The sequence below is a fragment of the Pseudomonas sp. P4_B4 genome (assembly GCF_056402255.1).
The window spans coordinates 338,092-395,762 of record NZ_JBFUHS010000003.1; the positions used below are offsets into that span (position 1 = coordinate 338,092).

At 58.7% G+C, this 57,671-nt stretch carries 51 protein-coding genes and 2 pseudogenes (1 of these 53 running past the window's edge); 20 read left to right on the forward strand and 33 right to left on the reverse strand.

The window, feature by feature from the left end; genetic code table 11:
- Positions 1-110: 110 nt before the first annotated feature.
- The 4 genes and pseudogenes from AC1DVE_RS06005 to AC1DVE_RS06020 all read right to left on the reverse strand — a co-directional run.
- A pseudogene (locus AC1DVE_RS06005) lies at positions 111-860 on the reverse strand (patatin-like phospholipase family protein); the annotation flags it as partial.
- A 387-nt stretch (positions 861-1,247) separates the two neighbouring features.
- Positions 1,248-1,574: a nuclear transport factor 2 family protein gene (locus AC1DVE_RS06010; protein WP_223460629.1), complete on the reverse strand. Its 327-nt coding sequence runs from the start codon at positions 1,572-1,574 to the stop codon at positions 1,248-1,250.
- A gap of 182 nt (positions 1,575-1,756) precedes the next feature.
- Positions 1,757-1,930 (reverse strand): hypothetical protein, encoded by a 174-nt coding sequence (locus AC1DVE_RS06015; protein WP_223460626.1) that lies wholly within the window; start codon positions 1,928-1,930, stop codon positions 1,757-1,759.
- A 260-nt stretch (positions 1,931-2,190) separates the two neighbouring features.
- A complete protein-coding gene (locus tag AC1DVE_RS06020; RefSeq protein WP_411741655.1) occupies positions 2,191-3,180 on the reverse strand; it encodes a LysR substrate-binding domain-containing protein in 990 nt (329 codons plus the stop codon).
- 96 nt (positions 3,181-3,276) lie between these two features.
- Between AC1DVE_RS06020 and AC1DVE_RS06025 the strand changes: the two genes are divergently transcribed.
- Together AC1DVE_RS06025 and AC1DVE_RS06030 are read left to right on the forward strand one after the other, a co-directional pair.
- Positions 3,277-4,446: a M20 aminoacylase family protein gene (locus AC1DVE_RS06025; protein WP_477783836.1), complete on the forward strand. Its 1,170-nt coding sequence runs from the start codon at positions 3,277-3,279 to the stop codon at positions 4,444-4,446.
- A 59-nt stretch (positions 4,447-4,505) separates the two neighbouring features.
- Positions 4,506-5,294, forward strand: a complete 789-nt coding sequence (locus tag AC1DVE_RS06030; protein WP_223460623.1) for an ABC transporter substrate-binding protein — start codon at positions 4,506-4,508, stop codon at positions 5,292-5,294.
- Positions 5,295-5,628: 334 nt separating this feature from the next.
- On the opposite strand, the gene AC1DVE_RS06035 is transcribed toward AC1DVE_RS06030, so the two are convergent.
- The 6 genes from AC1DVE_RS06035 to lysA form a co-directional block, all read right to left on the reverse strand.
- Positions 5,629-6,369, reverse strand: coding sequence for a Mut7-C RNAse domain-containing protein (locus AC1DVE_RS06035; protein ID WP_223460621.1), 741 nt, complete (start codon positions 6,367-6,369; stop codon positions 5,629-5,631).
- 101 nt (positions 6,370-6,470) lie between these two features.
- Positions 6,471-7,289 carry a diaminopimelate epimerase gene (gene dapF / locus AC1DVE_RS06040; RefSeq protein ID WP_223536167.1) on the reverse strand — a complete coding sequence of 273 codons (819 nt, stop codon included), beginning with the start codon at positions 7,287-7,289 and terminating at the stop codon, positions 6,471-6,473.
- A gap of 235 nt (positions 7,290-7,524) precedes the next feature.
- Entirely contained in the window at positions 7,525-8,031 is a 507-nt protein-coding gene (msrA, locus tag AC1DVE_RS06045) for a peptide-methionine (S)-S-oxide reductase MsrA (protein ID WP_108215682.1), read from the reverse strand.
- 186 nt (positions 8,032-8,217) lie between these two features.
- A complete protein-coding gene (locus tag AC1DVE_RS06050; RefSeq protein WP_223455655.1) occupies positions 8,218-8,733 on the reverse strand; it encodes a hypothetical protein in 516 nt (171 codons plus the stop codon).
- A 220-nt stretch (positions 8,734-8,953) separates the two neighbouring features.
- A complete protein-coding gene (locus AC1DVE_RS06055) occupies positions 8,954-9,571 on the reverse strand; it encodes a class I SAM-dependent methyltransferase (RefSeq protein ID WP_223455654.1) in 618 nt (205 codons plus the stop codon).
- A 77-nt stretch (positions 9,572-9,648) separates the two neighbouring features.
- Entirely contained in the window at positions 9,649-10,887 is a 1,239-nt protein-coding gene (gene lysA / locus AC1DVE_RS06060) for a diaminopimelate decarboxylase (RefSeq protein ID WP_263287299.1), read from the reverse strand.
- 128 nt (positions 10,888-11,015) lie between these two features.
- Between lysA and AC1DVE_RS06065 the strand changes: the two genes are divergently transcribed.
- Positions 11,016-11,957, forward strand: a complete 942-nt coding sequence (locus AC1DVE_RS06065) for a LysR family transcriptional regulator (RefSeq protein ID WP_223455653.1) — start codon at positions 11,016-11,018, stop codon at positions 11,955-11,957.
- A 5-nt stretch (positions 11,958-11,962) separates the two neighbouring features.
- On the opposite strand, the gene AC1DVE_RS06070 is transcribed toward AC1DVE_RS06065, so the two are convergent.
- The 9 genes from AC1DVE_RS06070 to AC1DVE_RS06110 all read right to left on the reverse strand — a co-directional run bounded on the left by AC1DVE_RS06070 (position 11,963) and on the right by AC1DVE_RS06110 (position 20,425).
- Positions 11,963-12,769, reverse strand: coding sequence for a sulfite exporter TauE/SafE family protein (locus tag AC1DVE_RS06070; protein ID WP_223455652.1), 807 nt, complete (start codon positions 12,767-12,769; stop codon positions 11,963-11,965).
- Between the two features lie 9 nt (positions 12,770-12,778).
- Positions 12,779-14,059: an NAD(P)/FAD-dependent oxidoreductase gene (locus AC1DVE_RS06075; RefSeq protein ID WP_223455651.1), complete on the reverse strand. Its 1,281-nt coding sequence runs from the start codon at positions 14,057-14,059 to the stop codon at positions 12,779-12,781.
- A 64-nt stretch (positions 14,060-14,123) separates the two neighbouring features.
- Positions 14,124-14,987, reverse strand: a complete 864-nt coding sequence (locus AC1DVE_RS06080; RefSeq protein ID WP_223455650.1) for an MBL fold metallo-hydrolase — start codon at positions 14,985-14,987, stop codon at positions 14,124-14,126.
- Positions 14,988-15,043: 56 nt separating this feature from the next.
- Positions 15,044-15,802 (reverse strand): amino acid ABC transporter ATP-binding protein, encoded by a 759-nt coding sequence (locus AC1DVE_RS06085; RefSeq protein WP_223455649.1) that lies wholly within the window; start codon positions 15,800-15,802, stop codon positions 15,044-15,046.
- A gap of 4 nt (positions 15,803-15,806) precedes the next feature.
- Complete coding sequence (locus AC1DVE_RS06090) at positions 15,807-16,496, reverse strand: amino acid ABC transporter permease (RefSeq protein ID WP_411741638.1); 690 nt, start codon at positions 16,494-16,496, stop codon at positions 15,807-15,809.
- Between the two features lie 2 nt (positions 16,497-16,498).
- On the reverse strand, positions 16,499-17,194 hold the full coding sequence (locus AC1DVE_RS06095; protein ID WP_046043099.1) for an amino acid ABC transporter permease: 696 nt from the start codon (positions 17,192-17,194) through the stop codon (positions 16,499-16,501).
- A 44-nt stretch (positions 17,195-17,238) separates the two neighbouring features.
- Positions 17,239-18,084 (reverse strand): ABC transporter substrate-binding protein, encoded by an 846-nt coding sequence (locus AC1DVE_RS06100; protein ID WP_046043098.1) that lies wholly within the window; start codon positions 18,082-18,084, stop codon positions 17,239-17,241.
- Between the two features lie 99 nt (positions 18,085-18,183).
- On the reverse strand, positions 18,184-19,362 hold the full coding sequence (locus tag AC1DVE_RS06105) for a trans-sulfuration enzyme family protein (protein ID WP_223455648.1): 1,179 nt from the start codon (positions 19,360-19,362) through the stop codon (positions 18,184-18,186).
- A 22-nt stretch (positions 19,363-19,384) separates the two neighbouring features.
- On the reverse strand, positions 19,385-20,425 hold the full coding sequence (locus AC1DVE_RS06110; RefSeq protein WP_046043096.1) for a PLP-dependent cysteine synthase family protein: 1,041 nt from the start codon (positions 20,423-20,425) through the stop codon (positions 19,385-19,387).
- Positions 20,426-20,651: 226 nt separating this feature from the next.
- Between AC1DVE_RS06110 and AC1DVE_RS06115 the strand changes: the two genes are divergently transcribed.
- Positions 20,652-21,110: an Lrp/AsnC family transcriptional regulator gene (locus AC1DVE_RS06115; RefSeq protein ID WP_046043095.1), complete on the forward strand. Its 459-nt coding sequence runs from the start codon at positions 20,652-20,654 to the stop codon at positions 21,108-21,110.
- 427 nt (positions 21,111-21,537) lie between these two features.
- Positions 21,538-22,821, forward strand: coding sequence for a cystathionine gamma-synthase family protein (locus tag AC1DVE_RS06120; protein ID WP_223455647.1), 1,284 nt, complete (start codon positions 21,538-21,540; stop codon positions 22,819-22,821).
- Between the two features lie 636 nt (positions 22,822-23,457).
- Here AC1DVE_RS06120 and AC1DVE_RS06125 read toward each other — a convergent pair.
- Positions 23,458-24,360 carry a LysR substrate-binding domain-containing protein gene (locus AC1DVE_RS06125; RefSeq protein WP_223455646.1) on the reverse strand — a complete coding sequence of 301 codons (903 nt, stop codon included), beginning with the start codon at positions 24,358-24,360 and terminating at the stop codon, positions 23,458-23,460.
- 251 nt (positions 24,361-24,611) lie between these two features.
- On the opposite strand from AC1DVE_RS06125, the gene AC1DVE_RS06130 reads away from it, so the two are divergent.
- The 5 genes from AC1DVE_RS06130 (at position 24,612) to AC1DVE_RS06150 (ending at position 31,139) form a co-directional block, all read left to right on the forward strand.
- On the forward strand, positions 24,612-25,811 hold the full coding sequence (locus AC1DVE_RS06130; RefSeq protein ID WP_223455645.1) for an agmatine deiminase family protein: 1,200 nt from the start codon (positions 24,612-24,614) through the stop codon (positions 25,809-25,811).
- 322 nt (positions 25,812-26,133) lie between these two features.
- A complete protein-coding gene (locus AC1DVE_RS06135; protein WP_477783837.1) occupies positions 26,134-27,423 on the forward strand; it encodes a polyamine ABC transporter substrate-binding protein in 1,290 nt (429 codons plus the stop codon).
- A 119-nt stretch (positions 27,424-27,542) separates the two neighbouring features.
- On the forward strand, positions 27,543-29,252 hold the full coding sequence (locus tag AC1DVE_RS06140; RefSeq protein WP_223455643.1) for an amidase: 1,710 nt from the start codon (positions 27,543-27,545) through the stop codon (positions 29,250-29,252).
- Between the two features lie 146 nt (positions 29,253-29,398).
- Positions 29,399-30,355, forward strand: coding sequence for an agmatinase (gene speB / locus AC1DVE_RS06145; RefSeq protein WP_223455642.1), 957 nt, complete (start codon positions 29,399-29,401; stop codon positions 30,353-30,355).
- Between the two features lie 163 nt (positions 30,356-30,518).
- Positions 30,519-31,139, forward strand: a complete 621-nt coding sequence (locus AC1DVE_RS06150; RefSeq protein WP_223455641.1) for a tyrosine-type recombinase/integrase — start codon at positions 30,519-30,521, stop codon at positions 31,137-31,139.
- A 272-nt stretch (positions 31,140-31,411) separates the two neighbouring features.
- On the opposite strand, the gene AC1DVE_RS06155 is transcribed toward AC1DVE_RS06150, so the two are convergent.
- Positions 31,412-33,313: a potassium transporter Kup gene (locus AC1DVE_RS06155; RefSeq protein WP_223455640.1), complete on the reverse strand. Its 1,902-nt coding sequence runs from the start codon at positions 33,311-33,313 to the stop codon at positions 31,412-31,414.
- 377 nt (positions 33,314-33,690) lie between these two features.
- Between AC1DVE_RS06155 and AC1DVE_RS06160 the strand changes: the two genes are divergently transcribed.
- The 4 genes from AC1DVE_RS06160 to AC1DVE_RS06175 all read left to right on the forward strand — a co-directional run bounded on the left by AC1DVE_RS06160 (position 33,691) and on the right by AC1DVE_RS06175 (position 36,500).
- Entirely contained in the window at positions 33,691-33,957 is a 267-nt protein-coding gene (locus AC1DVE_RS06160) for a hypothetical protein (RefSeq protein WP_223455639.1), read from the forward strand.
- A 304-nt stretch (positions 33,958-34,261) separates the two neighbouring features.
- Positions 34,262-34,396 (forward strand): hypothetical protein, encoded by a 135-nt coding sequence (locus AC1DVE_RS06165; protein WP_263287298.1) that lies wholly within the window; start codon positions 34,262-34,264, stop codon positions 34,394-34,396.
- A 719-nt stretch (positions 34,397-35,115) separates the two neighbouring features.
- Positions 35,116-35,475, forward strand: a complete 360-nt coding sequence (locus AC1DVE_RS06170) for a RidA family protein (protein WP_223455686.1) — start codon at positions 35,116-35,118, stop codon at positions 35,473-35,475.
- 53 nt (positions 35,476-35,528) lie between these two features.
- On the forward strand, positions 35,529-36,500 hold the full coding sequence (locus tag AC1DVE_RS06175; RefSeq protein WP_046038582.1) for a threo-3-hydroxy-L-aspartate ammonia-lyase: 972 nt from the start codon (positions 35,529-35,531) through the stop codon (positions 36,498-36,500).
- Between the two features lie 280 nt (positions 36,501-36,780).
- Here AC1DVE_RS06175 and AC1DVE_RS06180 read toward each other — a convergent pair whose 3' ends face one another.
- Positions 36,781-37,239, reverse strand: a complete 459-nt coding sequence (locus AC1DVE_RS06180) for an HvfA family oxazolone/thioamide-modified RiPP metallophore (RefSeq protein ID WP_223533158.1) — start codon at positions 37,237-37,239, stop codon at positions 36,781-36,783.
- Positions 37,240-37,817: 578 nt separating this feature from the next.
- Between AC1DVE_RS06180 and AC1DVE_RS06185 the strand changes: the two genes are divergently transcribed.
- Together AC1DVE_RS06185 and AC1DVE_RS06190 are read left to right on the forward strand one after the other, a co-directional pair.
- Entirely contained in the window at positions 37,818-38,177 is a 360-nt protein-coding gene (locus AC1DVE_RS06185) for a DUF6124 family protein (RefSeq protein ID WP_223455637.1), read from the forward strand.
- A gap of 409 nt (positions 38,178-38,586) precedes the next feature.
- Positions 38,587-39,852, forward strand: coding sequence for an epoxide hydrolase family protein (locus AC1DVE_RS06190; RefSeq protein WP_223455636.1), 1,266 nt, complete (start codon positions 38,587-38,589; stop codon positions 39,850-39,852).
- 19 nt (positions 39,853-39,871) lie between these two features.
- Here the strand turns inward: AC1DVE_RS06190 and AC1DVE_RS06195 are convergent, their stop codons facing one another.
- The gene (locus tag AC1DVE_RS06195; RefSeq protein WP_223455635.1) at positions 39,872-40,888 is read right to left on the reverse strand and encodes a M14 family metallopeptidase; all 1,017 of its coding nucleotides are present in this window, start codon (positions 40,886-40,888) and stop codon (positions 39,872-39,874) included.
- A 170-nt stretch (positions 40,889-41,058) separates the two neighbouring features.
- On the opposite strand from AC1DVE_RS06195, the pseudogene AC1DVE_RS06200 reads away from it, so the two are divergent.
- Positions 41,059-41,544: pseudogene (locus AC1DVE_RS06200) on the forward strand (TetR family transcriptional regulator C-terminal domain-containing protein); the annotation flags it as partial.
- Here AC1DVE_RS06200 and AC1DVE_RS06205 read toward each other — a convergent pair.
- From AC1DVE_RS06205 to AC1DVE_RS06230, 6 genes are all read right to left on the reverse strand, one after another.
- Positions 41,500-42,504 (reverse strand): DMT family transporter, encoded by a 1,005-nt coding sequence (locus AC1DVE_RS06205; RefSeq protein WP_477783838.1) that lies wholly within the window; start codon positions 42,502-42,504, stop codon positions 41,500-41,502. The pseudogene AC1DVE_RS06200 and the gene AC1DVE_RS06205 sit on opposite strands and share 45 nt — an antisense overlap.
- Positions 42,504-43,202 (reverse strand): ABC transporter permease, encoded by a 699-nt coding sequence (locus tag AC1DVE_RS06210; protein ID WP_223533165.1) that lies wholly within the window; start codon positions 43,200-43,202, stop codon positions 42,504-42,506. Before AC1DVE_RS06210 ends, AC1DVE_RS06205 begins: the two co-directional genes overlap by 1 nt.
- A gap of 18 nt (positions 43,203-43,220) precedes the next feature.
- Positions 43,221-43,934, reverse strand: coding sequence for an ABC transporter permease (locus AC1DVE_RS06215; RefSeq protein ID WP_223533167.1), 714 nt, complete (start codon positions 43,932-43,934; stop codon positions 43,221-43,223).
- Positions 43,935-44,110: 176 nt separating this feature from the next.
- Complete coding sequence (locus tag AC1DVE_RS06220; protein WP_223455631.1) at positions 44,111-44,893, reverse strand: transporter substrate-binding domain-containing protein; 783 nt, start codon at positions 44,891-44,893, stop codon at positions 44,111-44,113.
- Positions 44,894-44,920: 27 nt separating this feature from the next.
- The gene (locus AC1DVE_RS06225; RefSeq protein WP_317848689.1) at positions 44,921-46,924 is read right to left on the reverse strand and encodes an aminotransferase class I/II-fold pyridoxal phosphate-dependent enzyme; all 2,004 of its coding nucleotides are present in this window, start codon (positions 46,922-46,924) and stop codon (positions 44,921-44,923) included.
- 157 nt (positions 46,925-47,081) lie between these two features.
- Positions 47,082-48,500: an MFS transporter gene (locus tag AC1DVE_RS06230; protein ID WP_411741639.1), complete on the reverse strand. Its 1,419-nt coding sequence runs from the start codon at positions 48,498-48,500 to the stop codon at positions 47,082-47,084.
- Positions 48,501-48,779: 279 nt separating this feature from the next.
- On the opposite strand from AC1DVE_RS06230, the gene AC1DVE_RS06235 reads away from it, so the two are divergent.
- Positions 48,780-49,667, forward strand: coding sequence for a LysR family transcriptional regulator (locus AC1DVE_RS06235; protein WP_223533456.1), 888 nt, complete (start codon positions 48,780-48,782; stop codon positions 49,665-49,667).
- Positions 49,668-49,674: 7 nt separating this feature from the next.
- Here the strand turns inward: AC1DVE_RS06235 and AC1DVE_RS06240 are convergent, their stop codons facing one another.
- Positions 49,675-50,127, reverse strand: coding sequence for a cupin domain-containing protein (locus AC1DVE_RS06240; RefSeq protein ID WP_223458179.1), 453 nt, complete (start codon positions 50,125-50,127; stop codon positions 49,675-49,677).
- A 183-nt stretch (positions 50,128-50,310) separates the two neighbouring features.
- A complete protein-coding gene (locus tag AC1DVE_RS06245) occupies positions 50,311-50,826 on the reverse strand; it encodes a winged helix-turn-helix transcriptional regulator (RefSeq protein WP_223534765.1) in 516 nt (171 codons plus the stop codon).
- A gap of 99 nt (positions 50,827-50,925) precedes the next feature.
- Between AC1DVE_RS06245 and AC1DVE_RS06250 the strand changes: the two genes are divergently transcribed.
- Positions 50,926-51,558 (forward strand): cysteine hydrolase family protein, encoded by a 633-nt coding sequence (locus AC1DVE_RS06250; protein WP_223458183.1) that lies wholly within the window; start codon positions 50,926-50,928, stop codon positions 51,556-51,558.
- Positions 51,558-53,123: an aldehyde dehydrogenase (NADP(+)) gene (locus tag AC1DVE_RS06255; protein ID WP_477783839.1), complete on the forward strand. Its 1,566-nt coding sequence runs from the start codon at positions 51,558-51,560 to the stop codon at positions 53,121-53,123. The genes AC1DVE_RS06250 and AC1DVE_RS06255 overlap by 1 nt, the downstream gene beginning before the upstream one ends.
- A gap of 166 nt (positions 53,124-53,289) precedes the next feature.
- Here AC1DVE_RS06255 and AC1DVE_RS06260 read toward each other — a convergent pair whose 3' ends face one another.
- Positions 53,290-54,708: an efflux transporter outer membrane subunit gene (locus tag AC1DVE_RS06260; RefSeq protein ID WP_477783840.1), complete on the reverse strand. Its 1,419-nt coding sequence runs from the start codon at positions 54,706-54,708 to the stop codon at positions 53,290-53,292.
- Positions 54,708-57,671, reverse strand: the 3' portion of a protein-coding gene (locus tag AC1DVE_RS06265) for an efflux RND transporter permease subunit (RefSeq protein ID WP_223458188.1). The gene runs 228 nt beyond the window's last position; only the last 2,964 of its 3,192 coding nucleotides appear in the window; its start codon lies beyond the right edge, outside the window — the gene reads right to left on this strand; its stop codon occupies positions 54,708-54,710. Before AC1DVE_RS06265 ends, AC1DVE_RS06260 begins: the two co-directional genes overlap by 1 nt.

The following is a 57,671-nucleotide window of genomic DNA, read 5'->3' on the forward strand; positions in this document are numbered from 1 at the left end:
TTACGAATGACATAGAAATGACGTTCGAGTCGCAAAGGTGCTCCGGTGGCTCTGTTCAGCGCCATCTTGGTGCCAGGTGGGTAAAGGAACACCTGAGTGATTACCCCTCCGTCCACATGCATTTCCTGAAACTGTTTGCCGTCAACGTCCACATCGATCATGACGGGTGAGACCGCGCCGGGAATACTCATCGACGCGATCATGATGTTGCGGAAGAGGTCGAGCGCTCCCGGTGCTTCGCTAGAGGCAATAGTGCCCATGTTCCAAGTGACTGGCCGCCCTGAATCAAGGTCGGTTGTGCCGATCAGCAGGATTCGTCCTTTGGCGTATTCCGACGCAATCGCCGCAAGAGTCTGCGCAGTGACGTACTTTGTAATGAGCCGCGACAGTGGCTTGCTGTCCGCTATACCGTCGCTGGCAAGACGGGTTAACACGTTTCGCGAATGAAAAACGTCTTTTGGACCGATGGCGTTGGCGATATACCGAATGACGTCGTCGTACCCGGATCCCAGGTAAGCGAATGGGGCGACCAGGGCGCCCGCGCTAATGCCCGTGACGACCTTGAACATGGGGCGAGTCCCATGCGTGGTCCACCCCGTAATGAGTCCTGCTGCGAATGTGCCTGCGTCACCGCCTCCCGAAACTGCCAGCATATTTGCCAGCGGCAGGATGTTGTTCGGTTTCCCTGCCTTGGCGAGCGCCTCGCTCTCGCGTTTGTTGCCCTCGGTTGCATCCTGAATGAACGGAGTCAGGTCGTGGTCCAACCAGTAGCGAGCATTGGGAATGCCTGGGATGACCGCTTTTTCCGTTAACGTTTGCGGCACAGCATCACGGCGTGGCAAGCCCCCTTGCAGGAACATGTTCAGAGTTGAGGCGCCAGGTCTGAGCGGGAATGGTTTCAAAACGCCTCCTCCGGCCCCTGCAGTCGACAGCAAGCGCGCTCATCGTACCCGAGAAAGTCCTTGCCCATGGTGCCCGAGATGACTAAACGCCAGCCGACTGCGACACGTCATTCGAACGCCAGGCTGCTCATTTTGCGCTCCTTTACATGATAAAAAAACTCATTGGCCGCGCGCTCCAGGTTCTATACCAAAGCCCTTGAAATCTCCAGGTTATGGGGCAGAACGTGATATTCAGGACGGGTCACATCTCAAAAGGAACAGTGTTTGCACAAAATTTTCGGCGTTCCTCTGACGAGTTTCTCCATCAACTCGCGCGCGCTGTCGTGATGAATCAGCGCCGACACATCAGCTGATCTCCAAGGATGCGATCTTGCCGTTGTCGAGTACAAAGGTGTAGGTGAGTTCGACGGGGCTACCTGGAAAGTTCCCGCTCAGCCGAGCGAGCAGGGTGACAGTCTGTCCTTCCTGCGAGCTGCTCAAAGGTTCGATACTGTATTGGTACTTGGCCTGCGAGGCTTGCTTCCAGGCTTTGATAGCCTCCAGTCCCTTGTAGGTGTGGCTTTCGTCGCGCACGGTGGCGTCTGTGGCGAAACAGCGCTCTAACACCTCGATGTCGGTACCTTTTTCGCCCGCAAGGTAGCTGGCGAGCGGTTCAGGCAATTCGATTTTCATGGCGCATTACCTCGCTGATGAGAGAGTTGCTTCACCCAAATACTCGCTACAGGGTTACCAAATGGCAAGAACGCACGAAAAAGTAAGTTAGGTAAATATGAGAGCGATTTACACTCCGTCGACCGCCGCCTGCAGCGTGGAAGCCGTGCTCCGGCAACTCGAAGGCCGCTGGAAATGGGTGATCAGTCAGGGGCATTAGCCTCTGAAGCAAATGAGCTGGATGCAGCCTCAATCCGCTCTTGCAGTTGAGCGACATATGTTTGAGCATCTTCCAGGTTCTTGAACGATACAGGAGTGTCGTCAAGCCAGACTTTGCAACCGCTTCCTTGTTCATTTGTTTCAATTTTGACATTCATCTGCAGCGTCCTTATGCGTTTGGTGCGGCGGAGAGTAGCGCACTTTTAATGTGCTTCAAAATGAAACAAAGGCTCTAGAACAACGCTTTCGTTGAATCGCCGCATGTTTCGTTGACACTACTCAATGACTGCTCCTGGCCGAGAGCCGCCTCTGGCCACGTGCAGAAATCAGTCAGAAGTGAACGCTTGGCGCCGGTACCTACGGCCAGATTCGAGCCAAAGACGTCCTGAGGTATCAGACATAAAGCCGTAGGGTCACCTCACAGCCGCAGCCGTAAGGTTTCAAACAGCGCGCGGTCTTCCTTTTTGGCCGAGCGCGCATGGCGCCGAATGACCTGCAACAGGCATTCGGTGAAGCAGACCGCCGGATTGCTCAGTGCGCCATTGCGGCGCGTCACGATGCTCAGCTGTCGGGGCTCGAACTGCTCGGTCAGCCCCAGGGATACCACTCGCCCCAGAAATGGCGGGGCTGTGCTCACGATGGACGGCCCCCAGGTGCACATGTCGGCCCGCTCGACCATCATCTGCAAAATGGCCAGCGAATGAGCACGCACGATTCGATTCTCATCAATCTGCGCGCCGTGTTTCCAGAACAGTTCCTGCATCAGCCCATCGTGCCCGTCCGGCGCGTAGTTCAGAGTCCAGTTTTCTTCCAGTAACTCATGGATCGATCGCGCATGCTGTCGGGCGTGACCCTCGCGGACCAGCACCGAGGTCTGGTAATCGAGCAAGGTTTCGCAGGCGAATTCCTGGGTCGATTGTGTGGGGTGGAGTTGGCCAATCGCGAAGTCCATGCTGCCGTCGCGCAGCAGCGGTTGGGCAACGGCCATCAGGCTTTCGAACAGTTCCAGCTTGATTTGTGGCATACGTTCGCGAAAAGCCAACACGACTTCGGGCAGGAAGGTCAGGGCGACCCATGGGGTGATCCCGACGCAGAGCCGGCCTTGAGCCTTGCCACGCATGTGATCAAGCTCGGTCTGTGCGTGCTCCAGTTGCTTGATCACCAGCCGGGCGTGAGTCAGCAGCACTTTGCCGTATTCGGTGAAGTTCAGACCGCTTGCGGTTCGGGTAAACAGCGGTAGCTGTTGGCTGGTTTCTAACTCGCGCAGCGCTTTGGTCACAGCGGCCTGGGAAATCTCCAGCGAGCGAGCGGCCGCGCGGATACTGCCGGTTTCGGCGCTGGCAATCAGCGCCTGTAATTGATGCAGTTTCATCTGCTCACCCTGGTGACAACTCATGGTTGTCATCATAACCAAACTGCGTCTCCCCAGCCCTGCGTCCGTTCCCTAAGATCGACCTCAACAGCGCTTTCGCTGCTGCACAGCCCCTGTCGAAGGAGAACACCCATGAATGCCGGCCTGGTCCTGCCTGGTATTGCCGCGATGCAAGATGAAATGATCGCGATACGTCACAGCATTCACGCGCACCCTGAACTGGGTTTTGAAGAATTCGCCACCAGTGAGCTGGTTGCAGAGTGTTTGACTCAGTGGGGCTTTGAGGTCAGTACTGGGGTGGGCAAGACCGGGGTCGTTGCCACCCTGAAAAATGGCGAGGGTCGGTCCATTGGCTTGCGCGCTGACATGGATGCGTTGCCGATACAGGAAACCTCCGGTTTGCCCTATGCCAGCCGGCTCGACGGTGTCATGCATGCCTGCGGTCACGACGGTCATACAGCAGTCCTGCTGGCAGCCGGTCAGCATCTGGCCCGGACACGGGCATTCAACGGCACCGTGCACCTGATTTTCCAACCGGCGGAAGAAGGGCTGGGCGGTGCCAGGAAAATGCTCGAGGAAGGGCTGCTCGAACGGTTTCCGTGTGACGCGATCTTCGCCATGCATAACGTGCCGGGTTATCCCGTCGGGCATTTGGGTTTTTACAGCGGACCGTTCATGGCGTCTGCCGACACGGTGAACATCAAAATCATCGGCAACGGTGGCCATGGCGCGGTGCCGCACAAAGCCGTCGACCCGGTGGTGGTCGGTGCCTCGATCGTGATGGCCCTGCAAAGCATCGTCTCGCGCAACGTTAACCCGCAGGAGATGGCGATTATCACGGTGGGCTCCCTGCATGCCGGGAGCGCCTCGAATGTCATCCCGTTCAGCGCCGACCTGAGCCTGAGCGTACGCGCCCTGACCCCCGAGATTCGCCACTTGCTGGAGGTCAGAATCACTGAATTGGTCAAGGGCCAGGCCGAGAGTTTTGGCGCCCGGGTCCACATCGATTACCAGCATTGCCATCCGGTGTTGATCAACGATCCCGAACAGACAGCATTTGCCCATGAAGTCGCCCGCGACTGGCTGGGAGAGGAGCACCTGATCGATGACTTGCGACCGTTCACGGCCAGCGAGGACTTTGCTTTTGTCCTGGAAAAATGCCCCGGCAGCTATCTGGTGATCGGCAATGGCGAGGGAGAAGGCGGGTGCCTGCTGCACAACCCCGGCTACGACTTTAATGACGGCTGCCTGCCGGTGGGCGCGAGCTATTGGGTCAAGTTGGTCGAACGTTTTCTGTGTTGAGACGGCGCATTTTCGCCCGTTGTGCCGGTAAAAAATCTGCGGCCTGAAGAGGAATAAAAATGAACAAGATGATTGCAGCCGTTTCCCTGGTGTTCCTGACGGCCTCGAGCCTGGCGGGGGCGGCCGACTGGTCTGGCAAAGTGTTGAAGCTGGGGGTGGACCCGACGTATCCACCGCTGGAATACAAGAACCAGGATGGCACGCTGACCGGCTTCGGGGTCGACATCGCCGAGGCGTTGTGCGCCGAACTGAAAGCCCGATGCGTCTGGGTGGAAAGCAGTTGGGACGGGATGATCCCGGGACTGCTGGCGCGCAAGTTCGATGCGGTGGCGTCTTCGATGACCATCACACCCAAACGCCTGGAGCAGATTGCGTTTACCGACAAGGTGTCCAATGCACCGGCACGGTTAGTGGTCAAACGTGGATCGGGATTACAGCCGACCCTCGAATCGCTCAAGGGCAAACGCATTGGTGTGGAGCAGGGCTCGACACAGGAGTCCTATGCCAAAGCGGTTTGGGGTTCCAAAGGCGTGGACGTTCTTTCCTATCAGAATCAGGATCAGGTGTACGCCGACCTGGTCGTGGGGCGACTTGATGCTTCGTTGCAGGGTTCCATTCAAGCCAGTTACGGCTTCTTGAAAACAGCGGTGGGTAAGGACTATGAATTTGCCGGTGCCACTCTGGATGACCCTGGTTTCTTCGGTGTCGGTGATGGCCTTGGTCTGCGCAAGGACGATGTCGCGTTGCGCGAAGACTTGAACAAAGCCCTGGCAACCATTCTCGCCAACGGTACTTACGCGCGGATCAACGACAAGTACTTCGATTTTGACGTCTACGGCGCCCAGTAACGCGTCGTCGTTAGCTTGAGCAGGGCGCTCGTTCGAGCGCTCTATTGCCCCCTTCACCTCACCCTGACAAGAACAAGGAGAGTGAGATGCTTCTGGAAGGTTTTGGCCCGCAGATTCTGCTGGGTACCCTGGCTACCATCAAACTGGCGTTTTGTTCATTGCTGATCGCCGTCCTGGCCGGGAGCCTCAAGTAGTTACATTTCGATTTTCCAGGCGTGAAGGATAATTTCGAATACTAGCGCCAGCAGAGCAATCGACCGACCACTTCTGGCCGTTATCTACCTGATGCAAAAGCCGGTTATCCATGGCAACGCAGCCGGTACGATGCGCGCGGCTATCGGTTCAGCAGAGGTGCCAGCAATGCACACATGCCGCGCCAGTGCGAACCCTCCCAGTAAACCTGTTGGCAGGCGTCGCAGCGCAGGAAGTGCGAATAGAGGGCGCCAATGCGTGGCGGCACCTGCAGCCGTGCCAGTTCCGGGCTGATCTCGTGCAGCGGCAGGTTGCAATGAAGGCACAGGCTGAATGGCCGCGCGCTACGCGCCAGGTCGAGGCGCTCGTACAGTTCGCGCAGCTGCAGCGAAGGTTTCAGGGCATGCACGTAACAGCCGTGGCTGATGATCCGCCGCTTGAGCAGTTCGCGGTCGCGGGTCAGCACGATACGTCCTTGCTGCGCAGCGATCTCGGCGATCTCGCCATCCTCGAAGCCATTGTCGTAGAGGGTGTCGAAGCCGCTCATGCGCAGCAGGCTGGCCAGCCCGCCAAGGTGCGCATCAGCGACGAAGCGCAGCACCCGTAAAGGTTGCGCACGAACCTTGAGCAGCGGGCTGATATCCAGCGCTTCGAACTTGGGATACACCGCCAGCCGGTCACTGTCGAGGATCACCCGCTCCAGGCCCACCGACTCGCCGTTGAGCAGCACCAGCTCGACCTCGGTGTGCGGTACCCCGAGCGCCTCGATCATGTGCTTGACCGTCGCCCCTCGCGCGCACTCGCAGGTGAAGGTTTGCCGCCGCCGTTCGGCCGGCAGGAAATCGTTGAGCTCATCAAAGAAGCGGAAAGTTGCACTGGTCATGTTGAACAGTATGGCAGGGCTGCGGGATGTGCGAGTCTGGTCCGGACATCACCCATCTCGCTTGGGAGTGATCGACTTACCTGCTTATCACGAATTAGCCACTACAAAGCCTGTAACAGTGCGCCCGAAATCATTCCCGAAAAAGTAGTCTCTACCGGACCGGTCAGGACGACAGGTCCCACTCCATCCCATTGAACCGTTACAGTTCCGCCATCACATTCAACCTCAACGCAATTATCTAACAAGCCACGACGAATGCCGTTTACGACGGCGCCACAAGAGCAGGAACCTGAACCAAGCGGAATCGCTCCCCAGCGCTCCCAAATGCGCAAACGAATGTGCTTTGGGTCAATGATCTGGACGAAATGCACGTTCGTCCTGAGGGGGAAAAGGGGGTTGGTTTCAATGGTCGGCCCGATTGTCGCTATATCCACAGCTGCAAGATCATCCACAAAATAGGTGCAGTGCGGATTTCCCATGCTGCAAGCTGTTGGGCTACCCGCAAGTGGTAAATCAACAGTATTCATTTCCACAGCCAGAGGAATAACCGACCAGTCGAAAAGTGGTACTCCCATGTCGACGGAAATTGCGCCGGTTGAGGTCCGTTCGCAAGTGAGCAGGCCACGGTTGGTTCGCAGCGTTATCGACGCAGTATTTGATTCACGCATCAACATATCCGCGGCACCCCGCGTTGCGCTGCCACAAACGTCCAGTGTGGAGCCATCTGCATTCCAAAACATCAAGCGCGCATCTGCATCATCGTCATCGAGCACCACCGCGAGTTGATTGAACCCGACTCCTCGGTTCCGGTCACCCATTCGCCGAGCCATGCGGTCTGTCATTGGATTGAACGAGTTACGCGAGTCCACGATAACGAAGTCATCGCCATTGGCGTGCATTTTATGAAACCTCAGCGGCATAAATTGACCCTGGCAATGAGAAATGGAATGAGTTGATGTTTGAAGTCGATCTATCCCCATTCACATGGTTTTTGCAAGCTGTGTGGAAGCTCAAGAGGGGGAGGTGCCTGGCAGACAATTGCGTTGCGCAGTCAATCTTCAGGTACAGACAGTCCGTTTTTGGCCGATTACTGCCTTCCACGACCGGCTGAAACCGGCCAGAAGTGGTCACCTCTGCGCTTCACAAGCACGACTCTCAGGCGCGCTTGGGGAGCTTCCAGTTCGGGCGGATGAAGTGGCATGTGTAGCCATTCGGTATACGCTCGAGGTAATCCTGGTGCTCCGGTTCCGCTTCCCAAAAAGGTCCCGCCGGTTCGATTTCGGTGACAACCCGGCCTGGCCACAGGTGTGAAGCATCGACATCGGCAGCGGTGTCCTCGGCGATGTCGCGTTGCTGTTCGCTGAGGTAGTAGATCGCCGAACGGTAGCTGGGGCCCAGGTCATTACCCTGACGGTTGGGCGTGCTGGGGTCGTGTATCTGGAAGAAGAACTCAAGGATCTGCCGGTAGCTGATCACGGCAGGGTCGAAGACGATCTCGATGGCTTCGGCGTGGTTGCCATGGTTGCGGTAGGTGGCATTCGGCACATCGCCGCCGGTGTACCCGACCCGCGTGTGCAGCACACCGGGATAGCGCCGCAGCAGATCCTGCATGCCCCAGAAGCAACCTCCGGCGAGAATGGCAGTTTCGGTTTGTCTGGTCATGGTCTGTCGTTCCTCTCGGAGGAGTTGGGTATAGCCATTGTTATGAGGGCGTGTTGGCCAATTCCAAGGTTTCGCGCAAACAGAACGGGAAAGACTGTAGTTGGCCGATTGATGCCTGTCGTGACGGGCACGAATCGGCCCGAAGCGGCCGGTCGGATGATCGAGGCCAGCCCAAAAGCGGACGTCTTAATTAGCGATCAGGTTGGTATCTACAAATCGGTAGGTGAACTCCATTGGGTCGGCAGTCAATCCCTTCTGCTGCATGTGTTTGGAATAGGAATCCCACGCGGCGTTGATATGGCTGGGAAGCTCATCTGGAAGATCCATCTGCTCGGCGACTATTTCAAACCACGTTCCTTGGGTGGCATAGGTCTCGCGTAGTTTGGGCTCCAGTTGAGCCAAGGCGTTCAATTGCTCTGGCTCAATCCTGCCGATGGATTTTAAAACGTAGAAATCCAATAGCTTTAGAAATGGTTTGCCTTCGTAGCGACTCACAGACGAATGGGGCAGAATTATTTTCCGTACCCCAAACGACTGCTTCTGGCCGCTTTCTGCCTGTCGCGAAGGACTGAAAACGACCGATTCTGGTGAAAAAGTGGCTCCCCTGTCGCGCCTGCGGTATTGGCGATCGGGTGAATTTCGAGTTCCAGTCTGAGGGTGCAAAAGCCACGGTTGTGTCCATTGAAAAGGTGAAATAATCACGAGACGCTTATCCCCTTCCCACAAGATGTAGGTTGGAAGGGGGGGTAGCTATCGAGCGATCCCGTTTGCAGGCTGTTGATGGTTATGTTGCAACTGGCGATGTTGTCTTGCCGGGCGAGCCCCGCGATGAACCCCGTCAGTCCGCTGTGCGCACCGTCCGTCAGACCAGACCCTAGATGGGTGATTTGACGGCGCTCAATGTGATGTTGATGATTCGAATTCAGCGAAGTTTTCGGCAATAGCAGTAAACAAATTTCTGGAGGGTTCCGAACGGAGTGTGATGTTTTTCCTTTTCATGCCCGAGCAATTCGAAAGGTGCACCAAACTCAGAGTGCAATTCGTCCGCGCTATAACGCCTCACAGGTAAACCGCTGCATTGGGTAGGCCCATCTTCTGCAAACGTGGCAACAATTACGTATCCACCAGGCTTTACAGATGTTAGTACTTTTTCGATATACGCCTGTCGCTCATCTGCAGTTGTAAGAAAGTGGAACACGGCTCGGTCGTGCCAGACATCATAGGTCTGAGGCGCAAGCGATACCCGAGTGACATCCCCCTCAATCCAGATGACTTTTTCTGCCTTACTGCCCAAGCGGTGTTTTGCTGTGGCAAGCGCTGAAGCAGAGAGGTCAAGAACACTCAGCTGGGTAAACCCGTTCTCTATCAGGTCATCAACCAGTGTCGACGCCCCGCCGCCCACGTCAATGATCGATGCGGAAAACGAGACGGCCGTCTGTTGAATCAATCGCAACGAGCTGGTGGCGTGTTCCTGAAACCAGCTGACAGCTTGCGCAGGCTTACTCGAATATACCTGTTCCCAATGCGCTTTCGATTGCATACAAGTCGTCCTCATTGATGTTTTAGTAAATTGTAGGCCCATTCCATCACTCGGTAGTTTCGCCCACCACTTGGCCTTTAAAGCCCCAATTCCAAGGCCAGCAAGTCCGACATCGGCTGCGGGCGTCTAATCAATCTGGCTTGCCTTTGCTCGATCAATACTTCCGGTAACAGGGGGCGGCTGTTGTAATTGGATGACATAGAGGCGCCGTACGCTCCCGCATCGTGGATGATCAGCAAGTCGCCAACCAGCGCCTCGGGCAGCAAACGCGGCGTCACCCCTGCTTCATCCTGCGTAAAGATATCGCCAGATTCACACAGGGGGCCGCCCACCACGTAGTCGTGCTCAGGGCGATTGATGGGAGCCCCCTCGGCATCCAGCAAGGTCATGTGGTGATAGGCGCCATAAAGGGCCGGGCGCATCAGGTCATTGAAGCCTGCGTTCACCAGGATGAAGTTTCGGCTGCCGACTTTTTTGACCGCGCGGACTTCGGTCACCAGACAACCGGATTCGGCAACCAGAAACCGGCCGGGTTCGATTTCCATCCGTACCGGATGACCAAGAAACGCTTCGATGTCCTGTCGGGCCTGACGCCATGCGTTGGCATAACGCTGGATGTCTACCGGCTCCTCGCCTTCGCGGTAGGGCGTGGAAAGCCCCCCGCCAATAGAAAACGCTTCGATATCGTGGTCGAGCATTTTCACGGCCGAGACCATTGCACAGCCCACCTGCTCCAGATGCGCGTAATCCACGCCCGAGCCGATGTGCATGTGCAATCCCACCAGCTTCAGCCCGAACTGCCGAATGACGTCGAGCGCTTCGTGAACCTGCTCATGCCAGATGCCATGCTTGCTGTTTTCACCACCGGTATTGGTCTTGCGGCTGTGACCATGGCCGAACCCTGGGTTGATCCGTAACCAGACGCGATGACCCCTAGAGCGTTCACCCAGTTGGCGGAGCATGTCGATCGACCCGGTATTTACCTCGATATTCAACTCGACCACGCGGCGCAGAGTCGCATCGTCGAACAGATCACAGGTAAAGACGATGCCTGCTGGTGTGCCGGCCGGGCTGAAACCTGCCAATAGTGCCCGCTCGATTTCACCCAGCGAGACGGCATCGACCCGAACGCCTTGCTCTCGTATCAAGCGCAGGATGTGCAGGTTGGAACAGGCTTTTTGTGCGAATCGAACAGTCTCGAAGCACGCCAGTTGATCGACGCGCGCCTTGATGGTCTGTGCGTCATAACACCAGAACGGGGTGCCATGTTCTGTGGCAATAGCGGCTAACTGCTGGAAGTCGGGCTGGTTGGGCATAGAGATAGTCGATCTGATCTAGGGAGTGGAGACCATCATGCCGATTGCAGAGCATTCAATAAAATATCTTCTTTTTAGTTATCAATTCAGTTCTGATATGGCCTTCAAGCGATCAATGAAGGTTGGGTATGAACGTCTCGTTGCGGCATATCGAAGTTTTCCGAGCAATCATGCAAGCAGGCAGCGTCACGGGAGCGGCGCGCTTATTGTTGACCTCCCAACCGACGCTCAGCCGGGAACTGGCCCGGTTTGAAAGCCTTTCGGGTTTGCGCCTGTTTGATCGGGAGGGCGGTAGGTTGGTACCGACGGCTCAGGCAGTAATGCTGCTCGAAGAGGTCGAACGCTCCTATATCGGGTTGGAACGAATCAATAGCGTTGCGCAATCGATCCGTCGTTTCGAACATGGGCAACTCAGCATCACCTGCCTGCCGCTGTTTTCTCAGACGCTATTGCCCAACGTTTGCAAGCAGTTTCATCAGCAGCATTCGGGCATAGGCTTGAGTATCACCGCGCAGGAATCGCCCTTGCTCGAGGAGTCTCTCAGCGCACAGCGTCACGACCTCGGCTTGACCGAAAGTGAACATGTGCCAAGAGGCACCCGAGGGGAATTGCTCTTTTGTGCCGACATGGTCTGCATACTGCCAGAGGGGCATCCTTTGCTGTCCAGGTCGCTGCTGACAATGGAGGACTTTCGCGGTGTCAATTTCATCAACCTGTCGGGCCTGGACATTTATCGTCAAAAGCTCGATGAGCACTTTCGTCTCGCTGGTGTCGATCGGCACACCGTGATCGAAACCACCAATGCCGCGTCGGTCTGTGCCATGGTCAGGCAACAATTGGGCGTGGCGATCATCAACCCATTGAGCGCCGTGCAAGAGTCAGGCAGGGGATTGGCTATTCGGCCAATCAACGTGTCCATTCCCTACCGAGTCATGCTGATAAGGCCTAATTTTCGACCTTCCTCAGTTTTCGTTGACGCCTTTTGCAAGGCACTGAGAGTTGAGGCGTTGAGTCTTGCCAGTGCCCTGGACAAGAGAATGGCGGGGGCCAGTCAGGTCGATACTCAGTAGGTTTTCTACATCCAGGTTTTGAACATAAGGTAGCCGGCAACCACAATGCATACAGCAGAAAAGCCCAGCTGTATCGATTTGGCGGGAATCCTGAGGGAGAGGACTCTTCCCAGCAGCATCCCGCTGACACTCGCAGCGATAAAAACGCCGCCCGTGACCGTTATGTGGGCTCCTGCATGAATGGCGCCTGTCACCGCAACAGCCGAGATCAGGGCGATAGTCATAAGTGAGGTCGCGACGATACCATGCATGCGGATGTCTGAAAGCTGTTGAAACGCAGGCACGATCAAGAACCCGCCTCCCACACCCAGCATCCCGGTGAGCAGCCCTGAAAGTGAGCCGACTACGGCAAGGCTTGCTGAGCATTTCGGTGTCCAGCGCAGTCGGCCGGTCTGAGGGTTGATCATGCAATTCTTTTCTTGCCAGCACTGCTGATTGTCGGCGGCCTTAGCCGAGTTGCCGTTCGCCTGTCGAATCATGCGTATCGCCACAATGACCATGACCATGCTGAACAGGGACGTCAGTACGGTGTTGGGCAGCAGATGGGCAAAGTACACGCCAAAACGCGAGAACACCGCCCCCAATAATGCCATCAGCAGGGCAGCCCGATAACGTACCAGACCTTTCCTCAGACCATCCACAGCCCCTACAGCTGCCGCTGCGCTGACGGCAAACAGCGCAACGGGCGCAGACTCAGTCATTGACCATCCCAAGCCGATCACTAGCGCCGGTACGGCCAGAATTCCACCCCCCGCACCCGTCAGGCCGAGAATGATGCCTATAGCGATCCCGAATATTCCACTCAGCAGCATGCTGGCTCCTCATTCGACCTTGGAGAGTTTGGTCAACCACTCACGGCCTTTGAGCATGCCGTTCCAGTAGAACCAGGGCAGGAACCGGGCCTTGAGGAACCATGCACTTTTTCGGGCAACCGTAGCGTCCAGGGGAAATGTGGGCAGCAGTTTCCCGCCGTAGCCGAACTCTGCCAGCACGACTTTGCCTTTTTCGACGGTCAGCGGGCATGACCCATAGCCGTCGTAGCGCAGCGGCATGGGCTGGTTGCCGCGTGCTGCCATGAGGTTCTCGGCGACGACGACGATTTGCTTGCGTGCAGCGGCAGCGGTCTTGGCGTTACTGGTGGAGCACACATCACCGAGCGCAAATACGTCCGGATAACGGCTGTGTTGCAGCGTCCCCGGATCCACTTCACACCACCCGGCGGCGTCCGCCAAAAGGCTTGTGCGGATGAAATCGGGGGCGACCTGTGCGGGGACGACATGGAGCATGTCGAAGGTCTTGGCCTGGCGAATGACTGCGCCGTGTTCGTCCTTGCTTTCAAACCAGGCTGTCCGGCTGGGGCCGTCAACTTTGACCAGGTTCGAGCCGAATACCAGCTGTGCTTGATACTTCTCGATGTATTTCATCAGGGGAGGGACGAAGGCCGGTACGCCGAACAGCGCTGCGCCAGCGAGATTGAACTCGACCTGCATATTCTGCAGAACACCTGATTTTTGCCAATGATCGCAGGAAAGGTACAGGGCCTTTTGCGGAGCGCCGGCACATTTGATCGGCATGCCGGGTTGGGAGAAGAGGGCCTTGCCTTTGCGTAATCCCTGCACCAGTTGCCAGGTGTAAGCGCAAAGGTCATAGCGGTAGTTGGATGTCACCCCGTTCTTGCCCAGGGTTTGCTCCAGCCCTTCGATTTTCTCCCAGGCAAGCCTAAGCCCGGGACAGACGATAAGGTTTCGATAAGCGACGCTTTTGCCGTTACTCAGCTTTAGACGTTTTCCGTTCGGCAGGACTTCAACCACCGCAGCCTTGATCCAGGTGGCCCCGCGCGGGATGACGTGCGACATGGGCCTGACGGTCTTGCGAACGTCATAAGCCCCTCCACCGACCAGCGTCCAGGCCGGCTGATAATAGTGCTGATCATTGGGTTCGATGAGCGTGATCTGCAGATCGGGAGCACGCTTGAGCAGGCTTGCCACGACACCAATGCCTGCAGACCCGCCACCAATGACGACGACGTCGGCAGTGATATCGGGGCGTCCACGGGCATCTTCTGTCCCAGAGGCTGTTGCGTTTTGATTGAGCGTAGTCATCTGCATTCCATTTGATTGATTAAATGGGATATTTCAGTCGTTCTGCCTAAGTTCCGATATTCATTCAGAACATGTTGAGCGGTATCTTCAAATAGCTGATGCCATTGGCGCTGGCCGCAGGTGTCTCACCGGCTCGCATGTTGATCTGCACCGACGGCAGCAGCAGCCTGGGTTGGTTCAGGGTCTTGTCGCGCGCCGTGCGCAGAGCGACGAAATCAGCCTCGGCGATGCCCTTGCCGATATGGATGTTGTGCGCGCGCTCTTCGTCCACTGTGGTCTGGTGGCAGTAGGCGTCGCGGCCAGGCGCTTTGTAGTCGTGGCACATGAACAGTCGCGTGCTGCCCGGTAGCTGGAACAGACGGCCAATCGAGCGGTACAACTGGTGTACGTCGCCGCCAGGAAAATCGCAGCGGGCGGTGCCACAATCGGGCATGAACAACGTGTCACCGACGAAAGCGGCATCTTCGATCAGGTACGTCACGCAGGCCGGGGTATGGCCAGGCGTGTGCAGCACACTGACAGCCACGGCGCCGACATGGAACGTTTCGTTGTCGGCGAACAAACGGTCGAACTGGCTGCCGTCCGGGCTCCAGTCATCGTCGGCGTCGAACAGCGTGGCAAAGGCCTTCTGCACCTGAGGAATACGGTCGCCAATGCCGATCTGTCCACCCAGTTGACGCTTGAGGTAGCGGGCAGCCGAGAGGTGGTCGGCATGCACATGGGTTTCCAGAATCCACTCCAGTGTTAGCGCGTTGGCGCGCACATGCTCGATAAGGAGTTCGGCACTTGAATACGAGATACGCGCGGCGGCGGCATCGTAGTCGAGCACCGGATCGATGATCGCGCAGTGCCGGGTCACCGGGTCGATGACCAGGTAACTGTAGGTACAGCTCTCGGCGTCGAAGAATGTCTCAACATGAAATTGCATGGTCATTGCCTCCATTCTCAAGGGGGCGGTCATCGAGCCTGCCCCCTGTACTCCATTCAGCAGGCTTGCGGCATACCACTCTCGACCCAGGGCGAGCGGATATCGGACAGGAATCGCTGCGCGCGAGGGTGTTCAGGGCGCAGGAAGAAAGACTCGGGCGTCGCTCGTTCGAGCACCTTGCCTTGATCCATGAAGATCACTCGATCGGCCACTTCACGCGCGAAACCCATCTCATGGGTGACGCACACCATGGTCATGCCTTCCTTGGCCAGGCTTTTCATTGCTTGAAGCACTTCGCCGACCATCTCAGGGTCCAACGCGGAAGTGGGTTCATCGAACAGCATCACCGGCGGGTTCATTGCCAATGCCCTGGCGATGGCCACGCGCTGTTGCTGGCCACCCGATAACTCGGATGGGTAAGCGCATGCCTTGTGGGCCAGCCCTACGCGGTCCAGCAAGCTCATGGCCAGATCGTCCGCTTCCTTGGCACCCAGCTTGTGCAGGCGACGCGGAGCCAGCGTGCAGTTCTCGAGAACGGTGAGGTGGGGAAACAGATTGAACTGCTGGAACACGAAGCCAATACCGCTGCGCAAGGCGTTCACGCTGACGGAGCGATCATAGATATCCACGCCATCGATAAAGATATTCCCGCTCTGGATGGCTTCCAGCCGATTGAGCGTGCGAATCATCGTCGACTTGCCGGAGCCGGACGGACCGCAGACCACGACCACCTCACCCTTGGCGACGGTTTCGTTGATATCAGCCAGAGCATGGTAGTTGCCGTACCACTTGTTAACGTTTTTCAGTTTGATCATGGGATTAAACCTTTGCAGTTCGGACAGCGAGACGTCTTTCCAGCCAGAAGGCGAAGCGCGACAAGCTGAAACACATAACGAAGTAAGTGAGGCCAAGTACGGCATAGACCTGGACCGGCTTGGTGAGCAACTGAGCACTGATCTGGGAGGCGACGAACGACACTTCCGAGAGGCTGATGATGTAACCCAGCGAGGTCTCCTTGATGGTGGAGACAAACTGATTCACCAGCGAGGGCAGCATGTTGCGAAAGGCCTGGGGCATGATGACCAGGCGCATTGTCGCCAGGTACGAAAAGCCGAGTGAACGGGAGCTTTCCATTTGCCCTCGAGGCAATCCAAGAATGCCTGCGCGAATGATTTCTGCGAGGTATACCCCATCAAAAATCACCAAGGCAGCCAGCATGGTGCCAAATTGCTCGGTGCGTTGACCGGTCAGGGTTGGCAGAAGGAAATAGGCCCAGAAAATCACCATCAGCAAGGGTGTGCCACGCAGTATGTACACCACGCTTGTGACCGGCACACGCAACAGCCGGTACGGGCTGATGCGGCAGAGCGCGAGCAGTACCCCGACAGGAAAGGCCAGCACCAGGGCCAGCGCTGCCAGGATCAGCGTCATTGCCAAGCCGCCCAAGGGGCCGTTTGGGTACTGGCCAATCAGGTAGAAAAGCCCGTAGTTGTGGATGATATCGAGCATCGTCAGGCACTCCGGACGGGATAGCGTTGCTGGTACCAGCTGGACAGCAGTGTGATGATGATCGAGACGCCGACATAACCTACCGTGGTAACGGCGTACGATTCGAAACCCCTGAATGTGGAGCTTTCCACCTGCTGGGCCTGATACATCATTTCAGCGACGCCGATCACCATGGCGATGCTGGTGTTCTTCCACAGGTTAAGTGTCTGGCTAATCAGCGGCGGCACTGTTACCCGCAGTGACTGCGGGAGGATGACCAGGCGCATGGTGCCGAGGAAGCCAAAGCCCAGGGTCCGGCCAGCCTCCATTTGTTCCTTGGGAATGGAACGCAAGCCGCTGCGGATGTCCTCGGACATGTAGGCTGCGGTGTAGAGCACCAGAGCGATAACCGCACTGACCGCTTCGATATTGTGTTCGTAGATCCATGTCTTGATCGGGGTTGGCAGCAGCTCCGGTGCCCCGAAATACCAGAACAGCATGTGTGCCAGCAGCGGGACGTTGCGTATCGCTTCCACATAAGTGATCGCGATTGCCCGGAGTGCAGCGTAAGGGGCCATTCGCAATACAGCGATGACGATTGCCAGCGGTAGGGCAATGGCCAGCGAGATCAATGCGAGTTGGATGGACAGCAGGAAGCCATTGATGAGCCACTCGTGATACTGCCCGGATAGCACAACCGATAAATCAAACGTATTCATAACTAGGCCCGTGGCCCGACCCCAAGGTCGGGCCCTCAATGAAGTTAGTTGATTTGGTCGGTTTCGATCTTGAATGAGCGGCTGGCGAATTTCATGTTGGTCTCAGGGCCAAACCACTTGGTGAAGAGCATCTCAGCCTTGCCAGACGACTCCAGATCGCGCAGCGTCTTGTTCACCTGCTCCTGGAAGGCGGGTTCTTCTTTTCTCAGGCCCAGCGCAATGTGCTCGGTGGACAGGGGCGTTGGGAGAATCCGAAAATCTTTTGCCGCATCACCCAGCTTGGCGAAGTTGCCGGCCAATGAGGTCTCATCGTTGGCGTAACCCAGTCCTTTGCCCTGTTGCAAGGCGAGCAGGGCTTGAGGGTTGCTGTCGAACGATACGATCTGGGCGTCAGCGATCTTCGCGCGGATGCTCTGCTCCATGGTGGAGCCTTTGATCGTCAAGATTTTCTTGCCGTCCAGTTGGTCGAGTTGATTGACGCCACTGTCAGTCTTGACCATGACTTTCTGACCCGTGATGAAGGTCGAAAGGGAGAAGTTGATCAATGCTTCCCGTTCTTTGTTATGGGTCAGGGAGGCAGCCAGAAGATCGACACGGCCTTGTTGTAATTCAGGAATCCGTGCGGCGACGGTCAACTGCTTGAGTACCGGTTTGACCCCGATGGTCGCGGCAATGGCGTTGCACATGTCGACGTCGTAACCGACGATCGCGCGAGACGCTGGGTCCTTGATGTAGCTGAATGGCTCGTCGGTGCCGAGCACACCACAGACTAACTCACCCTTGGCCTTGATATCGCTGAGTTGATCAGCTGCAGCAGAGAAGCTGGTTGCCAGCGTCAGTGCCAGTACTGCGGTTTTCCAGTGTTTTTTGAGCATGCGGTTCGTTTGCATTTTATAGACCTTATTGTTTGATAAACGGAACGCCAGTTTTCATGAAACGTCAGTGCAGTGGACCTCGATAGCCTCTTGCGGGTGGAGTGGGAATTTCTGTTATTCGACGTTGGTCGTGGGTAGCCGCACAAAGCCCGCATTCAAATCGGCGATCAGATCGTCGACATGTTCCAGGCCGATGGAGAGTCGGATCAGGTTCTCGCTGATGCCCAGGCTGATTTTCTGTTCATGGCTCAACGAGTTGTGCGACATGCTGTAGGAGTGGTTGATCATGCTCTCCACCCCGCCCAGGGAATCGGCCAATACAAAGATCGACAGCTGTTCGATGAAGGGTGCTATGGCCTTGCGATTGGCCTTCAACTTCAACGAGACCACTGCGCCGCCAGAACGCATCTGGCGTTTGCACAGCTCGTGCTGCGGATGGCTTTCCAGTCCGGGGTAGTACACCGCCTCTACCTGCGGGTGCTGGTTGAGGTAGAGAGCGATCTGTAGCGCATTGCTGCACTGGCGCTCCATGCGCACGTCGAGGGTCTTGAGCCCACGCAGGGCGAGGTAGCAGTCGAACGGTCCCTGGACTGCTCCAATGGCCATGCTGATGCCGCGCAGGCGGGTGAACAGTTGCTCATTGGCTGCCACCACGACTCCACCGATCAGGTCGGAGTGCCCACCAATGTATTTACTCGCTGAGTGCATCACCAGGTCGACGCCGTGCTCGATCGGACGCTGGTTCCAGGGTGAGCAGAAGGTGTTGTCGACGCAAGTCAGGATGCCGTGGGCACGGGCAAACTCTGTCACGCACTGGATGTCCACCAGCCGCAGCAGAGGGTTGGTCGGTGTCTCGATCCAGATCAGCCGGGTGTTGTCGCGGCGACTGGCGGCCAGTGCCTCAAGGTCATTGAGGTCGACGTAAGTGGTGGTGAGCCCGGACGTCTTGCTGCGGTAGTCTTCCATCAGGCGGAAGGTGCCCCCGTAGACGCCCGCCATCACGATTACATGGGAGTCCTTGGGCAATAGCTCAAGCACGGTGGCGGTCGCAGCCAGACCCGAAGCGCAGGCCACGGCTCCAAAGCCATGCTCCAACTGCGCAATGCAGCTCTCATAGGCATGTCGGGTTGGGTTACCCACTCGTCCATAGGCGTAGTCTGGGTTGTCGTCAAGGCTGCGCTTGATGAACGAACTGGAGGTGACGATTGCCGGGAAGATGGTGTTGTCGGCATAGGTCGACTGTTCGCCAGCGTGGATCACTTGGGTCGAAAAGTTGCTCTTGTTCTGGCTCATAGTCAGTCGTGACTCACGTGTATTAAAGGTAGCAATCGAGTTGTTTCGCATAGGGTGTGATGTCGCCGATGTGGCGAGCGACCCAGTCGCGGTCGTAATAGGTGTCCAGATAGCGTTCACCGCTATCGCACATCAGGGTCACGATAGAACCCTGCAGACCTTGCTCCTGCATCCTCGATGCGACTTTCAGCGCGCCCCACATGTTGGTACCGGTGGACCCCCCTGGCTTCCTCCCGAGTATTTTCTCCAGCCAATAAAGGGTGGCGATGCTGGCCGCGTCGGGGATCTTGAGCATGTCGTCGATCACATCTGGCAGGAACGACGGCTCGACCTGGGGACGACCGATGCCTTCTATGCGACTGCCTTTGCTGCCGGTAAGACTTGAGTCGCCTGTTCGATAGCTGTCATAGAAAACCGAGTACTCGGGGTCCACCACGATCAGTTGAGTGTCATGACCCTTGTAGCGGATGTAGCGGCCGATGGTGGCGGTAGTGCCGCCAGTCCCTGCACTCATGACCACCGCGTGGGGAATGGGGTGCGCCTCGCCGGTCATTTGCTGGAAGATACTGTCGGCAATATTGTTGTTGCCACGCCAATCCGTTGCCCGCTCGGCATAGGTAAACTGATCCATGTAGTGCCCTTCGCTTTCGCGTGCCAGGCGCTGCGCCTGGGCATAGACCTCTGACGAATGATCAACGAAGTAACAGTGCCCGCCGAGCAGCTCGAGCTGCTCTATCTTTTTGCTCGCGGTGTTGCGCGGCATGACGGCGGTGAAGCGCAGGCCAAGCATTTTGGCGAAGTAGGCTTCGGACACAGCAGTGCTGCCCGAGGATGCCTCGACCACATGGGTACCCTCTCGGATCTTGCCACTGCAAATGGCATGTAGAAAAAGCGAGCGCGCCAGCCGATGTTTGAGACTGCCAGTTGGATGTGTGCTCTCGTCCTTGAGGTAAATGTCGATGCCCTTCAACCCTGGAATTTCCAGCTTGTGGATGTGGGTGTCGGCGGAGCGCAGCAGATCGCAGGAGATACGGCTGACTGCTGTACGGATCCAATCGTTCACAGAGTTTCCCTCGCCCCGACAGGCGTCAACGGCATAAGGACCATCGCCTGAGGCGTGGCGAGTGTGGCGAGTGTGGCGATGATCTTCTTCATTTTTGAGTGGCTCCAAGCACGGTTTTTATGGTGTAAATCCTACTGCCACCCACTCGAAATTTAATTTCCATTTCTTCAGTTCTTAGGCTATTTTTTAGAAAAAATTTCTACGAACTCACAAATAAGAAGAAAAAATGGATAGCTTTGATCGCCACATCCTCTCCCTCCTGCAACGCGATGCCGACATGCCTATCAAAGATCTGGCTGAAGCCGTCAACCTTTCAACGACCCCCTGCTGGAAGCGGATCAAGAAACTCGAGAAAGAGGGCTATATCAGGGCCAAAGTAGCCCTGCTGGACCCAGTGCTACTGGGTCTTGGGTTATCGGTGCTGGTGCAGGTCAAGACGCAGCGTCATGACAAGGTCTGGCTGGATACATTCGCCAAGACCGTGTCGCAGTTCGAGGAAGTGATGGCGTTCTATCGGATGTCGGGAGACTGGGACTATATGTTGCGCGTTGTGGTCAGCGACATTGCAGCCTATGACACTTTCTACAAGAAGCTGATCACGAGCGTCGACGGACTTTCCAACATCACATCAAGCTTTGCCATGGAGCAGATCAAGTACACGACGGCGCTGCCTTTGCCTCGATAATCTGCTGTTTGTGGCAGGTGCATCTGCCACAAAGCAATCTCTGACAGGACAGCGGTGTACCTGTTACAAGCCCGCGTCCTGCCCACCTATTCTGCTGCTACCGCTCTGGGAGTGGGACGATTACCGAAAGCGATACACGTTCCGACAACTTTCTATTGTTGGACGTCCATCGCCCCGAGGAATTTTGAGTACCTTCAGAGCGCAATTCCATCCAAATACGCTTTCTCATTATCGGGTTTTAACGAAATCGACCGTTTTGGAGAATGATATTTCTCATTCCACGAAAAACCTGACAAAAATTGAAAAAATCATACTCCCCCTTCTGATTACACTCTTTCCATCACAAACAGGCTCAAAAACGATGCCTACGAGGGCGGTGCGTTTATGAGCGATGAGTCTTGATCGCAAACTCAGAAAGGTGCGGCTTATGTCTTATTCCAGCTATCACAAAAAAACTATCGGAAGCCATGCGTTGCACCCTGAGACATTGATGATGTCTTATGGTTACGACCCGTTCCTCTCGGAAGGCGCAGTCAAACCACCGGTTTTCCTGACCTCCACCTTTGCGTTTCGCACGGCTGAGGAAGGTGCAGAATTCTTCGATGTCGTGTCGGGTCGTAAACCGATTCCGCAGGACTCATCAGCTGGCCTGGTCTACAGCCGCTTCAATCATCCCAACCTAGAAATCGTCGAGGACCGCCTCGCGCTGCTGGATGGCTCAGAAGCCGCCGCAATTACATCCAGTGGAATGTCCGCCATCAGTGCTGTTTTGTTTGCGTTTCTGCGCCCAGGCGATCAACTGGTGCAATCGGCACCGCTGTACGGTGGTACTGAGACCCTGATTAGCAAAATTCTCTCGGATTGGGGCATCGGCTCGCATGGTTTTGACGACGGCCTGTCCATGCAATCCATTGCAGATGCACTCGAAACTGCTGCCTGCAAGGGGCGAGTTAGAATTTGCTATATCGAGACTCCGGCTAACCCGACCAATGCACTGATCGATCTGGAAGGGTTGCGCAAGGAAATAGACGCTTTCGAAACGCGCCATAGCTACCGGCCATTCATTGTCTGCGATAACACCCTGCTCGGGCCTATCTTCCAGAAGCCGGTGAAACACGGTGTTGACCTGTGCGTGTATTCGCTAACCAAGTATGTGGGTGGACACAGTGACCTTGTTGCCGGAGGCATCACGGGCACCAAAGAGCTGATCAACAAAATACGCAGCGTTCGCAGCTCGTTCGGCTCGCAACTCGATCCACATTCCTCATGGATGATCTCCCGCTCGATGGAAACGCTCGTCCTGCGCATGAAAGAGGCCGCAAGAACCGGCACTGTGATCGCTCGCTGGCTGGCCAGCAACCCCCACCAGAAAGTCGTCGTTCTGCATCCAGAGCTTATTGAGGATGGCAGCTATCAGGAGGTCTACCGCCGGCAATGCACGGGCCCTGGCTCAACCTTCTCGTTCGTACTGGACGGCGGTCGCGAACGGGCCTTCCGCTTTATCAACGCCCTGCATCTTTTCAAGTCGGCTGTCAGTCTCGGAGGCACTGAGTCCCTGGTTTGTCATCCAGCTTCGACCACACAATCGGGTGTGCCGCAGGCTCTGCGCAGTAAAGCAGGGGTGTCCGAGGGGTTGATCCGGATCTCGATTGGCCTCGAGCACGAGGAAGATCTGATCGCTGATCTGGATAATGCTCTGCGTCATTGCTGAGCACCTGAGGAAAACAATGAGAAGCTGAAAAAATAGGCTGACGGGGGACTGAGTCTGAACAGCAAATGGTAGATATCAATCCCCCGAAATACTGGGTTCGCTGGAGGTGTTTGATACGTCGACCTGTCCACCAGCACGAGACATTGTACTGCTGACTGTGGTCGGCTTGCTGGTGACAGTGGTCATACCTTCGGAATATGCCGCTGATCATCCTTGCCCAAGAGGCCTTGGCGGATGCAGCTCCGCCGCAAGCAATAGCTCCAGCTCCAGCTCCAGCTCCAGCTCCAGCTCCAGCTCCAGCTCCGCAGATTGCGCAAATCCAACCCGCTGTACAACCTGCAACTCAGCCAGTCCGAAAGTCGACTCAGCACTAAAAACAGATCAAATACCCGCTCCAACAGAACCTCAACTATCTACGCAGCTGTGCCGGACTACTTCCATAGTCCTTTCCTGCGAACCTGAATGTAGAACACTAGTCAATTCATACCCCCCCCCGCAGCACGCTGCATTTCCAGCACGCTTTGTAACCATGATCGGCAGAGAACGGCCAAAAGCAGCAGTTCAAGACTCCTAAAAATCCAGAGGTCATTCAGCTTTGTGCTGAGCCACGTGAACGTTAAACCGCCCCAACAACGCTTACGGGTAGGCCGGGACTATCTTTGCCTGCTCGATCAGCCAATCGATGAGCAAAGCTATCTCAGGGATATCGCGACTCTCCTCGTTGCAGATGCAGAAATAGTCCATCCCCGTCGGCACCTTCAGTGCAAAGGGCTGCACCAGGCGGCCCTCATCCAAATCGCGCAATGAATTGATCTCGTCGCTGAGTGCAACACCATAGCCATCTCGCGCCGCCTGCAGGGCAATACCGAAGTCCTCCAGATGAACATCGGCATCACCTGGGTAAGGCAAGCGCGCCTCAAGTAGCCAGCGCCGCCATTGAGCGCCGTCATCCTCATGCAATAGGCGGTGGTGAACAAGGTCGGACGGCTGCTTGAGCGCACGCGGGCCGCGCAGCAATTGCGGGCAGCAGACGGGAAACATATGCAGGCTTTGCAGTGGTCGCCACCAGAAACCCTCCCACGTCGGAGCGTCGTAGAGCACGGCGATATCGGCCCTGCGCCAGTCCACCTCGCTGATGTCGTCGGCAGTAATGACGCGCAGGTGAATGTGCGGATGTTCTGCACGAAAGGCGAACAACTTCGGCATCAGCCAGGCCGCGCCAAAAATCGGTTCCGTGGAAATGGTCAGGACTTTCGTCGCCGGCTCCTGGAAGTACGCCTCGGAAATCTGTCGCACCCCTTCGGTGATCTCGCCGATGCCGCGAGCTACCGAACGTTGTAGCGCCAAGCCTCGTTCGGTCAGCACCAGGAAGCGGCCCTGCTTGTAGAAAAGATCGATGCCGAGTGAGCTCTGTAACGCTCTTATCTGCTGGCTGACAGCCCCGGCGGTGACATGCAGCTCAGCGGCGGCCGCACCGACATGGCCCAGCCTTGCAACACATTCAAATACGCGAAACGCATGGAGCGGAGGTAAGGGCATGCGGGTTTACCATTTAGTTTTTCTGCCTGTTTTTTTGACAATTTATATAGATTGATTGTGCCTTGAGCAACCGCAAAGATTCAGCGGAGGGAGGCCAAAGACAACAATTCAATAGGTGGCCCTACGAAGCACAGGCAACAACAGGTGTGGCAAGGAAGCGATGAGGGGTGGGCTCGGTGCACCTCTACCTGTTTCGCTCGTGTGCCTTGGTAAATGAGATATCTGGCTGGATAACCTGGGGGACTCGTTACATGGATCAAGAACAAGATATTCAGTTGGCAACAGAGCCGTTGATGGCAGATCAAGCCGCAATGGAGGGGCCTACGAACCCGGGAAGGCGCCGGTTCAATATGGGCGCGTTGGTGGCTATTACTGCAACTGCCATCGGTACATCAGGGCTTGGACGCTTGGCCCGAGCGGCGGAGCCCAACCCTGCCTCCGATGGCTATCGGGTGCCGGCAGAGTGGGAGCCACACCAGAGCGTGTTGATGGCGTATCCCTATGACAAGAGCTACAAGGACCAGCTGAAACCCATGCAGGATTCTGTCATCAACGTAGCGAATGCCATTGCGCAGTTCGAGCCGGTCTTGATGATGGCGATGACCGGCAATACCGAGGTTGTACGCAAGCGCTGCGGCCCTAACGTTACTGTCATCGAGTATCCATACAACGATTGCTGGACCCGTGATACCGCGCCAGTATTCGCGCTGAGCCCATCAGGGCAAGACATGCTGGGACGCGATTTTATTTTCAACGGCTGGGGCAACAGGTGGTCGGCCACCCTGGATGATCAATTGCCCGTCGGCGTGTGCGCCACCCTTAACGTGCCTAAATCAACAGTCAATATGGTCTTTGAAGGTGGCGCCGTGATTACCGATGGGCAGGGCACGCTCATTACCACCGAACAGTGCCTGCTCAATCCCAATCGGAATCCGAGCATGACGAAGGCACAGATCGAGACCGCGCTGCTCCGTGCCTACAACGCGACCAAGATGATCTGGCTGCCGTATGGGGTGTACGGCGACGACGGCGCTGCCGCTACCGATGGGCATGTCGACCTGGTTGCTGCCTACATCGAGCCAGCCCATCTGCTATTGAATTACCCGTCGGACCCAAACAACCCCAACGTGCCCAGGATGGCGGCAAACCTGACAGTGCTGCAACAAAGCACCGATGCAAGGGGCCGTCCCTTCAGGATTACCAAGATGCCCGTCCAGCCAACATTCAAGGTGTCAGGCCTGACGGTGGAGAACTTCAGCTACATCAACTTCTACAAATCCAACGTCGGCATCGTGGTTCCTACTTCAAGCACTCCTGCAGATGAGATTGCCTTGAATCTCTTCCGGGAGATTTTTCCGGGACGGCCAGTCGTGGGTGTCGATGGCACCATCCTTGCCAACAATGGCGGTGGTGTGCATTGCATCACCCAACACATTCCTAGTGTCGGTTAGCGCTGAAAAGAATTGCCGCCTATGAGACGCAAGCAATAGCCAGACTGCTTTCCCTCGCAGGGTTGGGCCAGTTCGGCTGATCCAGCCCTGCGCGGGGAATCACTGCCTAACTCCAAAAGATGACGTGCCCGCGTTTGTGCATGCCACTGCCTGGTGCATCCCGTCAGCGCCTGCACAAAGCGTAGGAGACATCGGCGTGAGACCCTATCGTTTAGTTTTTTTGCTTTAATTACTTGTAGTTTATATAGATTGATTGTGATTCAAGCAGCCGTAACAATTCATTTGGAGCTAGGCCAAAGACAATAATTCAAAAGGTGGTCCTATGAAGTACAAGCAGCAACAGCCGTGGCAAAAAATCGATATGGGAGCGGACTCGGTGTCCTGGCGCACCGCCCGCGTTGGAGTCGGCAGCCTGCGTGCCGTCCTGCTGAAAGCTCTGACGATGCTTGCTGGCCCGGCGCTGGCAGCCGAACGAGTGGGCACCATCTCCCAAAGCTGTGAGAAATGGATCAAGCATCAACTCCCCCGTTCGCTCCTCGCTACGATCTGCAGCCTCGGCCTGCTGACCGCTAACGCTCATGCGGAAGAGCGCACCCYGCGTGTCTACAACTGGTTCGACTACGTCGCCCCGCAGACCCTGGACAACTTCAAGAAGGAGAATGGCGCAAAGCTGGTCTACGACATCTTCGACAGCAACGAAACCCTGGAGGCCAAACTGCTCACCGGCCACTCCGGCTATGACGTGGTGGTGCCGTCCGATAGTTTCCTCGCCAAGCAGATTCAGGCCGACGCGTTCCAACCACTTGACCGCAGCAAGCTACCCAACTGGAAGCATCTGGACCCGCAATTGATGAAACTGATCGAGGCCAACGATCCGGGTAACCGCTTCGCCGTGCCTTATATGTACGGAACCGTGCTGATCGGTTTCAACCCGGCCAAGGTCAAGGCTGCGCTCGGCGAGAACGCGCCGGTGGACAGCTGGGATCTGATCTTCAAGGAAGAGAACATTGCCAAGCTCAAGCAGTGCGGCGTGGCCCTTCTCGATTCGCCGACGGATATGATCCCCATCGCCCTCCACTACCTGGGCCTGCCACCCAACAGCACTCAGGCCAAGGACTACGAGAAGGCCGAAGAACTGCTGAAAAAGATCCGCCCCAACGTCGCCTACTTCCACTCCTCAAAATACATGACCGATATCGCCAATGGTGACATCTGCGTGGCCGTGGGTTACTCCGGCAGTTTCTCCCAGGCGGCCAATCGCGCCAAGGAGGCCGGCAACGGCGTGGTGGTGGACATGCGCTTGCCCAAGGAAGGCGCACCGGTCTGGTTTGACGTGCTGGCCATCCCCAAGGATGCGAAGAACCCGGATGATGCCCATGCCTTTATCAACTACCTGCTACAGCCGCAGGTGATTGCCCCGATCAGCGACTTCGTCGGCTATCCCAACCCGAACAAGGACGCCACTGCCCTGGTCAGCCCGGAAATCCGCAACAACCCCAATCTCTACCCCGCCGCCGACATCCAGACTTCTCTATTCGCGCTGGTGCCACTGCCGTCCAGTGCAGAACGCGCTCGCACCCGTGCATGGACCAAGCTCAAGTCGGGAACCTGACAGTAAGTTGCGCTGCCCCAGTGAAGCCCCAACGGAACCAAGCGTATGGCCGATGCGGTTTCGCTGGCACGCGGCGCCAATCAAGTCACCTTGCAGACCCAGTAGCCAGTGGTAACAGCATGATTGAAGTAACCGAAGTTTCCATTGCCGAGCTACGCGCAGCCCTCGAAGCTGGCCGAACCACGGCAGTTGAGCTGGTCCAGGCCTATCTCTCACGGATCGATGCCTACGACGGCCCCAACACGCCCACCGCCCTCAACGCGGTGGTGGTGCGCAACCCGAATGCACTTAAAGAAGCGCAGGCCTCCGACGCCCGTCGTGCCCGTGGCGAGACCCTCGGCCCGCTCGATGGTATTCCCTATACAGCCAAGGACAGCTACCTGATCAAAGGCCTGACCGCGGCGTCCGGCAGCCCGGCCTTCAAGGACCTGGTTGCCTATCGCGATGCGTTCACCATCGAGCGCTTGCGTGGCGCCGGTGCGATCTGCCTGGGCAAGACCAATATGCCGCCCATGGCCAATGGCGGCATGCAGCGCGGCGTGTATGGCCGTGCCGAGAGCCCGTACAACGCGAACTACCTCACTGCACCCTTCGCCTCGGGTTCATCCAACGGCGCAGGCACGGCCACCGCCGCCAGTTTCGCCGCCTTCGGCCTGGCGGAAGAAACCTGGTCGAGCGGCCGCGGGCCGGCCTCAAACAATGGTCTGTGCGCCTATACACCGTCGCGCGGGGTGATTTCGGTGCGCGGCAACTGGCCACTGACGCCAACCATGGATGTGGTCGTGCCCTATGCCAGGACCATGGCCGACCTGCTCGAAGTGCTCGACGTGGTGGTGGCCGAAGACGCCGACAAACGTGGCGACCTGTGGCGCTTGCAGCCTTGGGTGCCGATCCCCGGCGTCACCTCGGTGCGTCCCGCCTCCTACCTGGAACTGGCTGCCAGGCCCGCCGCACTCGCCGGCAAGCGCTTGGGCGTACCGCGCATGTATATCAACGCCGACCCCGACGCAGGCACCAGCGAAGCGCCGGGTATCGGTTGGGCGACAGGCCAGCGGATCAACACCCGTCCCTCGGTGATCGCCCTCTGGGAAAACGCGCGAAAGACTCTGGAAGCGGCCGGTGCCGAAGTGGTCGAGACGGACTTCCCGCTGGTCTCCAATTGCGAGGGCGATCGACCTGGGGCGCCGACAGTGTTAACCCGCGGCCTGGTGTCCAAGGAATTCCTCCATCACGAACTGTGGGACCTGACCGCCTGGGCATTCGATGACTTCCTGCTGGCCAACGACGATCCCAAACTAAACCGTCTGGCTGACGTCGACGGCCCGCAGATTTTTCCGCACGACCCAGGCGCTCTGCCTGACCGCGAAGATGGCCCGGCCATTGGCATGGACGAATACGTGCGCATAGCGGAGCGTGGCATCACCCCGTGGGATCAGATCGCCACGCTGTCTGATGGCCTACGCGGGCTGGAGCAGACCCGGCGTATCGATCTTGAGGAGTGGATGGATCGGCTGGGGCTCGACGCGGTGATTTTCCCGGCGGTCGCCGACGTGGGCCCGGCGAATGCCGATGTCGATCCGCAATCGGCGGATATCGCCTGGAGCAACGGCGTCTGGGTCGCCAACGGCAACCTCGCCATCCGTCACCTCGGCGTGCCAACGGTCACCGTGCCGATGGGCGTGGTGCCGGACATCGGCATGCCCGTCGGCCTGACGTTTGCCGGTCGCGCCTACGACGACTCAGCGCTGCTGCGCCTAGCGTCGGCATTTGAGGCCACCGGATCGAAGCGCTTGATCCCGGTGCGAACCCCACCCTTGCCAGGCGGCTGAAAACCGCAATGGGTCTGGCGCGATAAAGCGCCAATCCTGCCCATTCACGGCAAGCCCGAGCAACAGAAACCAACCTTTGCCCCAGCGAGCACTGCGTGAGCGTGCACCTGTCTGGGTCAGCTTCAGTAACCCGCATTGAGAATCCCATGCTAAATGACAATTCAATAATCGATCAGGCGATGACACGTGACAGCCTGTATGGCACCGAGGGTGAACCGACCTACGGTGGTATCACCAGTTTTATGCGGCGTCGCTACACCCGCGATTTGCGTGGCGTGGATATCGCCATCAGCGGCATTCCGTTCGATACCGCGACCAGCAATCGACCGGGCAGCCGCTTCGGACCACGGGCCATCCGCGAGGCATCGGTACAGTCCGCCTGGGCGCGCCACTGGCCTTGGGAATTTGACCCGTTCGATCTGCTGGCTTGTGTCGATTATGGCGATTGCTATTTCGATTACGGCACCCCGGAGCAGACCCCAGCGGCGATCAGGGCCCATGCCGAGCGGATCCTGGCAGCGGGTACTGCGATGCTGACCCTGGGCGGCGATCACTTCATCAGCTATCCGCTGCTGCAAGCTCACGCGGCCAAGTATGGTCCGTTGTCGTTGATCCATTTCGATGCGCACCATGACCTGGAGTCCGACGGCGAGGACAAGCGTATCGACCACGGCTCGATGTTCTATCACGCCGTCCGCGAAGGGCTGGTTGATCCTGCACGGTCCATCCAGATTGGCCAGCGCACGACCAATGACGACGTCATGGGCTTTCAGGTGCTGAATGCCAGTGAAGTGCATGATCGCTCTACCAAGGAACTGGCGGAGATTATCCGGGCGCGCGTTGGCGACCATCCGGTCTATCTCACCTTCGATATCGACTGCCTCGACCCGGCATTTGCCCCAGGCACGGGGACGCCGGTCTGCGGTGGACTATCGAGCCATCAGGCCTTGGTGATTCTGCGAGGTCTGCGCGGTATCAACCTGATCGGCATGGACGTGGTGGAGGTAGCACCGCCCTATGACCACGCCGAGATTACTGCGCTTGCCGGGGCCGCGTTGGCGATGGAGATGATCTGCCTGTATGCCGCGCGGCATAAGCTGTAAACCAGTGGTCTGGACAGCTACAGACATTTTTCGACCAGTTGCTCTAATGACAGCAACTAGCCGGTTTCTGCCTGTCCCCACCGGCCGCTTTAGGGTCGGATAGCGACCACCAGCCATTGTGACTGATCCACCCTTGTCCTCCCCTCAACGTGGAGGACGAGCCATGAATACTATTGCTAGATACCGCTATCAGCCTTGGAACAAGGGAAAGCTTGTCGGGCAGAAAGCTCCGCTTCGAGTCAGAGATATCTGGGCTATCCGCGTAAGACTTCAGCTTGCTGAGAAGACGCGTGATTTGGCGCTTTTCAACTCGGCCATTGATAGCAAGCTGCGTGCCTGTGACTTAACCAAGTTGCGAGTTCGAGACATCGCCCATGGGGAGCATGTGTCGTCACGGGCCATCGTGATGCAGCAAAAAACTCATCACCCAGTGCAATTTGAAATCACTGAGCAAACTCGAACAGTTCTGGAGGCTTGGATGCACCAGGCGCGTCTCCGCAGCGAGAACTTCTTGTTCCCGAGCCGGTTGCACGCCTCGGACCATCTTTCCACCAGGCAATACGCTCGAATAGTCAAAGCGTGGGTGACAACCATTGGCCTTGATCCAACTATGTACGGAACCCACACGCTAAGGAGAACCAAGGCTTCGTTGATCTATCGTAGGACGAAGAACCTGAGAGCAGTTCAACTCCTGCTTGGTCATACGAAGCTTGAAAGCACTGTCAGATACCTGGGAATCGAGGTCGATGATGCCCTGGAAATGGCGGAACAAACGGAAGTCTGACTATCCATAGTGACGGTCGATGCTTGACCGTCGCTATCCGACCCATAGCTGCCGGTCGAGACAGGCAGTAACCGGCCCAGAAGGGTTCGCGGAGGCGTTTTTACACACTCTGGGCCAAAAGCAGCCGGTGGGCGGAGCGATAGCAAATGAGTAGTTATGTTTGATCTGTTATGTGCAACTAGGAATTGCAGTCCATGTCGTGTTGATAGCACTTCAAGATTTCCGCATCTGCCTCCGTTGTTGAGCGCACTTCTTGAAGCGTGAGGCACACTTTACATCTCAACCTGAGTACCGAGCTCGATCACCCGATTCAGCGGTAGATTGAAATACTTCAAGTTGCTGTTGGCGTTCCTTAGTAGGAAGGCGAACAGCCCCTCGCGCCAACGTGCCATGCCGATTCGCTTGGTCGGAATCACAGTCTCGCGGCTAAGGAAATAGGTAGTGCGCATCGGGCTGAAATCCAGCTCGCTCAGGGGACAAAGCTTGAGCGCGGCCGGCACATCCGGTTCCTCGATAAAACCGAAGTGCAGAGTCACCCGGAAGAAGCCCTCGCCGTACGCCTCCACCTCGAAACGTCGCTCCTCAGCCACCCGCGGGCTATCCTCCGCCACCACGGTGAGCAATACCACTTGCTCGTGCAATACCTGGTTGTGCAGCAGGTTGTGCAATAGTGCATGAGGAACAGCGTCTGCACGCGCGATAAGAAACACCGCAGTGCCTTGTACCCGATGTGGCGGCTGTACGCGGACGCTGTCGATAAACAGCGGCAGCGGCAAGGCACTCTCGTCCAGTCGCTCGACCATGATCTTGCGGCCACGCTTCCAGGTGGTCATCAGAATAAACAGGACGATACCCGCAATCACCGGAAAGGCACCTCCCTGCACAATCTTCGGCACATTGGCGGCGAAGTACAGGCTGTCCACCAGCAAGAAGCCAAGCAGTATCGGGATGGCCAACCAGCGCGGTGCCCTCCACAGCAGCATTGCCACTGCCGACGCCAATAGCGTGGTAATCAACATAGTTCCCGTCACCGCCACGCCGTAGGCGGCTGCCAGCGCGCTGGAGGATTCAAAACCGAGTACCAGAAGCACCACGCCGACCATCAGCGCCCAGTTCACCGTACCGATATAGATCTGTCCCTGCTCGTGGTGGGAAGTGTGCTGAATATACATGCGCGGTACATAGCCAAGCTGGATGGCCTGAAGAGTCAGGGAGAAGGCCCCGGAAATCACCGCCTGCGAGGCAATGATGGTCGCTAGAGTGGAGAGAGCGACCATCGGCAACAACGCCCAACTCGGCGCCAAAAGATAGAACGGGTTGCGCGCCGCCTCCGGATTTTCCAGAAGCAGCGCGCCTTGGCCAAAGTAATTCAGCACCAACCCCGGCAACACCAAGGCAAACCAGGCGCGGGCAATTGGCTTGCGGCCGAAGTGCCCCATGTCGGCATACAACGCCTCGGCGCCGGTCAGCGCCAGCACTACCGCGCCGAGGATAGACAATCCAATACCCGGATGGACGAAAAAGAAATGCACACTCCAATAGGGGTTGAGTGCCTGTAGCACTTCCGGGCGCTGCAGAATGCCAGAGACCCCTAGAATACCGAGCACCAGAAACCAGAGCACCATCACCGGGCCGAACAGGGTGCCGATTCGCGCCGTGCCATGCTTCTGGATCAAGAACAGTGCCACCAGGACGATCAAGGACAATGGCACTACCCAGTGCTCGATCCCGTCAAAAGCCAACTCCAGCCCCTCCACAGCGGAGAGCACCGAGATCGCCGGGGTGATCATGCTGTCACCATAAAACAGCGCCGCCCCGAACAAGCCGAGTAGCACCAGCGTCCTTCTCAAGCGTGGATAAGGCATGGCAGCACGTCGGGCCAGGGCGGTTAGCGCCATGATGCCGCCCTCTCCCTGGTTGTCGGCACGCAGGATAAACAGCACGTACTTGATCGACACCACCCAGATCAGCGACCAGAAGATCAGCGAGAGAACGCCCAATACACCATCCTGGTTGACCTGCACACCGTAGTGCCCGGCGAATACTTCTTTGAGGGTGTACAGCGGGCTGGTGCCGATGTCTCCATATACCACCCCCACAGCTGCTACTAGCAGGCCCGCCGCTGATGTTTTTGCCGGAGACTTTTCGGTTGCGTCGGAAGCTGATGGGCTCACTTATTGTTACTCGAAAGTTGAGGTATTGAAGAACCGTATGCTGCCTTCAGAGCTACGACAAGCAAAAAACTGACTGTTTTGTGCTTACGCGAACAGCCCTGAGGTATCCAGGGAATGCCGAGGATAAAACGATGGGGGCGAAGTGTTTCGGGGTATGTACGAGGTGTGCCAATTGCGGCCACCAGTATCGTTGCAGAGAACAATATCTGCCGTAAAAAAAACGTAAAAAATCAATCTCAGAGATACTTACTCACGAGGCGAGGAGCGGTGCTTAAGCATTTGTGAAGCCGGCACAAATGACGTCATAGCGCCATCATTTGCAGAGGCAGAATAGGCTACGATCAAGAGCAGTTCTCTCCTTCAGGATCATCGCCAGCATGGATACGCTCACTAAAGCAGAAATAGAAGCAGTCTTGGCTGCACGGCTTCCAAGCTACCAGGTTGAGTGCAGCCTTCATCCAGATGGCACTCTTTCGGCAGTTTTGAGCGGGCCTGATTCAAATCATTTCGCGATCACCGGCATAGTCAGATCGGATTACCGAGGAGCCGATTCAATTTCAAGACTGGCCCGGGAGATACTGGAGGAGATGGTCTTGTCCAAGCAAGCGTCCATTAAGCCTCCCGATCCTTTGGGTATGAGCTAAGCAGCATCGCTTCCTTCCCCGTCAGCACCAACGGCAGAACAGCTCAAACTGCTCCAAACTTATTTGCTATATGCCGTTATGGCGAGGAACGATGACAACACTCCGAGCGTTTTTTCGTGCTCGGCGCTTGACTTGAAGGAATGCCAGGAGAGCATTTCCGCGTTCGGGGCCAGCCAGAAGGAAATGCCGCTATGACCCCGATAACTTCAAAAAAGCGCAAAACTCTTCTTGGCCTGAATCAATCAATCTCAGTAATCAGCTCTTCGTTGAAGCCGATCGGCTCAGCGAAGCAGCCTATGTGCTCTTGAGTGAGCGACCTATTTCGGCTCAGACGCTTCGTGAGTTCTCGGAACTCAAAAAGCGTGCGGACAACAAGTACCTCGAAGCCCGCCAGGAATGGCTCAACACCAAAGACAAGATCACCGGCAACCCGAAATGACCTTAAAAGGCTGAAAACCAATCCCTTAGCAAGGCCGCACTGGCGGTCGACCACCGTGATCAGCGTCTGTTTCAGCAGTTGATTCCGGCCATCATGAATGTCTGCTCCTGGCCGATTTCTGCCTGTCAGGAATGGCTGCAACCGACCCGAAGCAATGGGATGGACTCCTCCTCACCTCGGCATCTTGAGTGCCAGCTTGGGCGATGCTACGCAACGGCACTGATTACCAAGCGGATCGGGCAGCGGCCTGACCCATTTATCCAAGGAGAAGCACCTCTACACCACGATTGCGAAGCAACCCGAACAATGGCAAACCGGTCGAACCGGCGTCGGAAAAACCCTCTAATGACCAGGTGCGTAAAGCACGTAGAAGCAATTGGGAGCCGACGCGCGAATAGCCCATCATGGCCCTGCATCGAATCGATGCTGAAATCAGAGGCCGAATATACGTGTGCAGTCGGCACGGGCGCCAAAGCGAAAGGGGCTTGCAACGAGGAGGAGTCCATATACAGTCATTCGTCGTCGACTGCTATCCCCAAGCTGACAATCGAAATCGAGGTCTCATAGGGTTATCGCCCGGACCAGCAGGGCCGAACTATGCGGGATACCAGCGGTCAGCCCGTGGCGCGCTCGCGTAGCCGTCCCCCCGCCCGGCAAGCGATTTTTTTCAAGACATAACGTCCAGCTTTTGGACATATTGATAATTTGACAGTAGCTCCATCAGTCCTCCCGCGGGGCACTATGCTCACCTCTGTATCGTCGGCGGGTTTGTGATGATTTCGGGACAGTTGCCTGTCAATGCCCAAGGGCAGGCGTTGGCAGACAAGAGTTTCGAGGAACAGACCCGCCAGGTCCTGGCCAATCTTGAGCATTGTCTGACTCGGGCGGGCGTGGGCAAAGACAGCCTGGTGCAAGTACGCGTCTATGTCACCGACATTGATCAATGGCCAGCTTTCAATCGTCTCTACGAGCAATGGTTAGGTGATCACCGGCCCGCCCGAGCCGTTGCAGGAGTGTCTCAATTGCATTTTGGCTCAGCCGTCGAGGTGGAAGCCATTGCACTTGCGGCGACTGCCTGAGCGTATTAATTGCGCACACTTCTGAAAATTTTCATATCAAAAGCGAGGCCCCTATGACCACGACGCAACTGACGCTCCCTACCTATCAAGACGTCCTTGACGCCGCCGAACGTATCCAGGGCCACGCTCATCGCACCCCGGTGCTGACCTCACGCACGTTGAACGGACAACTGGGTGCCGAGGTGTTCTTCAAGTGCGAGAACTATCAGCGCATGGGCGCTTTCAAGTTCCGCGGTGCTTTTAATGCATTGGCCCGTTTCGACGAGCGCCAGCGTAAAGCCGGCGTGGTGGCGTTTTCTTCCGGCAATCACGCCCAGGGCATCGCCTTGTCTGCACGTATCCTGGGTATTCCCGCGACCATCGTGATGCCCCATGACGCTCCGGCCTCGAAAATGGCAGCGACACGCGAATACGGAGCCAGTGTGGTGCTCTATGATCGTTACAGCGAGGACCGCGAAGCCATTGGTCGAAAACTGGCTGAGGAGCATGGTTACACCTTGATTCCATCCTATGACCACCCGGATGTCATCGCTGGACAAGGGACGGCGACCATGGAGTTATTGCAAGAGACCGGCCCGCTGGACGCACTGTTCGTTTGCCTCGGTGGCGGCGGACTGTTGGCGGGCGGTGCCTTGGCAACCCGTGCACTGTCGCCTGACTGCAAACTTTACGGTGTAGAGCCGCAGGCGGGGAATGACGGTCAACAGTCGTTTCGCAGGGGAGAAATTGTACATATCGACACACCAGATACCTTGGCCGACGGCGCCCAGACCCAGCATCTGGGGCACTATACATTTCCAATCATTTGCCGCGACGTTGATGACATCCTGACTGTCACAGACGTACAGCTGGTCGAGGGTATGCGTTTTTTTGCCGAGCGCATGAAGATGGTCGTGGAGCCTACCGGATGCCTGGGGTTGGCCGCTGTACGTGAGATGGGCAAGGTGCTGGAGGGTAAACGCGTCGGTGTGATCGTGAGCGGAGGTAATATTGACTTAGATCGGTATGCCCGGTTGCTGGCGTAATTTTTAGCGCTGACGCTAGTCGATCTCTTCGGGGCGGACCCGAAGAGATCCTGTGCGATCTGTGGCTTCTTTTAGCGACCGCTGCAATCGATGCGCATAGGTTTGAGTGACCGCTTCTAGCCGTTCTCTGCCGGTCATGGTTACAAAGCCTGCTGGTTAAATCCGATGCAATCGGTGGTCAAGTGGAGTGCAATTTCGCGCTTGACGACCAAACCAGTACTTTCCACGCAAAAACCCTTCCTGCGCGTCAACGCAGGAAGGGTTTTTTGTTTGCGGCTGATCAGTCTTTAGCCTGGCTCAACTTGGTGAACAGCTCCGTCGGTACTTTCTTGCCGTTGGAAATGTACTGGTTGGTACGGAACTTGTACACCTCACCCTCGGACAGGAAACCATCACCGTTGGTGTCCATCGCCTTGAATTCCTCAGTGCCCTTGGGCGCCACGGCCAGCAGTTCCTTGAGCGACACACGGCCGTCATGATCGGCATCGGTGCGTGCGAAAGACGCATCGCCGCACTTGCCTTCACCGCATTTGCCCTCGGCCTGGGTCTTTTGCGCGCTGGCTTCGGCACCGCACTTGCCTTCGCCACACTTGCCTTCGCTGGTTTTCTCCGCGGAAGCCAGTTGATAGCCCTGCGGCAAGGCTTCGGCCGAAAACGCCGAGGACGCGAAGTTGATACCGCCGACCAGTGCAACAGCGATCAGGCCAATACGGGTTTTGTTCGACTGGATACGAGACATGTTGATACTCCGGATCATTTGCGTGGCTTGACCGTTATTGGTCGTGCCACAAGGGTTGATAAACCTTGTTGCGAGCTGCGTTGTGCATCTCGCTTTGGCAGGTCTATTTGGCCCCGGTGGTGTATCCGGGCTGTATCCGCAAAGCGCTGGTTTTGTATGGCTGTATGCGGATGCCGCGCCCTGATACAGAGCGATACACGAAAGCCGGTAGTCAGTTGCTCATGTCCGCAAGAGCGCCTGTTTAAAAAGGTTGTAGGGTATTTCCTGAAAGCCACAACACCTTGCGTCGTTGCCTACGGTTACGCCAGAATCCGCCGGCTTGTGCGCCTCGCCTCTGGTCTCTATCGTTTCCGCGCCACTGCCCATCAGTGGTCGGGTTTAGCAGCCCGGGGTTGTAAGCAAGGTGCACAAGCTCCTGTCAGTCAGGTATTCCCATGCCTGCATTTGATGGTGGCTGTGCGCAGGGCGCCTTCGGGCGCGCCGGCTTTGCTAGCTTCCCCGGTCTGCTAACCTGCGCACAGCTGCCTCCTTCTCGTTTAGCAGCAAGAGGGTTGGCACCCAATCAGAGAAGCAAGCATATGTTCAAAGTCACCCCCAATCCGCCGGACACCGATCCGACATCCCCGTATGAACCCGATTCAAACAAGCTCAACGAGGCCGCCGAACGCGCGCTCGCCTTCCACTTCCCATCTACCGCCGACATCAAAGCCACTCCACGTACACCCAGCACTTTGTTTACCGTCGACCCCGAGGTCGGTACCGAAACGCTGATGGTGTATCTGGTCGAGACGCTGGCCTCGGTCGATGTGATGGTGCACCAGTTGGTGGATCATCTGGACGGAGGGTCGCGCAATGCCCTGCTGGGGATTTCCAACAGTGTGATGTTGGCGGAGATCACGGCGAACCGGGTGCTGGACCAAATCGACCCGCCCGAATAATCACTGAATCTGTGGCTAACGCTGACCCTGTGGCCAGGACACTTGCCTGTGGCGAGGGGGCTTGTCGGAATGCCGCACCACCCCGTTCGGCGGCGAAGCCGTCGCAAAACATGCCTGCACGATTGGACTGAAGAAAAGCGGGGGCCGCTTCGCTGCCCAACGGGGGCAAGCCCCCTCGCCACAGGGTTTGTATATTTGTTCTGGTTTTGATGTTGGCTGGGCTATTGCTATCGCGAGCTGGCTCACTCCTACAAGGATTGGGCGCTCGGCCAATGGTCGCCCCGGTGCCGTCGTCCGCGAAACCTTCTTGCGCGTCCCGTCGAACGGGATCAGTCTCAGGAGCAGCATCGGCCTTCGCCCATGCGCTCCGGGTACGGGCGAAGGCATACCTCCCAGCGAGGAAATGAAGATGAAATCCGCTTTCGTCGTCCTGCTAATGACCCTCGCACTGTGCAACTCACCCCTCGTGAGCGCCGCTCCCGCCGCCGACGCCGTTGTGCCCTTCCACGTCGATATCCAGGATCAACAGCTCACTGACCTGCGTAACCGCATCGCGGCAACGCGCTGGCCAGACAAGGAGACGGTGGGCGATCGATCACAAGGTGCACAGCTGGCGAAACTGCAGGAGCTGGTTCGCTACTGGGGCACGAACTATGACTGGCACAAGGCCCAGGCGCAGCTCAATGCCTTGCCTCAGTACACGACCACCCTCGATGGGGTCGCTATCCATTTCATCTGGGTGCGCTCGCCGCAGCCGAATGCTTTACCGATGATCCTGACCCACGGTTGGCCAGGCTCGGTACTGGAGTTCATCAAGGTGGTCGGCCCGCTCACCGATCCGGCCGCTCACGGGGGCAATAGCGCGGATGCATTCGACGTGGTGATCCCGTCGATTCCTGGCTACGGCTTCTCCGGCAAACCGACTGAACCTGGATGGGACCCGGACCATGTGGCGCGGATCTGGGGGCAATTGATGCAGCGGCTGGGGTACTCCCGCTACGTCGCCCAGGGTGGCGACTGGGGCGGCCCCATCACGAGCGCCATGGCGCGCCAGTCCGTGCCCGGTTTGCTGGGCATTCACCTCAACCTGCCGGCGACGGTCCCGCCCGAGGCGACTGCCGCACTCGCTGCCGGCGGTCCCGCGCCTGCGGGGTTTTCCGAGCAAGAACGCGCGACCTACGACGCGCTGGCCGCATCCATTAAACAGGGCAACCTGGCCTACAGCGCGATGATGGCCGCGCGGCCGCAAATGATTGGCTACGGCGTGACGGACTCTCCGGCATTTCTCGCGGCGTTCATGCTCGGTCACCCGGGATTTGCCAAGTGGACTTATGGCGCCGACCCACAGCAATCGCCAGGCAAGGATGAAGTGCTGGACGACATCACCTTGTACTGGTTGACGAACAGCGGCGCCTCGGCGAGTCGGTTCTATTGGGAAAACAAGGGTCGCAGCCCGCTTTTTTCTGCGGCACAAAAGACCGGCGACATCACACTGCCGGTAGCCGTTACGGTATTTCCTGATGATGTCTATTTCCCGCCGGAGAGCTGGGCCCGACGCGCCTATCGCAACCTGATCTACTTCCATCAGGCGGCCAAGGGCGGCCACTTCGCAGCCTGGGAGCAGCCGGAGCTCTTTACCGAGGAACTGCGCACGGCGTTTCGGCCGCTGCGCTGAATCACAGGGCCGCTTTCTATCAATTGGGGTCCAGCAACCCGCCGCTCCAGTTGCGTGACACCCGGCTGCCGGTGAATTTCGCTACCCCCATGCCTTGGGGTATCAGGCGATCGCGATAGCGCGTCACCAGCCGCCCCGCTTGTTCGGCATGCAGCACCACTTCGGAAGACGGATCACCCGGCCGCCCGAGGATTCGTGCAAAGCGCTGGCCTTCCTCGACGAAATCCCCCAGCTCTTTTTCGAAGATCAGCACGCCGGGTTGCGGGGCGATGATGGTTTCCATGTGGCCCATTTCCACGGCTTCGACGGGCCAGTCAGCGGGCGCCACTGACTCATCGATGACGCCGCAACCGCACAGCCAGTTGTACAGCCCTTCGGCATCGGACTCGGCAAAGCGGTCGCTGACATCGCCCTGCCCGCGCAGCTCCAGGGTCGCAGCCATGCGCCCTGCAGTGACTCCGTCGCGTATCCACGGGGCAATGATGGTTTCCTCGAAAGAGCCATCGCCGCCGTCATCCCAGATGATCGCCACGTCCATCTTCATCGCCGCCGCCAGTTCGCGGCCACGGGGCCAGAAACTGCGGTGTACGTAGAGGTACGGCAAGGCCTCGTCATCGGTGTGCAGGTCGAGCATCACATCGGCCGGGGCGGCCAGTTGCACCAGTTTTTTTTGCCATTGCTGAACACAGGTCGAAGGTCGTTCCATGGCCGCCGACTGGTCGAACGAGCGATTGAAGTTATGCCCGGTAGCGTCGTGATAGCGGCCGAGAATCCGCCCCTGGCGAAACTGCCCGATGCCCAGTGGATTGGCCTGTGGCACCACGGTCAGGTTGCCCTTGAGCCGGCCTTGGGTTTCGACGATTTGCAGCCGTTGCATCAGCAGGTGCAGGACCAGCATCCCGGCGATTTCATCGGCATGTACGCCGGCTTGCAGGTGTACGTTTGGCCCGCTGCCGTCGCCGGCATAGCGCCAGGCACCGACCCGCACGGCATCGCCGTTGTTGTTGCGAACACTGAACGAAATATCCTGCGGCATTGGCTTTCCCTCCCGTCATGAGCGTTGAAAACGTTGTATCGCTGCTGCCGAGGCTGGTGATTGAACAGGCGTTCAACTAAGCTCGGCATCGTGGAACCTCACCCAAGGACAGCCTTGTGACAACCGATGCCCCGAAAAACCGCCGCGCCGAACCCGATGACCGTCGCGAAATGCTGGTGGCCGCCACCCTGCGCTGCCTGGGTCGCGACGGTCACGCCGGGATTTCCGTGCGACGCATCGCCACCGAAGCCGGAGTCTCCGTGGGGTTGCTCAACCATCACTTCGGCAGCATCGAGGCACTGATCGCCGACACCTACCAGCGGCTCGCCAGCGAACTGACCACCGCCCTGCTCCAGGAAATCGAGCAGGCCGAGACACCCGCGCAAAAGATCGATGCCTTCCTCGAAGGCTCGTTCTCGCCCAGGGTCATGGACCCGAAACTGCTCGGCGTGTGGGTGGTGTTCTGGAGCCTGATCCGTCACTCCGAACACGTCAGCCAGTCCCACGAAAAAAGCTACCGCGCCTACCTCGACCTGATCCGCCAGTTGCTCGACGGGCTGGCCGCCAGCGAAGGCTTCGTGATTCACGACACGCGCCTGGCCGCCATCGGCTTATCGGCGATGCTCGACGGTCTCTGGCTCGAGTGGTGCCTGAACCCCGAGACCTTCAGCGCCGCCAACGGACTCCACATCTGCCGCTGCTGGATAAAGGGGCTGCGTCACGGAGCATTCAGCACCGACGACGTCCTGTGACGGATGCCGGCCGAAGATCATCGCCAGGGTGCCGCTGACCGCGATCAGCCCGGCGCCGATCATCAGCGACATGTCCATCAGCGTGCCCCAGACCAGGCTCGACAAGGCAAACGCCCAGATCAGCCCGGTGTATTCGAACGGCGCGAGCAAGGTCGCGGTGGCGCGGCGGAAACTGGCGAACAACAGGAACTGGCCAATGCCGCCCACCAGGCCGGCGCCGAGCATGCCCAGCCAGGCGGGCGTCGGCGCTGGCGTGTAGGTCCACGGCAGGGCAACCGCCATGCAAACCACGAACACCACGTTGGTGATCAGCATCTGCTCCAGCACTGAGGTCCGGTCATCCACCTGGCGCAACTGGATGTAGGTGAACGCCCAGCACATCGCCGCCAGCAGGGTCAGGACGATCGGCAACGGATCGCTCATGTTGTCGGGGCGACAGGCGATGACCACCCCGACAAAACCGATGATCAGGCTGAACCACTGCCAGCCGCTGGCGCGCTCCTTGAGAATCACCGCCGCCAGCACCGTGACCATGATCGGCGCGGAAAAATACAGGGTGGTCATCTCGGCCAGGGTCAGGTCCCGGGCCGCCGTGTAGTACAGCACCCAGGCGACAATCGACAGCAAGCCGCGCACCACCAGCAGGCGCCGGCTCGGCGAGCGCCAGGCCCGCTGGATCAGGCGCAGGCGCCCCGCCAGCAGCACTGCCACGACCACCACGGCGGCGCGCCAGAACAGAATGGTGACCACCGAATAGTCGGCCACCAGCCACTTGATGACCGCATCCTGCAACGACAGGAATGCGTAACCCAACGTGCACAGGCCAATGCCCTGCAACGACCGGTCAACCCGTGGCGAACTCATCAGGCCGACCTGCGCACGGGCGTCCCGCGTCGCTCGGCAAAGGCAAACAGCGCTTCGATCAGGAAGGTCAGGCAGACATACACCCCGGCCACCAGCAACAAGGGTTCGTACACCTGCAGGGTCTGTGCGCGGACCACGTTGGCGGCGCCGAGCAGATCGATCACGGCGATGGTCGAGGCCAGCGCCGTGGACTTGAGCAGCATCACGGTTTCCCCGGCCAGGGTCGGCAGCAACAGGCGCATCGCCCGGGGCAAGCGTACCCGCAGCAAGGACTGGCGCGCGGTCATGCCGAAGGCCGAGGCCGCTTCCATTTCACCCTTGGGCACGGCCAGCAGGCCACCGCGAATCACTTCGCCGACATAGGCCCCCACCGACACCACCAGGGCGAACACGATGTACCAGTAACCGTCGCGCAGGTACGGCCAGAGGAAACTGCCGCGAATCAGCGGGAACTGGGCAAACAGGCTGCCCAGGCCGTAGTAGAAAATGTAGATCTGGATCAGCAACGGCGTCCCGCGGGTGACGCTGGTGTAGAACAGGCTGACCTTGGCGATCACCTTGTTTTTCGAGATCCGCGCCAGCGCCACCAACACCGCCAGGACAAAACCGAACACACTTGCGATCAACAGGATTGCGAGGGTGGTTTGCAGCCCCCGGCCCAACAGTGCCGCGTATTCAACTATCCACGCTGGAATCATTTCATTCTCTCTGCCGGTTCAGTCAACAAGAGGCATCCAGCGACGAATGCGTCGCTCCAACCGTCCCGAAAGATAGTTCGACGCCAAGGTCACCGCGTAATACAACGCGGCAGCCGTGAGGTAGAACAACAGATAGTGGCGCGTCGACCCCGCGCCTTGCTTGGCGGTGTACAGCAGTTCATTGGTGCCGACCACGCTGATCAGCGCACTGTCCTTGATCAGGTTGATCCACAGGTTGGCCATCCCGGCCATGGCGTAAGGCGCCATGATCGGCAGCGTGACCCGGCGGAACAGGCCGAAACCGTTGAGGCCGAATGCCTTGCCCGCTTCGATCTGACCGAAGGGAATCGCCTGGATCGCCGCGCGAAAAATCTCCGAGGCGTAGGCGCCCTGTACCAGCCCCAGCACCACGATGGCCGCCAGCGGACCGCTGACATTGACCACGCCGTAGCCGAGCTGGGTCATCAGCGAGTTGAGGAGCATGGAGCCGACGTAGTACAGCAACAGAATCAGCAGCAATTCCGGAACCGCCCGGAACAACGTGGTGTAGCCGCGCATCAGCGCTGCAATCGGCTTCGGCGCGCCAAGCTTGAGGCACGCCACCACCAGCCCGATGGCCAGCCCGAGTACAAAGGCCCCGGCGGAAATCTGCAGGGTCATCCAGAGCCCCTTCAACAGCGCACTGCCCCATCCTTGTTCGGTGAAATTGATCAGATCGAACATTGCCGGCATATCACTCTCCAGTTGGCGCACATCAAGCACCAGCAGCAGTCCTGTAGGAGCGAGCTTGCTCGCGAAAAACGTTAACGATGACGCGGTCACTCAGAAGAACCGCGGCGCACTTGCGTCCATCGCGAGCAAGCTCGCTCCTACAGGTTTTGCATTTGCCCACAGGTATTGTGTTCAGGTCAGAACGCAGGCTTCACGCTGGTGCCGAAGTAGCTCTGGGACAGCTCGTCGTAGTCCTTGCTCGCCAACAATTCCTGGATGGCCTTGTCGAGTTTGGCCTTGAGTTCGGTGTCGTCCTTGCGCAGGCCGGCCCCCACGCCTTTGCCGAAGATCGGGTCATACGGCACGGTGCCGAGGTAGGCCAGGTCCTTGGCATCCGGGGTCTTGATGAACGCGGCCATGGCGGTGCCGTCGGCCATCATCAGGTCGATGCGCCCGGCAATCAGGTCGGCGTTGGCCGAGTCCTGGGTGTCGTAGTATTTAACGTCGGCAATTTTTTCGTAGTAGGTCTTCAGGTAGCTGGCGCTCACGGTCGAGTTCTGCACGCCGATGATCTTGCCCTTGAGGTCATCCGGGTACTTCTTCACCGCCGCCTCTTTCGGACCGACGACGGCAATCACCGAGTCGTAGTAGGCCTTGCTGAAGGCGATCTGTTTTTCCCGTTCCTCGGTCACCGACATCGAGGAAAAGATCACGTCGATCTTCTTCGCCAGCAGCGACGGAATGATGCCGTCCCACGCCACTTCCTTGATCTCGCAATCGGCTTTCATTTCGCTGCACAGTTTGTGGATCAGGTCGACTTCGAAGCCCTTCCACTCACCATTGGCCTGCTTTTCGGTGTACGGCGGATAGGGTTCCGCTGCCACCGCGAACCTGATCGGCTGCGCTTGCGCCGCACTCATGCCGGCCAGCATTACGCAGGCCGCACCGGTCAACCAGTTTGCAAAACGTCGATTTCCCATGTTGTTTTCCCGTCTTTTTATGATGAGTTAGCGAGTCTGATGAGCGTTGACGAATTGTCGGCAACGCTCGCTGCGTGGGTGTACGAACACTTCGTCCGGCGAACCGGTTTCCTCGATCAGCCCTTGATGCAAAAAGGCGACTTTGGAAGAGACATCGCGTGCGAAAGCCATTTCATGGGTCACCAGGATCATGGTCCGGCCTTCTTCGGCGAGGGAGCGGATCACCCGCAGCACTTCCCCGACCAGTTCCGGGTCGAGTGCCGAGGTGGGTTCATCGAACAGCATGACCTTGGGTCGCATGGCCAGGGCCCGGGCGATGGCCACCCGTTGTTGCTGTCCCCCGGAGAGAAACGCCGGGTACTCGTTGCGCTTGGCCGCCAGCCCGACGCGTTCGAGCAGGGCTTCGGCCCGTTCTGTGGCCTCCGCACGGCTTTCACGCAGGACCTGGGTCGGCGCTTCGATGAGGTTTTCCAGCACCGTGCGATGGGGCCAGAGGTTGAAGTTCTGGAATACCATGCCCAGGCTGGACCTTATGCGCACAAGCTGTTTGGCGTCCGACACCAGCGGAGCGCCGGGGCGATTCTGGTTAAGGTGAATGCTTTCGCCATCGACCAGGATGCGTCCCTGGTCCGGCACTTCGAGCATGTTGATGCAGCGCAGCAAGGTACTTTTGCCCGAGCCGCTGGCACCGATCAGGGAGATCACGTCGCCCTCGCGGGCAGTCAGGGAAACGCCCTTGAGCACTTCGATATTGCCGAAGCGTTTGTGCAGGCCATCGACCTCGATCATGGTCTTGGCTGCGACCGGTTCGACGGTCGCGGTGCTGGTCACCGTGCCGATCACCGGCCGCGGCGCTTCACCGTTGAGTACCTGGACAAAGCCGCGAATACGCTGGCAGGCCTGGGCCAGGCGCTCGTCACTCAGGGTGAACGACAGCCGCACAAACCCCTGGGCCGGTTCACCGAATGCCGCCGCATCCAGCACCGAGACACCGGCTTCGCGCAGCAGGCGCCAGGCAAATTCCAGCGAGGTCAGGCCGGTGCCGCGCACGTCCACCAGCACGAACATGCCGGCATCGGGGTTGAGCACGCTGATGCCCGGGCAATCCGCCAGGCCGGACACCACCAGATCGCGGCGCCGACGATAGATCTCGCGCATACCGTGGGTGACTTCGTCATGGGACTGCACGGCCTTGAGCGCCGCTTCCATGACAAACCCGGGCAAGCCGTACAGCATGCTCAGCACCAGGGTTTCGACATGGTTGACCAGCACTTCATTGGCCACGACCCAGCCGATGCGCCAACCGGTCATGGCATGGGATTTGGACAGGCTGCCGATCACCACGCAGCGCTCGGCCATGCCCGGCAACGCCGCCAGGCTTTGGTGTTCACGCTCGTAGGCGAGGCTCTCGTAGACCTCGTCCACCACCACCCACAGGTCATGGGCGATGGCGAGGTCGGCGATGGCTTGCAGCTCTTCGCGACCCAGCACCACACCGGTGGGGTTGTTCGGGTTGGAGAAGAAAATCGCCCGGGTGCGCGGGGTAATGGCCTTGGCCAACACGGCGGCATCGAGGCGGAAACCCGAGTCCGCCGCACAGGGCACCCGCACCAGTGTGGCGCCGGACGCCTTGAGCGTCGCTTCGTAGGTCACGTACATCGGATCGAAGGCAATCACTTCGTCACCGGCACCGAGCAGGCACATCGAGGTGGCGAACAAGGCGTTCTGCGCACCAGCCGTGAGAATGACGTTCGACGCCTGCAGTTCGCGGTCGATCAGTTGGCTGTAGCGGCCAGCAATGGCCTCGCGCAAAGCCTGGCGGCCGGCGATCTCGGTGTAGTGGGTATCCCCTTCATGCAAGGCGTGGATGGCGGCATCGGTGATGAAATCGGGGGTGGGGAAATCCGGGTCGCCGACGCTGAGGATGATCACGTCCTCGCCTTTGCGCTGTGCCGCGCTGGCCGCGTAGTGGATATCCCAGGCGGCAACGCCTTGGCCACTGATCCGTTCAACAAAGGGTGAAAACCGCATGCCAGTGCCTCGTTCGAATTGAAGAAACGCAAGCCCGCAACCAGCCGGGGGAAGGTGGCCCCCAACATAGTCCAGACTGAACACTCGTTCAATAGAAAACTCGCGAGGCTTCGCGTTCAGCGCAAACAGGTCGTTTTCACGACAGTCGCGCCGTTTTTCAGCACGGCGCGATCAAGCGACGTGAAACGATTTTGCTAATTGCTCCCAGCACCAGAGCCACGAGAATCAGCCCCGCAGCAACCGCAAACGTCAACCGCATCCCCTGCGCGATGGCCTCAGGTTGCGCCTGCAAAATATCGTCGCTGGCCGTACCGAAGGCGAACACAGCACCCATGACTGAGGCGCCCGTGATCAGCCCCAAGTTGCGAGACAGACCGAGCAAACCGGACATCACGCCACGTTGGTCCGGCGCAATATCCGCCATCACGGCGGTATTGTTCGCCGCCTGGAACAGCGCATAACCGGCCGTGAGGACCACCAGCGGCGCGAGGTAGCCGAGTACGCCGACGCTCATCGGCACGGCGGGAAGGATGCAAGCGCCGGTCAACATGGCAATCAGCCCGACCGTGCTCGAACGTTGTGCGCCCCATCGGTCGACCAGCCGCCCGGCGGGTACGCCGGCAAATGCCGCCACCAGCGGTCCGGCCGACATCACCAGCCCGACACTCACCGCGCTCAAACCCATCGCAGCCGACAGATAGAACGGCCCGACCACCAGGGTGGCCATGAGCACCGTGGTCACCAGGCTGCTCATGGCGAACCCTGCGCTGAGCAGCGGATTGCGCAACAACGCCAGTTTGACCAGCGGCGACGCGGCGGTTTGCTCGACGAACACGAACACCATCAAGCCGATTATCGCGACCAGCAGCAGCGCCGTATTGAGCGGGCCGAAGCTGCCGCGTCCAAGGGTCATTGCCAGTGCGTAAGCCAACAGGGTCAGGACCAATACCAGGGTGCCAAGCGCGTCGAAATCGGGTCGAGTGGACGCCTTCTCGTGGCGATCCTCCGGCAAAAAGCGCCAGGCCAGTCCGATCGCCAAGACACCCAAGGGTAGGTTCAGCAGAAAAATCCCCTGCCAGCCCACTTGGACAATCAACACGCCGCCAAGCGTCGGCCCCAGTGAGGTGCCAATCGCCGACATCGTGCCGAGCATGCCCATCGCGCTGCCCATTTTTTCCTTGGGCACCGCCCCGCTCACCAGCGCCATGGTCAGCGCCATCATGGTGGCCGCGCCGACACCCTGTAAGGCCCGGGCGCCAATCAGCAGCCACAGATTGGGCGCCAGGGCACAGAGCAGCGAGGCGACGGTGAACACCGCAATGCCGATCAGCAGCAATCGCCGCCGCCCCAGAAGGTCGCCGAGCCGGCCGACGCTGACAATCAGCGCGGTGATGCTCAGCAAGTAGGCGAGCACCACCCACTGCACGGCCTGGAACGACGCTGAAAACGCCTCGGCCAGTGTCGGTAAACCCACGTTGGCAATGCTGGTGCCCAGGGACGACAGCAGCATGGATAACGACAGGCTGGCCAAGGCGCCCTGAATCGATATGGACTTCATTTTCTCGCGACTCCGCAAATAGTTGTCCCGAGCCTAAGCCTGGCCATAACATGGCGGAAGACGCAGCATTTGCACTTTATGCGTGCATATAACGCCACCCCACTCACAAAACAGTGTGGGAGCGAGCCTGTGGCGAGGGGGCTTGTCGGAACGCCGCACCGCCCCGTTGGGTTGCGAAGCAGCCCCAAAATCTCTGATGCACCAAAGATCTTGTGAGTGCTACGCACTCAAACGGGGCGGTGCGGCGTTCCGACAAGCCCCCTCGCCACAGGGCTCGCTCCCACAGGAATTGATTCGATGCCCGATCTGAATCTGCTGATCACCCTGAACGTGTTGCTCGAAGAAGGCAGCGTGGCCCGCGCCGCGCAGCGTTTGCGCCTGAGCCCGTCGGCCATGAGCCGGGCGCTGGCGCGGTTGCGCGAAACCACGGGCGATCCACTTTTGGTGCGGGCAGGTCGCGGACTGGTTCCCACGCCTCGGGCGCTGGAGCTGCGTGAACGGGTCGGCGCGCTGGTGCAGGACGCCGAAGCCGTCCTGCGCCCCGCCGAGGCACTCGACCTCGATCAACTGGTACGCACTTTCACCCTGCGCACCAGCGATGGCTTCGTGGAAAATTTCGGACCGCCACTGATCGCCCGTATCCACCAGGAGGCGCCCGGTGTCCGCCTGAATTTCGTGCAGAAGCTGAACAAGGACAGCACCCTGCTGCGCGAAGGCGCGGTGGATCTGGAAACCGGTGTGATCGGCGAATCCACCAGCCCGGAAGTGCGGACCCGGATGCTGTTTCGCGACAGGTTCATTGGCGTCGTGCGCAAGGGCCATCCACTGGTTCGAGGTGAGATGACACCCGGGCGTTATGCAGACGCCCGGCACATCCTGGTCTCGCGCCGGGGTCACGAAAAAGGCGTCATGGACGACGCCTTGAATGAACTGGGACTGAGGCGGGACATTGCCACCATTGTCGCCGGTTTCTCTTCGGCAATTGCATTGGCACGGGCTTCAGACCTGGTCGCCAGCGTACCGCAGCGGCACGTCGGCAACCTGTGCCAGGGGATGCATTGCTTTGCCCTGCCCTTCCCCACGCCGCCGATCACGGTTTCGATGCTGTGGCACCCGCGCATGGACGCCGACCCGGCGCATCGCTGGCTGCGCGGTTGTGTGTGGGAGGTTTGCAGCCGGCAATGACCCTCGCCTACTCCTTCAGGATCAGCAGCGATTCGCCTTTTTTCACGATGTACGTTGCCAGTTCCGATGCCTTGCCCTGGCCCACGTTCTTCGCCACATGGGCGACGCCTTCGGGGATGTACAACGAGTCACCGGCCTTGAGCGTCACCGGTGCCCGCCCTTCCAGTTGATACTCGAAGGTGCCGCTGATCACGTGCGCCACCTCTACACCCGGGTGAGCATGTTTGGGCGACGTCACGCCCTTATCGAAGTCCACGAGCACCTGAAGGACTTCGCGATCCGCGGCGCCCAGGTCTTCGCGTACCAGGTCGGTGCGATGCAGGCCCTGCTGCCAGCTTTTCATTGCCGGGGCCGGCTGTGTTTCCTGGGCTTGAGAGAGGCTCGCTACGGTGGCGAGACCTGCGGCGGCCAGAACCAGACCAAGCTTGCCGATGGTGTGACGAGGGTGGATACGCAACATTGTCTTTCCTCCAGTTGAACCACGCCAGGCCGCGTCGAAAGTGGCGCGATGCCGGTGGTTCCATTTGGAGGCCGCCGTGTATCGCCCGGGTGTCGGGAAACGGCGGTTTTGTATGCCCGGGTAACGGCGGGCGTTGCGGATACCTGCGGATACAAACCCCCAGCGGCGGGCACGTCGTTGGTCTTATTCCCCCGCCGCCCCGCGACTGCCCTTGAACGCTTCGCGCCGGGCGCTGCGTTCGGCGACATAGGCGGCACTCGGTTCACTGATCAGGTCTGCGCGGTGCAAGGGCAGCCCGCAATGGGCGCAAAGCGGTCCGAGCCCGGCAGGCTCGCCACAATTGCGGTGGGTATACACCACCGCCAGGCCTTCCTCGGGGGATTTGCACCATGTTTCGCCCCAGGCCCGCAGCGCCAGGACCACCGAGTAGAACGCGTCGCCTTTTTCCGTGAGGTGATATTCGTAGCGTTTTGGCCGTTCGCTATAAGCGCGGCGCTCTACAAGCCCGTCGGTCTCCATGCTCTTCAGGCGCGCCGCGACCATTTGCGGCGTACCGCCGGTCTGCGCCTGGATGTCGTCAAAGCGATGGCTGCCCATGAACAATTCGCGCAGCACCAGCACCGTCCAGCGGTCGCCCACGACGGCTTCGGCCCGGGAAATCGGACACAGGGTTTCAGAAACGGTTGTTTTCACCGACATGCGGTATTGCCTCTTTCCTAGTTACTATGATTATCATATTAACGTAAATCCTGAGCAACTACACTTCATCATCCACAGATTGTCTTGCGGAGAACCGTCATGCCCAACGTCACCTACCCTCTTGACCGGACTGCCTATCTGCTGGTCGACCCCTACAACGACTTTCTGTCGGATGGCGGAAAGATCTACCCCTTGATCGAGCCCATTGCCAAGCAAGTCGGCCTGCTCGACAACCTGCGTACGCTTGATCGCACCATTCGCGCGCTCAACATCCCCGTGGTCATCGTACCGCACCACCGCTGGGAAAAAGGCGACTACGAAAACTGGGATCACCCAAGCCCCACCCAGTGCAAGGTCATGCACATGCATCACTTCGCACGGGGCGAATGGGGCGGCGAATGGCACCCCGACTTCGCGCCGAAGGACGGCGACATCGTCGTGCAGGAGCATTGGGGGTCGAGCGGTTTTGCCAATACCGACCTCGATTTCCGCCTCAAGCAAAAGGGTATCACCCACGTCATCATCGTCGGCCTGCTGGCCAATACCTGCATCGAGGCAACCGCCCGTTACGCTCAGGAACTCGGCTATCACGTCACCCTGGTACGGGATGCGACCGCCGCCTTCAAGCCGGAGATGATGCATTCGGCCCATGAGTTGAACGGTCCGACCTTCGCTCACGCCATCCTGACCACCGACGAACTGGTTGCCGCGCTGGCACAGGGAGGTGAGTGATGCAGTTGACCGGCAAACTGCTGATCGGCGCCAGCGATGTCGCCGCCAGCGAAGGCACCCTGAAGGCGCTCAATCCCGCGATCAACCAGCCGATTGAACCGGCGTTTGCACTGGGTGGTGTGGCCGACGTCGACCGGGCCGCGACCCTGGCCGATGAAGCGTTCGATGTCTACAGCCATACCCCGCTCGCCGTGCGTGCGGCGTTTCTCGAACGCATCGCCGACAACCTCGACAGCGTTCGCGAAGCGCTGGCCGCACGGGCAGCCCTCGAAACCGGGCTGCCGCAAGCGCAGCTGGAAGGCGAGGCAATCAAAGCCGCCACCCAGTTCCGCCAGTTCGCCGATGTGGTGCGCACGGGCCGTTTCCTGCAACTGGCTATTGATCCTGCACAACCGGAGCGCCAGCCACGCCCGCGCATGGACCATCGCCTGCAAAAAATCGCCATCGGCCCGGTGGCGATCTTCGGCGCGAGCAACTTCCCCATCGCCTACTCGGTGGCCGGCGGCGATACCGCGTCGGCGCTGGCGGCGGGTTCGACCGTCATTCTCAAGGCGCACAACGCGCATCCCGGCGCCTCGGAAATCCAGGCCCGTGCTATCCGCCAAGCGGTGCAAGACAGCGGATTGCCCGAAGGCGTGTTCTCGATGGTACGTGGCTCCGGCAATGCCATCGGCGAAGCGCTGGTCGATCACCCGCTGATCAAGGCCGTGACCTTCACCGGTTCCGAACAAGGCGGCATGGCGCTGTATCGGCGTGCGCAGTTACGTCCCGAGCCAATTCCGGTTTTCGCCGAAATGACCAGCGTCAACCCGACCTTCATCCTGCCCCGGGCACTCGCCGAACGCGGCGCGCAGATCGGCGATGGCTTTGTCGAGCGCATGCTGGTCAATGTCGGGCAGGCCTGCCTCAAACCGGCCATTCTGATTGCCGTCGAAGGTGCAGGGTTTGAAGCACTGCGCCACGCCATGAGCAAACGCGTGAGCGAAGCACCAGCACGCACGATGCTGACACCGGGCATCCATGGGGCGTACCTGAACGGGCCCTGCACAATGGAAAACGCCGGCGCCCGACTCGTCGCCATTGGCTCGACATCGACCGCAGAGGTCGATGGCCGCTCGGCGCTGTTCGAGGTCGATGGCCAACGTTTTCTCGCTGAGCCGTTGCTTTCGCAGGAGGTATTCGGTCCTTCAGCGCTGCTGGTGAAGGTCAGGGATGAAGCGGAACTGTTGAGGGTCGCGCGTTCATTCAAGGGGCAACTCAGCGCGACCCTGCATCTGGAACAGGACGATTTGCCACTGGCCCGTCGCTTGCTGCCAACCCTGGAGCGACGCACCGGGCGCATCGTGGTCAACGCCTTCGCCCATCCACAGGAAGTGTGTTTTGCCACCGTGCATGGCGGGCCGTTTCCGGCCACTTCGGACAGTCGTTTTACTTCGGTTGGCATGACCGCCATCGAGCGCTTCCTGCGCCCGGTGGCTTATCAGGGCTTTCCCGATGCCCTGCTGCCGGAGCCTCTGCGCGAGGGTAATCCGTTGGGGCTGCCGCGAGTTGTGGATGGTCATTGACGAAAAAAAGACGAACATTCTTTCTGTGGTGAGGGAGCTTGCTCCCGCTGGGGCGCGAAGCGGCCCCAAAAATGGGACTGCTACGCAGTCCAACGGGAGCAAGCTCCCTCGCCACAGGTTCTTTATTGTTCGCTCTGTCTCTTGAATGAACGGAATTACGCTCCTGTCAGTTGTTTTTCGCCAGCCTGGTATCGCCGCTGTCCCAACCACCGCCCAGGGATTTGTAGATCGCCACAATGGCGCGGTACTGATCGGTTTCACCCAGTGCCTGGGCATCCTCGGCGTTCAGGCGCTCACGTTGTGCGTCCAGCAGCACCAGATAGTCCACCACCCCTTCCTTGTATTGCGTCGCCGCCAGATCAGCCGCTGCGCGACTCGACTCGCTTTGCTTGATCAACGACAGCAAGCGTTGCTGGCGTTTACCGTAGTCGCTGAAGGCGTTTTCCGATTCCTCCAGTGCGAGCAACACCTGTTGCTCATAGGTCGCCAATGCGCCTTCGGCGTCGGCGTTTGCACCACGAATGCGCGCCCGCACACTGCCCAGGTCAAACGCGGCCCAGGTGATGCTCGGCCCCAGGCTCCAGGCGCGGGCGGCACTGGAACCGATTTGCGAACCACGCCCCGCGGTGAACCCGAGGAACCCACTCAAGCTCACCCGTGGAAACAGGTCGGCGGTGGCCACGCCGACATCGGCGGTTGAAGCCGCCAACCGGCGCTCTGCCGCGAGCACATCCGGGCGCCGACGCAACAGTTCGCCGGGATCGCCAATCGGCAATGCCTTGGCGATGGCCGGCAGGTCCTTTGGACTCAAGTCGATGCTCAGGGTGTCCGGGCGTTCGCCCAGCAGCGTGGCGATGCGGTTTTTGTCGCGTACCTGTTCCGCTTGCAGTTGCGGCACGCTCGCCTCGACCGCCGCCAATCGGGCATCGGCGCGCACCACGTCGAGTTCGTTACCCACGCCAGCGTCACGCAGGCTCACCGTCACGGCGCGCGATTCGCTTTGATTCTTCAGGTTGGCCAGGGCGATCTTTTCCCGCAGTTGCGCACCGCGCAGCTGACCATAGGCGTCCACCAGCTCGGCGATCATGGTCACCCGCAGTTGGTACAGGTCCGCCGCCGTGGCGTCTTCCCGGGCACCACTGGATTCCAGTTCACGCTGGATGCGCCCGAACAGGTCGATCTCCCAGGCCATGTCCAGGCCCAGATCGTAGCGCTCGATGTTGACCCGATCCACGCTCTGCCCCGGCACTTGAGCCTTGCCCTGCTGGCTGCTGACCCGGCTGGTGACCACCGGCAGATTGTCGTTGCTGACGTCATCGCGGATGGCCCGGGCGGCTTTCCAGCGGGCGAAGGCCACGCGCAAATCGCGGTTGCCATTGAGCGCTTTGCCGACCAGCTGATTCAGTGTGGGGTCGTCGAATTGCTGCCACCACACCGTTTCGAAACGCGTTTGATCGTAGTTGGCCCCTTGCGCCGAGACGACATGGGCAGGCGCCGTGTCCGGGGTTTTGTAATCCGGCCCTACGGTGCAGGCGGCCAATGCCGCGACCAGGAGGCTGGGAAGGAAGAGCTTGAAAGCGTTCATCAGTGTGCCTCCGAATCAATAACGTTGAGCGAGTGAACCCGGGCCGCCTTGCGCGCGGCTTTACGTTCGATGTAGCGACGAATCAGGACGAAGAACACCGGCGTCAGCAGCAGCCCGAAGAAGGTCACCCCGAGCATCCCGGAGAACACCGCGACACCCATGGCGCGGCGCATTTCCGAACCGGCTCCGGTGGAAGTCACCAACGGAATCACCCCCATGATGAAAGCGATCGAGGTCATCAGGATCGGCCGCAAACGCATGCGGCAGGCGTCGAGCACGGCATCCAGTGGCGACAGGCCCTGGTCCTGCCGGTCCTTGGCGAACTCGACGATCAGGATCGCGTTCTTGCACGCCAGGCCCACCAGCACGATCAAGCCGATCTGGGTGAAGATGTTGTTGTCGCCCTTGGAAATGATCACCCCGGCAATCGCCGACAACAGGGTCATCGGTACGATCAGGATCACCGCCAGCGGCAGGCTCCAGCTTTCATACAGTGCAGCCAACACCAGGAACGCCAGCAGGACGCAGAGCGGGAACACCAGCAACGCGGTGTCGCCGGACAAAATCTGCTGGTAGGTCAGGTCGGTCCACTCGTAGGTCATGCCGTTGGGCAGTTCTTCCTTGAGCAGTTTCTCGATGGCTTTCTGGGCCTGGCCGGAGCTGAAGCCGGGAGCCGCCGCACCGTTGATTTCCGCACTGATGAAGCCGTTGTAGTGCATGACCCGATCAGGCCCCGACGTCGGGCTGACCTTGATGAACGTGGCGAGCGGGATCATTTCCCCATGATCGTTGCGCACCTTCAACTGGCCGATCTGCTCCGGTTCCAGGCGGAATTGCTGGTCAGCCTGAACGTTGACCTGATAGGTGCGGCCGAAACGGTTGAAGTCGTTGGCATACAGCGAGCCCAGGTACACCTGCAACGTGTCGAAGATATCGCTGACGGCCACGCCGTGGGTCTTGGCTTTTTCCCGATCGATAGCGGCGTCGATCTGCGGCACGTTCACCGTGAAGCTGGTGAACAGATTGGCCAGTTCCGGAACGCTGCGGCTCTTGGCGATGACGTTCATGGTCTCTTTGTACAGGGCTTCATAGCCCAGGTTGCCGCGGTCCTCGATCTGCAGTTTGAAGCCACCGATGGTGCCCAGGCCTTGAACCGGCGGTGGCGGGAACACGGCGATGTAGGCGTCCTGAATGCTGCCGAATTTGGCGTTCAGCGAAGCGGAAATCGCCTTAGCCGACAGGCTCGGGTCTTTGCGTTCATCGAAGGGCCGCAAGCCGATAAAGGCGATACCGGCGTTCGGGCTGTTGGTGAAGCCATTGATCGACAGACCGGGGAACGCCACCGCGCTGTCAAAGCCAGGCTCGTTCATGGCGATGCTGCTCATGCGCCGGATCACCGATTCCGAACGATCAAGGCTGGCGGCGTCTGGCAGTTGCGCGAAGGTCACCAGGTATTTTTTATCCTGGGTCGGCACGAAACCGGTCGGCGTGGTGCTGAAGCCCATGTAGGTCATGGCGATCAGCCCGGCATACACCAGCAAGGCCACGCTGCTGCCACGAATGACCTTGGCGACGGCAACCACATAGCCATGGCTGGCTTTTTCGAATACGCGGTTGAAGGGTTTGAACAGCCAGCCACCGAACAGACGATCCAGGACTTTGGAGAAACGGTCTTTCGGCGCACCGTGAGCCTTGAGCAGTACCGCGGCCAATGCCGGCGACAGGGTCAAGGAGTTGAACGCCGAGATCACCGTCGAGATGGCAATGGTCAGGGCGAATTGCTTGTAGAACTGGCCCGTCAATCCGGAGATAAATGCAGCAGGGACAAACACCGCGCACAACACCAGCGCCGTGGCGATGATCGGCCCGGTCACCTCGCCCATGGCTTTCTTGGTTGCCTCGATCGGCTCCAGGCCCAACTCGATGTTGCGCTCGACGTTCTCCACCACCACGATCGCATCATCGACCACGATCCCGATGGCCAGCACCAGACCGAACAGCGACAGGGCATTGAGCGAGAAGCCGAACAGATGCATCACGGCAAAGGTGCCGATCAACGACACCGGTACGGCCACCAGTGGAATAATCGAGGCGCGCCAGGTTTGCAGGAACAGGATCACCACCAGCACCACCAGAATCAGTGCTTCGAACAGCGTGTGAACCACCGCTTCAATCGAACTGCGCACGAAGATGGTCGGGTCGTAGACGATCTCGTAGTCCATGCCTTCCGGGAAGTTCTTCTTCAGCTCGGCCATCTTCGCCCGCACCTGATCGGAGACGTCGATCGCATTGGAACCCGGGCGCTGGAAGATCGGCATCGCCACCGCTTCCTGGTTATTGAGCAAGGCGCGCAGGGCGTACTGGTTAGAACCGAGTTCAATCCGAGCTATGTCCTTGAGGCGAGTGATTTCGCCGTCCGGACCACTGCGGACAATCACGTTCTCGAATTCCTCCTCGGTGACCAGCCGCCCCTGGGAGTTGATCGACATCTGGAAGCTGGTGGCGTTGGGCGCAGGCGGTGCGCCCAGTTGGCCGGCAGCGACCTGACGGTTCTGTTCACGGACCGCGTTGACCACGTCAGTCGCGGTCAGGTTGCGTGAGGCGGTCTTGTTCGGATCGAGCCAGATCCGCAGCGAGTAGTCGCCAATACCGAACATCTTCACGTCACCGATACCGCTCAGGCGCGACAGCTCATCCTTGACGTTGAGGATCGCGTAGTTGGACAGGTACAGCATGTCGTAGCGTTTGTCCGGCGAGGTCAGGTGCACCACCATCGTCAGCTCGGGCGACGCTTTGTCCACGGTGATACCAATGCGCGTCACTTCTTCGGGAAGCTTTGGCTCGGTCCGGGTCACGCGGTTCTGCACCTGCACCTGGGCGTTGTCCAGGTCAGTGCCGAGGGCGAAGGTCACCGTGAGGGTGAGCCGGCCATCGGCCGTGGACTGCGAATACATGTACAGCAT

Bases quoted from the DNA above. Each gene is read 5' to 3' on its own strand.
- AC1DVE_RS06105 (WP_223455648.1), bottom strand. From the start codon at position 19,362: ATGAGCCAGAACAAGAGCAACTTTTCGACCCAAGTGATCCACGCTGGC.
- AC1DVE_RS06100 (WP_046043098.1), bottom strand. From the start codon at position 18,084: ATGCAAACGAACCGCATGCTCAAAAAACACTGGAAAACCGCAGTACTG.
- AC1DVE_RS06190 (WP_223455636.1), top strand. From the start codon at position 38,587: ATGAAATCCGCTTTCGTCGTCCTGCTAATGACCCTCGCACTGTGCAAC.
- AC1DVE_RS06185 (WP_223455637.1), top strand. From the start codon at position 37,818: ATGTTCAAAGTCACCCCCAATCCGCCGGACACCGATCCGACATCCCCG.
- AC1DVE_RS06065 (WP_223455653.1), top strand. From the start codon at position 11,016: ATGAACGTCTCGTTGCGGCATATCGAAGTTTTCCGAGCAATCATGCAA.
- AC1DVE_RS06240 (WP_223458179.1), bottom strand. From the start codon at position 50,127: ATGTTGCGTATCCACCCTCGTCACACCATCGGCAAGCTTGGTCTGGTT.
- AC1DVE_RS06195 (WP_223455635.1), bottom strand. From the start codon at position 40,888: ATGCCGCAGGATATTTCGTTCAGTGTTCGCAACAACAACGGCGATGCC.
- AC1DVE_RS06075 (WP_223455651.1), bottom strand. From the start codon at position 14,059: ATGACTACGCTCAATCAAAACGCAACAGCCTCTGGGACAGAAGATGCC.
- AC1DVE_RS06140 (WP_223455643.1), top strand. From the start codon at position 27,543: ATGATTGAAGTAACCGAAGTTTCCATTGCCGAGCTACGCGCAGCCCTC.
- AC1DVE_RS06080 (WP_223455650.1), bottom strand. From the start codon at position 14,987: ATGCAATTTCATGTTGAGACATTCTTCGACGCCGAGAGCTGTACCTAC.
- AC1DVE_RS06120 (WP_223455647.1), top strand. From the start codon at position 21,538: ATGTCTTATTCCAGCTATCACAAAAAAACTATCGGAAGCCATGCGTTG.
- AC1DVE_RS06095 (WP_046043099.1), bottom strand. From the start codon at position 17,194: ATGAATACGTTTGATTTATCGGTTGTGCTATCCGGGCAGTATCACGAG.
- AC1DVE_RS06130 (WP_223455645.1), top strand. From the start codon at position 24,612: ATGGATCAAGAACAAGATATTCAGTTGGCAACAGAGCCGTTGATGGCA.
- AC1DVE_RS06215 (WP_223533167.1), bottom strand. From the start codon at position 43,934: ATGCCGGCAATGTTCGATCTGATCAATTTCACCGAACAAGGATGGGGC.
- AC1DVE_RS06175 (WP_046038582.1), top strand. From the start codon at position 35,529: ATGACCACGACGCAACTGACGCTCCCTACCTATCAAGACGTCCTTGAC.
- AC1DVE_RS06020 (WP_411741655.1), bottom strand. From the start codon at position 3,180: ATGATGACAACCATGAGTTGTCACCAGGGTGAGCAGATGAAACTGCAT.
- AC1DVE_RS06085 (WP_223455649.1), bottom strand. From the start codon at position 15,802: ATGATCAAACTGAAAAACGTTAACAAGTGGTACGGCAACTACCATGCT.
- dapF (WP_223536167.1), bottom strand. From the start codon at position 7,289: ATGCCGCTGAGGTTTCATAAAATGCACGCCAATGGCGATGACTTCGTT.
- AC1DVE_RS06115 (WP_046043095.1), top strand. From the start codon at position 20,652: ATGGATAGCTTTGATCGCCACATCCTCTCCCTCCTGCAACGCGATGCC.
- AC1DVE_RS06250 (WP_223458183.1), top strand. From the start codon at position 50,926: ATGCCCAACGTCACCTACCCTCTTGACCGGACTGCCTATCTGCTGGTC.
- AC1DVE_RS06180 (WP_223533158.1), bottom strand. From the start codon at position 37,239: ATGTCTCGTATCCAGTCGAACAAAACCCGTATTGGCCTGATCGCTGTT.
- AC1DVE_RS06210 (WP_223533165.1), bottom strand. From the start codon at position 43,202: ATGATTCCAGCGTGGATAGTTGAATACGCGGCACTGTTGGGCCGGGGG.
- lysA (WP_263287299.1), bottom strand. From the start codon at position 10,887: ATGCCCAACCAGCCCGACTTCCAGCAGTTAGCCGCTATTGCCACAGAA.
- AC1DVE_RS06125 (WP_223455646.1), bottom strand. From the start codon at position 24,360: ATGCCCTTACCTCCGCTCCATGCGTTTCGCGTATTTGAATGTGTTGCA.
- AC1DVE_RS06225 (WP_317848689.1), bottom strand. From the start codon at position 46,924: ATGCGGTTTTCACCCTTTGTTGAACGGATCAGTGGCCAAGGCGTTGCC.
- AC1DVE_RS06235 (WP_223533456.1), top strand. From the start codon at position 48,780: ATGCCCGATCTGAATCTGCTGATCACCCTGAACGTGTTGCTCGAAGAA.
- speB (WP_223455642.1), top strand. From the start codon at position 29,399: ATGCTAAATGACAATTCAATAATCGATCAGGCGATGACACGTGACAGC.
- AC1DVE_RS06245 (WP_223534765.1), bottom strand. From the start codon at position 50,826: ATGTCGGTGAAAACAACCGTTTCTGAAACCCTGTGTCCGATTTCCCGG.
- AC1DVE_RS06070 (WP_223455652.1), bottom strand. From the start codon at position 12,769: ATGCTGCTGAGTGGAATATTCGGGATCGCTATAGGCATCATTCTCGGC.
- AC1DVE_RS06150 (WP_223455641.1), top strand. From the start codon at position 30,519: ATGAATACTATTGCTAGATACCGCTATCAGCCTTGGAACAAGGGAAAG.
- AC1DVE_RS06035 (WP_223460621.1), bottom strand. From the start codon at position 6,369: ATGACCAGTGCAACTTTCCGCTTCTTTGATGAGCTCAACGATTTCCTG.
- AC1DVE_RS06025 (WP_477783836.1), top strand. From the start codon at position 3,277: ATGAATGCCGGCCTGGTCCTGCCTGGTATTGCCGCGATGCAAGATGAA.
- AC1DVE_RS06055 (WP_223455654.1), bottom strand. From the start codon at position 9,571: ATGCAATCGAAAGCGCATTGGGAACAGGTATATTCGAGTAAGCCTGCG.
- msrA (WP_108215682.1), bottom strand. From the start codon at position 8,031: ATGACCAGACAAACCGAAACTGCCATTCTCGCCGGAGGTTGCTTCTGG.
- AC1DVE_RS06010 (WP_223460629.1), bottom strand. From the start codon at position 1,574: ATGAAAATCGAATTGCCTGAACCGCTCGCCAGCTACCTTGCGGGCGAA.
- AC1DVE_RS06030 (WP_223460623.1), top strand. From the start codon at position 4,506: ATGAACAAGATGATTGCAGCCGTTTCCCTGGTGTTCCTGACGGCCTCG.
- AC1DVE_RS06090 (WP_411741638.1), bottom strand. From the start codon at position 16,496: ATGCTCGATATCATCCACAACTACGGGCTTTTCTACCTGATTGGCCAG.
- AC1DVE_RS06160 (WP_223455639.1), top strand. From the start codon at position 33,691: ATGGATACGCTCACTAAAGCAGAAATAGAAGCAGTCTTGGCTGCACGG.
- AC1DVE_RS06015 (WP_223460626.1), bottom strand. From the start codon at position 1,930: ATGAATGTCAAAATTGAAACAAATGAACAAGGAAGCGGTTGCAAAGTC.
- AC1DVE_RS06255 (WP_477783839.1), top strand. From the start codon at position 51,558: ATGCAGTTGACCGGCAAACTGCTGATCGGCGCCAGCGATGTCGCCGCC.
- AC1DVE_RS06260 (WP_477783840.1), bottom strand. From the start codon at position 54,708: ATGAACGCTTTCAAGCTCTTCCTTCCCAGCCTCCTGGTCGCGGCATTG.
- AC1DVE_RS06205 (WP_477783838.1), bottom strand. From the start codon at position 42,504: ATGAGTTCGCCACGGGTTGACCGGTCGTTGCAGGGCATTGGCCTGTGC.
- AC1DVE_RS06220 (WP_223455631.1), bottom strand. From the start codon at position 44,893: ATGGGAAATCGACGTTTTGCAAACTGGTTGACCGGTGCGGCCTGCGTA.